57 protein-coding genes, 1 pseudogene and 1 riboswitch (2 of these 59 only partly in view) are annotated in these 57,671 nt (G+C 42.0%); of the genes and pseudogenes, 30 read left to right on the top strand and 28 right to left on the bottom strand.

The window, feature by feature from the left end:
• Positions 1–786: the 3' portion of a two-component system response regulator PgtA gene (gene pgtA, locus HFU86_RS05660; protein ID WP_132494326.1), read on the top strand. The gene continues 462 nt to the left of window position 1, outside the view; the window shows 786 of its 1,248 coding nt (coding positions 463–1,248); its start codon lies beyond the left edge, outside the window; its stop codon occupies positions 784–786.
• 63 nt (positions 787–849) lie between these two features.
• Here pgtA and HFU86_RS05665 read toward each other — a convergent pair whose 3' ends face one another.
• Positions 850–1,758: a gluconeogenesis factor YvcK family protein gene (locus HFU86_RS05665; protein WP_187128875.1), complete on the bottom strand. Its 909-nt coding sequence runs from the start codon at positions 1,756–1,758 to the stop codon at positions 850–852.
• 715 nt (positions 1,759–2,473) lie between these two features.
• A riboswitch (molybdenum cofactor riboswitch) is annotated at positions 2,474–2,609 on the top strand.
• Here HFU86_RS05665 and moaA point away from each other — a divergent pair.
• The 5 genes from moaA to HFU86_RS05690 all read left to right on the top strand — a co-directional run bounded on the left by moaA (position 2,599) and on the right by HFU86_RS05690 (position 5,643).
• Positions 2,599–3,579: a GTP 3',8-cyclase MoaA gene (moaA, locus tag HFU86_RS05670; RefSeq protein WP_187128876.1), complete on the top strand. Its 981-nt coding sequence runs from the start codon at positions 2,599–2,601 to the stop codon at positions 3,577–3,579. It overlaps the preceding riboswitch by 11 nt.
• A 26-nt stretch (positions 3,580–3,605) precedes the next feature.
• Positions 3,606–4,085, top strand: a complete 480-nt coding sequence (gene moaC / locus HFU86_RS05675) for a cyclic pyranopterin monophosphate synthase MoaC (protein ID WP_036949768.1) — start codon at positions 3,606–3,608, stop codon at positions 4,083–4,085.
• Positions 4,082–4,327, top strand: coding sequence for a molybdopterin synthase sulfur carrier subunit (moaD, locus tag HFU86_RS05680; RefSeq protein ID WP_036949767.1), 246 nt, complete (start codon positions 4,082–4,084; stop codon positions 4,325–4,327). Before moaC ends, moaD begins: the two co-directional genes overlap by 4 nt.
• 2 nt (positions 4,328–4,329) lie before the next feature.
• Entirely contained in the window at positions 4,330–4,782 is a 453-nt protein-coding gene (gene moaE, locus HFU86_RS05685; RefSeq protein ID WP_187128877.1) for a molybdopterin synthase catalytic subunit MoaE, read from the top strand.
• A 153-nt stretch (positions 4,783–4,935) separates the two neighbouring features.
• The gene (locus tag HFU86_RS05690; RefSeq protein WP_036949765.1) at positions 4,936–5,643 is read left to right on the top strand and encodes a Bax inhibitor-1/YccA family protein; all 708 of its coding nucleotides are present in this window, start codon (positions 4,936–4,938) and stop codon (positions 5,641–5,643) included.
• Between the two features lie 81 nt (positions 5,644–5,724).
• Here the strand turns inward: HFU86_RS05690 and HFU86_RS05695 are convergent, their stop codons facing one another.
• The 5 genes from HFU86_RS05695 to cecR all read right to left on the bottom strand — a co-directional run bounded on the left by HFU86_RS05695 (position 5,725) and on the right by cecR (position 11,499).
• Positions 5,725–6,831: an ABC transporter permease gene (locus tag HFU86_RS05695; protein ID WP_154637456.1), complete on the bottom strand. Its 1,107-nt coding sequence runs from the start codon at positions 6,829–6,831 to the stop codon at positions 5,725–5,727.
• Between the two features lie 8 nt (positions 6,832–6,839).
• On the bottom strand, positions 6,840–7,979 hold the full coding sequence (locus HFU86_RS05700; protein WP_187128878.1) for an ABC transporter permease: 1,140 nt from the start codon (positions 7,977–7,979) through the stop codon (positions 6,840–6,842).
• The gene (locus tag HFU86_RS05705) at positions 7,976–9,733 is read right to left on the bottom strand and encodes an ATP-binding cassette domain-containing protein (RefSeq protein WP_187128879.1); all 1,758 of its coding nucleotides are present in this window, start codon (positions 9,731–9,733) and stop codon (positions 7,976–7,978) included. Before HFU86_RS05705 ends, HFU86_RS05700 begins: the two co-directional genes overlap by 4 nt.
• An 8-nt stretch (positions 9,734–9,741) precedes the next feature.
• Complete coding sequence (hlyD, locus tag HFU86_RS05710) at positions 9,742–10,734, bottom strand: secretion protein HlyD (protein ID WP_187128880.1); 993 nt, start codon at positions 10,732–10,734, stop codon at positions 9,742–9,744.
• A gap of 66 nt (positions 10,735–10,800) precedes the next feature.
• On the bottom strand, positions 10,801–11,499 hold the full coding sequence (gene cecR / locus HFU86_RS05715) for a transcriptional regulator CecR (protein WP_187128881.1): 699 nt from the start codon (positions 11,497–11,499) through the stop codon (positions 10,801–10,803).
• A gap of 290 nt (positions 11,500–11,789) precedes the next feature.
• On the opposite strand from cecR, the gene rhlE reads away from it, so the two are divergent.
• The 3 genes from rhlE (at position 11,790) to HFU86_RS05730 (ending at position 14,601) form a co-directional block, all read left to right on the top strand.
• Complete coding sequence (gene rhlE, locus HFU86_RS05720) at positions 11,790–13,211, top strand: ATP-dependent RNA helicase RhlE (protein ID WP_187128882.1); 1,422 nt, start codon at positions 11,790–11,792, stop codon at positions 13,209–13,211.
• Positions 13,211–14,170: a tRNA dihydrouridine(16) synthase DusC gene (gene dusC, locus HFU86_RS05725; protein WP_187128883.1), complete on the top strand. Its 960-nt coding sequence runs from the start codon at positions 13,211–13,213 to the stop codon at positions 14,168–14,170. The genes rhlE and dusC overlap by 1 nt, the downstream gene beginning before the upstream one ends.
• A gap of 182 nt (positions 14,171–14,352) precedes the next feature.
• Entirely contained in the window at positions 14,353–14,601 is a 249-nt protein-coding gene (locus HFU86_RS05730) for a GlsB/YeaQ/YmgE family stress response membrane protein (RefSeq protein ID WP_036949742.1), read from the top strand.
• Positions 14,602–14,712: 111 nt separating this feature from the next.
• Here the strand turns inward: HFU86_RS05730 and HFU86_RS05735 are convergent, their stop codons facing one another.
• The 4 genes from HFU86_RS05735 to HFU86_RS05750 all read right to left on the bottom strand — a co-directional run bounded on the left by HFU86_RS05735 (position 14,713) and on the right by HFU86_RS05750 (position 16,727).
• Positions 14,713–15,081, bottom strand: coding sequence for a hypothetical protein (locus tag HFU86_RS05735; protein ID WP_132494346.1), 369 nt, complete (start codon positions 15,079–15,081; stop codon positions 14,713–14,715).
• 10 nt (positions 15,082–15,091) lie between these two features.
• Positions 15,092–15,556, bottom strand: coding sequence for a hypothetical protein (locus HFU86_RS20060; protein WP_187128884.1), 465 nt, complete (start codon positions 15,554–15,556; stop codon positions 15,092–15,094).
• Positions 15,557–15,689: 133 nt separating this feature from the next.
• Complete coding sequence (sseA, locus tag HFU86_RS05745) at positions 15,690–16,529, bottom strand: 3-mercaptopyruvate sulfurtransferase (protein ID WP_132495120.1); 840 nt, start codon at positions 16,527–16,529, stop codon at positions 15,690–15,692.
• A gap of 36 nt (positions 16,530–16,565) precedes the next feature.
• Positions 16,566–16,727 (bottom strand): hypothetical protein, encoded by a 162-nt coding sequence (locus HFU86_RS05750; protein ID WP_187128885.1) that lies wholly within the window; start codon positions 16,725–16,727, stop codon positions 16,566–16,568.
• A 240-nt stretch (positions 16,728–16,967) separates the two neighbouring features.
• Between HFU86_RS05750 and dinG the strand changes: the two genes are divergently transcribed.
• The gene (gene dinG / locus HFU86_RS05755) at positions 16,968–19,079 is read left to right on the top strand and encodes an ATP-dependent DNA helicase DinG (RefSeq protein WP_132494351.1); all 2,112 of its coding nucleotides are present in this window, start codon (positions 16,968–16,970) and stop codon (positions 19,077–19,079) included.
• Between the two features lie 66 nt (positions 19,080–19,145).
• Here the strand turns inward: dinG and dps are convergent, their stop codons facing one another.
• Together dps and rhtA are read right to left on the bottom strand one after the other, a co-directional pair.
• Positions 19,146–19,649, bottom strand: a complete 504-nt coding sequence (gene dps, locus HFU86_RS05760; protein ID WP_132494353.1) for a DNA starvation/stationary phase protection protein Dps — start codon at positions 19,647–19,649, stop codon at positions 19,146–19,148.
• Between the two features lie 290 nt (positions 19,650–19,939).
• Positions 19,940–20,827, bottom strand: a complete 888-nt coding sequence (gene rhtA / locus HFU86_RS05765; RefSeq protein WP_036949726.1) for a threonine/homoserine exporter RhtA — start codon at positions 20,825–20,827, stop codon at positions 19,940–19,942.
• Positions 20,828–21,128: 301 nt separating this feature from the next.
• On the opposite strand from rhtA, the gene HFU86_RS05770 reads away from it, so the two are divergent.
• The 3 genes from HFU86_RS05770 to HFU86_RS05780 all read left to right on the top strand — a co-directional run bounded on the left by HFU86_RS05770 (position 21,129) and on the right by HFU86_RS05780 (position 24,007).
• A complete protein-coding gene (locus HFU86_RS05770) occupies positions 21,129–21,704 on the top strand; it encodes a TIGR00730 family Rossman fold protein (protein ID WP_132494355.1) in 576 nt (191 codons plus the stop codon).
• A gap of 17 nt (positions 21,705–21,721) precedes the next feature.
• On the top strand, positions 21,722–22,180 hold the full coding sequence (locus HFU86_RS05775) for a GNAT family N-acetyltransferase (protein ID WP_187128886.1): 459 nt from the start codon (positions 21,722–21,724) through the stop codon (positions 22,178–22,180).
• Between the two features lie 228 nt (positions 22,181–22,408).
• Positions 22,409–24,007, top strand: a complete 1,599-nt coding sequence (locus HFU86_RS05780; RefSeq protein ID WP_132494359.1) for an ABC-F family ATPase — start codon at positions 22,409–22,411, stop codon at positions 24,005–24,007.
• Between the two features lie 90 nt (positions 24,008–24,097).
• Here the strand turns inward: HFU86_RS05780 and HFU86_RS05785 are convergent, their stop codons facing one another.
• From HFU86_RS05785 to moeA, 3 genes are all read right to left on the bottom strand, one after another.
• Positions 24,098–24,433: a zinc ribbon domain-containing protein YjdM gene (locus HFU86_RS05785; protein ID WP_132494361.1), complete on the bottom strand. Its 336-nt coding sequence runs from the start codon at positions 24,431–24,433 to the stop codon at positions 24,098–24,100.
• A gap of 186 nt (positions 24,434–24,619) precedes the next feature.
• On the bottom strand, positions 24,620–25,366 hold the full coding sequence (gene moeB, locus HFU86_RS05790) for a molybdopterin-synthase adenylyltransferase MoeB (protein WP_132494363.1): 747 nt from the start codon (positions 25,364–25,366) through the stop codon (positions 24,620–24,622).
• Between the two features lie 4 nt (positions 25,367–25,370).
• Positions 25,371–26,612, bottom strand: coding sequence for a molybdopterin molybdotransferase MoeA (moeA, locus tag HFU86_RS05795; RefSeq protein ID WP_187128887.1), 1,242 nt, complete (start codon positions 26,610–26,612; stop codon positions 25,371–25,373).
• A 426-nt stretch (positions 26,613–27,038) separates the two neighbouring features.
• Between moeA and folE the strand changes: the two genes are divergently transcribed.
• On the top strand, positions 27,039–27,698 hold the full coding sequence (folE, locus tag HFU86_RS05800; protein ID WP_036949713.1) for a GTP cyclohydrolase I FolE: 660 nt from the start codon (positions 27,039–27,041) through the stop codon (positions 27,696–27,698).
• Positions 27,699–27,701: 3 nt separating this feature from the next.
• The gene (gene yeiB, locus HFU86_RS05805; protein ID WP_132494368.1) at positions 27,702–28,883 is read left to right on the top strand and encodes a DUF418 domain-containing protein YeiB; all 1,182 of its coding nucleotides are present in this window, start codon (positions 27,702–27,704) and stop codon (positions 28,881–28,883) included.
• Here yeiB and sanA read toward each other — a convergent pair.
• From sanA to HFU86_RS05820, 4 genes and pseudogenes are all read right to left on the bottom strand, one after another.
• Positions 28,880–29,584 (bottom strand): outer membrane permeability protein SanA, encoded by a 705-nt coding sequence (gene sanA / locus HFU86_RS05810; protein WP_036949704.1) that lies wholly within the window; start codon positions 29,582–29,584, stop codon positions 28,880–28,882. The two genes, yeiB and sanA, sit on opposite strands and share 4 nt — an antisense overlap.
• A 147-nt stretch (positions 29,585–29,731) precedes the next feature.
• Positions 29,732–30,850, bottom strand: a complete 1,119-nt coding sequence (locus HFU86_RS20065) for a hypothetical protein (protein ID WP_336431776.1) — start codon at positions 30,848–30,850, stop codon at positions 29,732–29,734.
• A 24-nt stretch (positions 30,851–30,874) separates the two neighbouring features.
• Positions 30,875–31,765, bottom strand: a pseudogene (locus HFU86_RS20070) (rhomboid family intramembrane serine protease); the annotation flags it as partial.
• Between the two features lie 167 nt (positions 31,766–31,932).
• Positions 31,933–33,630: an NAD-dependent malic enzyme gene (locus tag HFU86_RS05820; RefSeq protein ID WP_036949699.1), complete on the bottom strand. Its 1,698-nt coding sequence runs from the start codon at positions 33,628–33,630 to the stop codon at positions 31,933–31,935.
• 430 nt (positions 33,631–34,060) lie between these two features.
• Here HFU86_RS05820 and HFU86_RS05825 point away from each other — a divergent pair, with 430 nt between their 5' ends.
• Genes HFU86_RS05825 through HFU86_RS05835 form a run of 4 tightly spaced genes read left to right on the top strand, consistent with a single transcriptional unit; the run spans position 34,061 to position 36,658 of the window.
• Positions 34,061–34,675: a hypothetical protein gene (locus HFU86_RS05825; RefSeq protein ID WP_132494373.1), complete on the top strand. Its 615-nt coding sequence runs from the start codon at positions 34,061–34,063 to the stop codon at positions 34,673–34,675.
• Between the two features lie 26 nt (positions 34,676–34,701).
• Positions 34,702–35,394, top strand: coding sequence for a hypothetical protein (locus HFU86_RS05830; protein WP_187128889.1), 693 nt, complete (start codon positions 34,702–34,704; stop codon positions 35,392–35,394).
• A gap of 10 nt (positions 35,395–35,404) precedes the next feature.
• On the top strand, positions 35,405–35,698 hold the full coding sequence (locus HFU86_RS19740; RefSeq protein WP_243698939.1) for a hypothetical protein: 294 nt from the start codon (positions 35,405–35,407) through the stop codon (positions 35,696–35,698).
• 60 nt (positions 35,699–35,758) lie between these two features.
• Positions 35,759–36,658, top strand: coding sequence for a serine protease (locus tag HFU86_RS05835; RefSeq protein ID WP_243698940.1), 900 nt, complete (start codon positions 35,759–35,761; stop codon positions 36,656–36,658).
• A 131-nt stretch (positions 36,659–36,789) separates the two neighbouring features.
• Here HFU86_RS05835 and cdd read toward each other — a convergent pair whose 3' ends face one another.
• From cdd to metG, 4 genes are all read right to left on the bottom strand, one after another.
• Positions 36,790–37,686 (bottom strand): cytidine deaminase, encoded by an 897-nt coding sequence (cdd, locus tag HFU86_RS05840; protein ID WP_132494378.1) that lies wholly within the window; start codon positions 37,684–37,686, stop codon positions 36,790–36,792.
• 179 nt (positions 37,687–37,865) lie between these two features.
• The gene (locus tag HFU86_RS05845; RefSeq protein ID WP_036949690.1) at positions 37,866–38,561 is read right to left on the bottom strand and encodes a CidB/LrgB family autolysis modulator; all 696 of its coding nucleotides are present in this window, start codon (positions 38,559–38,561) and stop codon (positions 37,866–37,868) included.
• The gene (locus HFU86_RS05850; protein WP_187128890.1) at positions 38,561–39,028 is read right to left on the bottom strand and encodes a CidA/LrgA family protein; all 468 of its coding nucleotides are present in this window, start codon (positions 39,026–39,028) and stop codon (positions 38,561–38,563) included. The genes HFU86_RS05845 and HFU86_RS05850 overlap by 1 nt, the downstream gene beginning before the upstream one ends.
• Positions 39,029–39,196: 168 nt before the next feature.
• Complete coding sequence (metG, locus tag HFU86_RS05855) at positions 39,197–41,224, bottom strand: methionine--tRNA ligase (RefSeq protein ID WP_187128891.1); 2,028 nt, start codon at positions 41,222–41,224, stop codon at positions 39,197–39,199.
• Positions 41,225–41,462: 238 nt separating this feature from the next.
• On the opposite strand from metG, the gene apbC reads away from it, so the two are divergent.
• From apbC to asmA, 6 genes are all read left to right on the top strand, one after another.
• Positions 41,463–42,575: an iron-sulfur cluster carrier protein ApbC gene (gene apbC / locus HFU86_RS05860; RefSeq protein ID WP_187128892.1), complete on the top strand. Its 1,113-nt coding sequence runs from the start codon at positions 41,463–41,465 to the stop codon at positions 42,573–42,575.
• 218 nt (positions 42,576–42,793) lie between these two features.
• Positions 42,794–43,354 carry a LemA family protein gene (locus HFU86_RS05865; RefSeq protein ID WP_006660137.1) on the top strand — a complete coding sequence of 187 codons (561 nt, stop codon included), beginning with the start codon at positions 42,794–42,796 and terminating at the stop codon, positions 43,352–43,354.
• A 29-nt stretch (positions 43,355–43,383) separates the two neighbouring features.
• Positions 43,384–44,340 carry a zinc metalloprotease HtpX gene (gene htpX, locus HFU86_RS05870; RefSeq protein WP_154609423.1) on the top strand — a complete coding sequence of 319 codons (957 nt, stop codon included), beginning with the start codon at positions 43,384–43,386 and terminating at the stop codon, positions 44,338–44,340.
• A 170-nt stretch (positions 44,341–44,510) separates the two neighbouring features.
• A complete protein-coding gene (gene udk / locus HFU86_RS05875; RefSeq protein ID WP_036949681.1) occupies positions 44,511–45,155 on the top strand; it encodes a uridine kinase in 645 nt (214 codons plus the stop codon).
• A 65-nt stretch (positions 45,156–45,220) separates the two neighbouring features.
• Complete coding sequence (dcd, locus tag HFU86_RS05880) at positions 45,221–45,802, top strand: dCTP deaminase (RefSeq protein WP_036949679.1); 582 nt, start codon at positions 45,221–45,223, stop codon at positions 45,800–45,802.
• Between the two features lie 112 nt (positions 45,803–45,914).
• Positions 45,915–47,777, top strand: coding sequence for an outer membrane assembly protein AsmA (asmA, locus tag HFU86_RS05885; protein ID WP_187128893.1), 1,863 nt, complete (start codon positions 45,915–45,917; stop codon positions 47,775–47,777).
• A 62-nt stretch (positions 47,778–47,839) separates the two neighbouring features.
• On the opposite strand, the gene HFU86_RS05890 is transcribed toward asmA, so the two are convergent.
• On the bottom strand, positions 47,840–48,382 hold the full coding sequence (locus HFU86_RS05890; RefSeq protein WP_187128894.1) for a hypothetical protein: 543 nt from the start codon (positions 48,380–48,382) through the stop codon (positions 47,840–47,842).
• 214 nt (positions 48,383–48,596) lie between these two features.
• Positions 48,597–50,180 carry a TerC family protein gene (locus tag HFU86_RS05895; RefSeq protein ID WP_036949673.1) on the bottom strand — a complete coding sequence of 528 codons (1,584 nt, stop codon included), beginning with the start codon at positions 50,178–50,180 and terminating at the stop codon, positions 48,597–48,599.
• A gap of 242 nt (positions 50,181–50,422) precedes the next feature.
• Here HFU86_RS05895 and gndA point away from each other — a divergent pair, with 242 nt between their 5' ends.
• The 5 genes from gndA to HFU86_RS05920 all read left to right on the top strand — a co-directional run bounded on the left by gndA (position 50,423) and on the right by HFU86_RS05920 (position 56,044).
• On the top strand, positions 50,423–51,829 hold the full coding sequence (gene gndA / locus HFU86_RS05900; protein WP_108478980.1) for an NADP-dependent phosphogluconate dehydrogenase: 1,407 nt from the start codon (positions 50,423–50,425) through the stop codon (positions 51,827–51,829).
• Positions 51,830–52,085: 256 nt separating this feature from the next.
• Positions 52,086–53,378 (top strand): DKNYY domain-containing protein, encoded by a 1,293-nt coding sequence (locus tag HFU86_RS05905; protein WP_243698941.1) that lies wholly within the window; start codon positions 52,086–52,088, stop codon positions 53,376–53,378.
• An 87-nt stretch (positions 53,379–53,465) separates the two neighbouring features.
• Positions 53,466–54,659 (top strand): multidrug effflux MFS transporter, encoded by a 1,194-nt coding sequence (locus tag HFU86_RS05910; protein ID WP_132494394.1) that lies wholly within the window; start codon positions 53,466–53,468, stop codon positions 54,657–54,659.
• 128 nt (positions 54,660–54,787) lie between these two features.
• Positions 54,788–55,423: a CatB-related O-acetyltransferase gene (locus tag HFU86_RS05915; RefSeq protein ID WP_132494397.1), complete on the top strand. Its 636-nt coding sequence runs from the start codon at positions 54,788–54,790 to the stop codon at positions 55,421–55,423.
• 198 nt (positions 55,424–55,621) lie between these two features.
• Positions 55,622–56,044: an FxLYD domain-containing protein gene (locus HFU86_RS05920; RefSeq protein ID WP_187128895.1), complete on the top strand. Its 423-nt coding sequence runs from the start codon at positions 55,622–55,624 to the stop codon at positions 56,042–56,044.
• 55 nt (positions 56,045–56,099) lie between these two features.
• On the opposite strand, the gene HFU86_RS05925 is transcribed toward HFU86_RS05920, so the two are convergent.
• The 3 genes from HFU86_RS05925 to hisF form a co-directional block, all read right to left on the bottom strand.
• Positions 56,100–56,528 carry a YbaK/prolyl-tRNA synthetase associated domain-containing protein gene (locus HFU86_RS05925; protein ID WP_230089182.1) on the bottom strand — a complete coding sequence of 143 codons (429 nt, stop codon included), beginning with the start codon at positions 56,526–56,528 and terminating at the stop codon, positions 56,100–56,102.
• 188 nt (positions 56,529–56,716) lie between these two features.
• Positions 56,717–57,328, bottom strand: coding sequence for a bifunctional phosphoribosyl-AMP cyclohydrolase/phosphoribosyl-ATP diphosphatase HisIE (hisIE, locus tag HFU86_RS05930; RefSeq protein ID WP_132494404.1), 612 nt, complete (start codon positions 57,326–57,328; stop codon positions 56,717–56,719).
• Positions 57,322–57,671 carry the 3' portion of an imidazole glycerol phosphate synthase subunit HisF gene (gene hisF, locus HFU86_RS05935; protein ID WP_036951926.1) on the bottom strand. It continues 427 nt past the right edge of the window, so 350 of the gene's 777 nt are visible here — the last part of the coding sequence; its start codon lies beyond the right edge, outside the window; the stop codon is at positions 57,322–57,324. Before hisF ends, hisIE begins: the two co-directional genes overlap by 7 nt.

Genomic DNA, 57,671 nt, shown 5'->3' on the forward strand with positions numbered 1-57,671 from the left:
CAGCTTCAAGGGTTATCGGAAACCCTTGCCGCAGTGTTCTTACAAGGAGAGTTAGGTAGTGGTCGCACTTACTTAGCGCGCTATCTGCATCAAATTAGCACACCGCAGCAAGCGCCATTGGTGATCAAAACATTATTAAATGAGCAAGAAGTGCCTGTTGAAACATGGGTCTCTGAGGCACGCTCAGGAACATTAGTGATTAAGAATATTGAGTTACTCCCTGTGAACCAACAGCGTTATTTGGTTCAGCATTTACAGCAAGACCAACGGGAATTTCGTTTGGTTGGGATCTCAGATCAGCCGCTGCTTACTTTGACTAAACAGCAGCAGATTATTGCAGAACTTTATTATTATTTTTCATTAACTCAGGTGAATTGTTTACCGTTATCCCTGCGTAAAGCGGATATTCCGGTTTTATTCCAACACTATTTAGAGCTGGCTTGTACTCGATTGAATCAGAAATTGCCTGAACTGGATGAGTCTTTCATCAAAAAACTGAGTCGTCGTCATTGGCCTGGAAATGTAACGGAGTTAGCCAACGCAGCGGAGCTGTACGCGGTTGGCATTATGCCAATGGGGGAGACAGCGAATCCGTTATTAACGTCGGTAGCGCCAACGGCATTAGATCAACAAATTGAAAATTATGAACGGCAGATTATTACGGAAGCTCTGAATATTCATCAAGGACGAATTAACGATGTGTCGGAATATCTGCAAATGCCACGGAAAAAACTCTATTTACGGATGAAAAAGTACGGATTAGACAAGCACCATTATCGGACTTAAATTATTGGAGATAAATAGAGAGAAAGTTGCAGGGATTGGCCTGCAACTTAAAATTTCAGTGAATTACAGAAGGGGAATGGTCTCTTCGATGGCTTTCAACAGTAAGTTTCTATCGTGGCGATAAGGAATATCATCAGCCTCTAATACTCGCTGAGTCACTTTGCGTTCTTGGCGGATTGTCGTGACATCGGTGCGTGGCCCTACAATCACCGCATCGATTTTCTTGCGCCCAATATAACGCTCCATCATGACTAGTTTTTCAGGAAGTGTGAGGCTGGCAGCGGAGGTGCTAATTTCCTTCCCTAAATTACCGATATACACCATCGGCGCTTGGCTCTCTTTCAGGGCGCAGGCGATATCATCGAGTAATAACAGGGGCATTAAGCTGGTAAAAAAACTTCCGGGGCCGATTAAAATCAAATCTGCTCGATGGATAGCATCAAGGGCTTCGCTGGTCGCTTTAACGGGAGGGTATAAACGCAATTCTTGCGGTAACTCCTGCAAAGCATCCACGTTAACTTCACCGTAGACTTCATTTCCCATATCATCAATAGCCATCAGGTCTACCGGTGATTCAGACATCGGGATTAATTGCGCATTCACTTTCAGCATATTGCGGATTAAATTGATGGCTTCAAGTGGGCGAACACTTAAATGGTCAAGGGATTTCAGCATTAGGTTACCGAGATTATGCCCTGATAATTCCCCTGTACCCGCAAATCGATATTCAAACATCTTAGAGGCAATGGATGGCTCAGTAATCAACTGATTTAAGCAATTACGCATATCACCCCAAGCAATTCCCCCTTCAGAACGACGGATTCGTCCTGTAGAGCCACCATTATCCGTGGTGGTGACAATGCCAGTTAAACGGGAGCCTAAAGATGAGAGAGAAGACATCACTCGACCAAGCCCATGTCCGCCCCCAAGGGCGACGACGTGATTAAGATTTGTCAAACTACGGTTTGGCATAGTGTTCCTATTTAAACTATCCATCTAGCTAAATTATCAATCTAGAATCAGTGCTAAAACAAAATTGGCGCTAATCTATCATAAAACACCATCTGAAGTTTACTTGCTGTGATAAAAAACAACAAAAGAGAATATTCTCGATCGGTATCACAAATTTCTTGATTATGTGGCTAAGAGTAATTAACTAGAACGGTATGAAAATAAAGGATATAGATGGGCGATTATCAACGCTTTCTATAATCAGATTAAATAGCGCTGTTTATTGCGGGGTAACAGGAATTAATATTTTTTGAACTCGCGGAATTTAAGTGCGTATTTTACCCTCTAGGTGCCATTTTGATTCATTTCGATAATGATTCGATGGTGATGTAGTCGTTTCAGTAATTCGAGACATCATATTTATGGATTCTTAGGGTTATCTATCAAAAAACGCGGGATAAAACTGATCTACAACAAACAATGTGCACAGAATTAACCTCATTTTGACGAGATATTGACAGATAGGCGTTTATCATCACATGGAAATAGCAAAAAAATTATCCGTAATAATAAGGACTTCTGAGTATAGCGGTTGTTTTCTGTAAGTCGTTGTATATTAAGTTATATATCGTTTTTGGATTCGCTTTTTCATTTGCAATGGGCTAAAATCCTTACAGAAAATAAGTGAACCCAGTGATGAGTGTCTTAACTCTTTAGGCTTAATCAGCTCACGGGGTTCCAGATAAAACTCCTAGCCTTTGTGTCTAAGTTCTCCTGAATATGATGCTCTGGCCGTGACCTTGAGTCACCAGGGTGCAAGATAGAAATGTCTGCATCTCCCGTATTTGGAAAGGTGTGAATATGCAGCAACTTGTCGATCAATTTGACCGAAAATTTTACTATCTTCGTTTATCTATCACTGATGTTTGCAACTTTCGTTGCACATATTGCCTGCCTGATGGCTACAAACCGAGTGGTCGCCATGAATTTCTGACGCTTGATGAAATCCGTCGAGTGAGCCGCGCTTTTGCTGAGTTAGGGACTGAAAAAGTCCGTATCACTGGCGGTGAGCCAACGATGCGTAAAGATTTCACCGATATCATCGCCGCTATCAAAGAAAATAACTCCATCAAAAAAATCGCCGTAACAACCAATGGTTATCGGATGGCTCGTGATGTGCAAGCATGGCGAGATGCTGGTTTGAATGCAGTAAACGTGAGTGTGGATAGCCTTGACCCTCGCCAATTTGCGGCGATCACTGGGCAAGATAAATTTTTCCAAGTCATGAAAGGGATTGATGCTGCATTTGATGCTGGCTTCGAAAAAGTTAAAGTCAATGCGGTCTTGATGAAAAACGTCAATGATATCGCCCTCAAATCTTTCCTCAATTGGATCAAACACCGTCCAATTCAACTGCGTTTTATTGAACTCATGGAAACAGGGGAAGGCAGCAGCCTATTCCAACGTTACCATGTGTCTGGTGAAACCGTTCGTGATCGCCTTATCGCAGAAGGCTGGTATATGCAGCCACGTTCTCGTAGCGACGGTCCCGCCCAAGTCTTTAGTCACCCTGATTACCAAGGGGAAATTGGGCTGATCATGCCGTACGAGAAGGATTTTTGCCAAAGCTGCAACCGTCTCAGGGTCTCTTCTTTAGGCAATCTGCATTTGTGTTTATTTGGTGAAAATGGCATTCCACTGCGTGATTTACTGGGCGATGATAACCAGAATGAATCCCTAAAAGCACGTATCCAAAGTGGCTTAATGTCTAAGCGAGAAACCCATTTCCTTCACCAAGGCGACAGCGGGATCACCCCGAATCTTTCCGTTATCGGCGGTTAATAACTTTTTGATTTTCAGGAGCAATTATGTCCCAACTGACCCACCTCAATGCGTCGGGCGAGGCGCACATGGTTGATGTATCCGCCAAAGCGGAAACCGTCCGTGAAGCACGCGCAGAAGCGTTTGTGACGATGAACCCAGAAACTTTAGCCATGATTGTGGATGGCAGTCACCATAAAGGGGATGTCTTTGCGACGGCACGTATCGCTGGGATCCAAGCAGCAAAAAATACGTGGCAGTTGATCCCGCTGTGCCATCCTTTGCTACTGACCAAAGTGGAAGTCACCCTGGAAGCTGAGCAAGCCCATAACCGTGTACGTATCGAAACTTGTTGCCGATTAACAGGGAAAACGGGGGTCGAAATGGAAGCGTTAACGGCTGCTTCTGTCGCGGCATTAACTATCTACGACATGTGCAAAGCGGTACAAAAAGATATGGTTATTGGGCCTGTGCGTTTATTAGAAAAAACGGGCGGAAAGTCCGGTCATTTTAAGGTGGAAGCATGATCACTGTCCTCTTTTTTGCTCAAGTTCGTGAGTTAGTTGGCACTGACCGCTTAGAGTTAGCAGCGGAGTACCCAACTGTAGAATCTTTGCGCCAAGCATTAACTCAAAAAGGTGATCGCTGGGCGCTGGCTTTGGAAGATGGCAAATTATTAGCTGCGGTTAATCAATCGTTTGTTTCTGCGGACCATCCCCTGAATGCGGGCGATGAAGTGGCTTTCTTCCCACCAGTTACAGGGGGATGACCATGGACAATACCCATATTGTGGTACAAACCGAGAATTTTAGTGTTGGCGAGCAGTATGCGTGGCTTGCTGAATGTGACAGTGATGGCGCCGTAGTGACATTCACAGGTAAAGTCCGTAATCATAATTTAGGGGACAGCGTAGCGGCATTGACTCTCGAACACTACCCTGGCATGACAGAAAAAGCCTTAGCGGACATTGTGATGCAATCTCGCGAGCGCTGGCCACTGCAACGCGTGAGTGTGATCCACCGGATAGGTACCTTACAACCCGGTGAAGAAATTGTATTCGTAGGCGTGACCAGCGCACATCGCAATGCAGCATTCCAAGCGGCTGAATTTATAATGGATTACCTGAAAACCAAAGCACCATTCTGGAAAAAAGAGTCTCTCCCTGATAATGAACGCTGGGTGGAAGCCAAAGCGAGTGATGAAGCTTCTGCAAACCGTTGGTAGTCTTAAACTGTTACGCGGAAAATGCGAATAAGCCGAATGGTAATGTCAAAATATTGTGATAAACTTTGGAGCAAATTTGTCCGATCACAGTAAGGATTACTCTGTTGGTGGTTTTGCTGGGTCGATTTTTCTTAAAATGGAAGGGTAACCATCATGGGTCAATTTGATCAACGTAATGATTCTCTTGTCCAGAATGCCAGCACTGGCGTTCAGGCATTTATGTCGCAAGTCTACGGTTGGATGACCGTCGGGTTATTACTGACAGCTTTTGTTGCTTGGTACTCCTTAAGCAGCGGTCTGTTTTTCACTATCGCAACTAACAAAGTTCTGTTCTTTGGAATGATCATCGCTGAACTTGGTTTAGTGATGGGGCTGTCTTTCTTACTGCCTAAAATGAGCGGTGCGATTGCAACTGGGATGTTTATGCTATACGCATTGCTGACTGGTTTAACTATCTCCGTTATTTTAGCGGTTTATACGGGTGAGTCAGTTGTTGGGACGTTTATCATTACCGCAGTCATGTTCGGCGCGTTAAGCTTCTACGGTTACACGACTAAGCGTAGCTTAACAGGGATGGGTAACTTCCTGTTTATGGCGCTGATTGGTCTAGTTGTCGCTTCTTTGGTTAACATCTGGCTGCAAAGCTCTATGATGTACTGGGTGATCACTTACGGCGGTGTATTACTGTTCGCTGCATTAACTGCTTATGACACTCAAAAACTCAAAGAGATGGGTGAGCAAATCAACCAAGATGACAGAGAAAATATGCGTAAGTACTCCATTATGGGCGCGTTATCTCTGTACTTAGATTTCATCAACCTGTTCCTGATGTTACTGCGTATTTTCGGTGATCGCCGTTAATTGCTCATCAAGCTGATTGAAAATATGAAGCCCCGCAATAAGTTAATTGTTGCGGGGTTTTTTATGGTTCTTATCTGGCAGCTAAGCGATTTTTTTGCGAAATAAGTAATAAGCCAGGGAGCTGGTTACCAGGAAGATAATCAGAAGTGGCCATAAGCTGTGAAATACCACGGAAAAATCGGCATCTTTGAGGTAAATCTGCTTAGTGATATCCGTAAAGTGGCGGATGGGATTCACCCACGTAATATCCTGTAGCCAAACGGGCATATTCTCGACGGGGGAGATATAACCTGATAGCAACACCGCGGGCATCATAAACACAAACACACCAATAAACGCTTGCTGCTGAGTTGAGCACAATGCGGAGATAAGCAAACCAAATCCCACGAGTGATAACCCATAAAAAATCATCGTGCCATAGAACAGCAATAGTGAACCGGCGAACGGGATTTTGTAGCAAAAAATACCAATCACTAACACCAATGTGGCTTGTGCAGTGGCGACGACTAAGGCAGGAATCGCTTTGCCAATAAAGATTTGCCATGTGGTTAGCGGCGAAACTAATAGTTGGTCGAGGGTTCCTTGTTCTCGTTCTCTTGCAATAGACAACGAGGTGACGATCAGCACTCCTATCGTCGTAATCAATGCCACTAATGAAGGCACAATAAACCACTTATAGTCTAAGTTTGGGTTGTACCAGTTGCGGACAATCAGTTCACTGTTATTGGGTAGCACTTGGGTTTGTGTGAGCTCCTGCTGATATTGCGTGACTATCTGTTCAATGTAATTAGCCGCTATTTGGGAGCTATTTGAGTTTCGTCCATCCAATAGCAACATCATATTTGCGGTATGATGGCTAGCGATATCAGCGCTGAAATTTTGATTAAAACGGACGACTAACAAGGCTTTACGGTTATCTAGCGTTTCTCGAATCTCAGGTTCATTTTTCAGTAACAGCACATGGGAAAATGCGCTGGCTTTTGCTAAGCGTTGAGTGAGCTCAATGGAATGCTCGCCATTATCTTGATCAAAAATGGCAATGGTGGTGTTAGTGACTTCTAAGGTCGCCGCCAGTGGGAAGAGGATCATTTGGAAAATGACGGGCATGATCAAAATAATTCGCGTCTGTTTTTCCTGCAATAATGATTGCAACTCTTTCATAATTAAGGTGTAAAGACGATAAAACATATTTCACCTCAATCCAAACGGCGACGCGTTTTCAGCGCCGTTAAGCCAATGAATAATATCGCTGAAGCAATCAGCAATAAGAAATCGGTGAATAACACCAGATAGATATCTCCCGCCAAAAATAAGGTTTGCAAGCTGCTGACAAAGTAGCGAGCGGGAATGAAGTAAGTCACTACTTGAATAAATATTGGCATGCTATCAATTTCAAAAATAAACCCTGAAAGCATAATGGCAGGCAAAAAGGCTGCATTCAGTGCCACCATTGCCGCATTGAACTGGTTGCGGGTAATGGTTGAAATCAGTAATCCCATTCCTAATGCGGTGGCTAAATAGAGGCTGGTTATCACAAATAAAATCAATAAAGAGCCACGATAAGGAATATCAAGCACGAATGTCGTCACCAACATACACAGCACCATGACGAACGACCCAAGAATTTGATAGGGCAATAATTTGGAAAGCAGTAGTTCAGTGCGAGTAATTTGGGTGGAAAGCAGTGCCTCCATGGTGCCCCGTTCCCATTCACGGGCTATCACCAGTGAAGTTAAAATGGCACCCACGACGGTCATAATGATGCTAATGGCGCCTGGAATAATAAAATGTTGGCTGAGTGCCGCTTCGTTAAACCAATAGCGCATATTGAGTTCGATAAGCGGGTCGGTGGGATAACCTTGATTTTCACCTTGTTGGATAAGCCATGTATGCCAAACCCCTTTGGTGTAGGCTTGCACAAAATTGGCGGTATTAGGTTCACTTCCATCGGTGATCACTTGGATTGCCGAATGTCCATCCGGGCGAGAAAGTTGCTCTGCAAAATTGACGGGGATCACCACAATGCCGCGAATTTCGCCCGCTTGCATTTTATTAATCAATAAATTGCGATTATCGCTAATGGTGGCATCAATAAAGGGAGAGCCGGTAAAGGTATCGACTAATTCACGAGCGGGTTGGCTTTGTTGATCCATTAGGATACCCACTCGTAATTTACTGGAGTCTAGATTGATCCCATAACCGAAAATAAATAGCAACATCAGTGGGATAACAATGGCTATTAAGGAGCTACTGGGGTCTCGAACTATCTGCTTACTTTCCTTCCAACAGAGGGCTTTCAGCCTGCGCCATGAAAAACCAGAGGCGGTTGTTTTCATTGTGCCTCCCGCTGTTTATCGTAGTTGAAAATCAATTCGATAAAGGCATCTTCCATCGATGGATTTGGATTTTCAGTGCTGGCGACTTGTTTTTTTAGCTCGTCAGGCGTACCTGCAGCAATGATTTTTCCGTGGTAAACCAATCCAATACGATCGCAATATTCAGCTTCATCCATAAAGTGGGTGGTGACCATGACGGTGACCCCCTTGTCTACCATGCCATTAATATGTAACCAGAACTCTCGCCGAGTTAGCGGGTCGACCCCCGAAGTGGGTTCATCCAAAAACAGGATATCCGGTTCATGCATCAACGAGCAGGCGAGGGCAAGGCGCTGCTTATAACCTAGCGGAAGTGAGTCAGTAATCTGGCTGATAATGGGCGTAAAATTAAACGCGTTAATCATCTCCTGCATTTTGGTGGCTTGTTGTTTATGATGCAAACCGTATACACCGGAGAAAAATTTTAAGTTTTGCCCAACTTTGAGGTTGCCGTAGAGGGAAAATTTTTGTGCCATATACCCAAGGTGCTGACGGGCTTTGTTTGAACTGGTTTTTAAATCCATACCAAGCACCAGAGCTTGTCCATCCGTGGGTTTCATTAATCCACACATCATCTTAAAGGTAGTGGATTTGCCTGCGCCGTTAGGCCCTAATAATCCAAAAATTTCACCCCGTTTTACCTGAAAGTTGACGGTATCCGTTGCGGCAAAATCCCCAAATTTTTTAGTTAGGTTGCGGGCTTCAATGACGGTTTCATTGGGAGCGGGTGGAATTTGTGGCACGATAGCCGCGAGTTCAGAACGATGGGATGGTCCGCCACCTAAAAGGTCGATAAACGCATCTTCAAAGCGTGGCTGGGCTTCAATCAGCGTTTGATTTCCCATGTTTAAGGCATTGAGTAAATTCTCTTGGGATGCATGAGGTTTTAAAATTAAGCGAATATAGCGCCCTTGGATCACGCCATCGGTGGTTTCGGGTAACACTAAGGCATTTTGTAGAATGGTGCGTTTTTGTGTTGGAGGAACATCGAGTAAAAATGAGCGTCCCGCCATCTTTTGGGTGAGTTGCTCGGGTTTTCCGCTATACAGAAGTTTGCCTTCATTGAGTAGTAGCACCTCTTTGCACTGCTCTGCTTCATCCAGATACGATGTGCTCCAGAGGATCAACATACCATCGTCAGCAAGGGTATGCACCATTTGCCATAATTCTCGCCTGGCAATAGGATCTACGCCGACACCGGGTTCATCCAGCAGTAAAACTTTCGGTTTGCCTAATAGGGTGCAGGCGAGTCCCAGTTTTTGTTTCATTCCCCCTGAAAGCTTACCGGCAAGGCGAGCAGTAAATGGGGCTAGGCTAGTAAATGCGAGTAATTGTTTATAAGTTTGTTGGCGTTCTTCACCAATAACGCCGCGCAGATCGGCATATAAATCAAGATTTTCTTGAACCGTTAAATCTTCATATAAACCGAATTTTTGCGGCATATAACCGAGGTTTGCCCGCACTTCGATACTGTCTTTAATAGGGTCTAATCCCATTAAGTGGATTTGCCCTGAATCGGGTTTGAGTAGCCCCGCCAGCATGCGCATTAGCGTCGTTTTCCCTGCACCATCGGGACCGACTAGCCCCGTCACGGAGCCGCCGTGAATTTCGGTAGTTAGGCTTTCAACCGCAGGGTTATTTAGCCCAACAAAGCGTTTTTCGACGCTGTTCAACGAAATAATATTGCTCGATGAGTGAATATCTTGCTGAGCCATAATTCGCCCTATTGCTGAGGTGCCGCAAACTGAACGGTGACTGGCATTCCTTGACGCAGTTTATCATTAGGATCATCGACAATAATTCGTAACCGGTAGACTAAGTCGGTACGTAAATCCGGTGTTTGTACACTTTTTGGGGTAAATTCGGCCGTGGGTGAGACAAAGCCAATCGTGCCATGGTAAGGGGTATTGGGTTGGCTATCCGTAAAGAGTAAAACTTTACTGCCAGGAACCGCATCACCTAGGTGCGCTTCACTCACATAAGCACGTACCCAAACAGGGTGGGTTAATGTCACGCTAAAAACAGTATTGCCTGCGCCAATGATGGTGCCAGGTTCAATGGCGCGAGTCAGGATTGTACCGTCAGATGGGGCGATAAGCTGGGTGTCTGAGAGATCAAGCTCCGCTTGAGCAACGGCGGCTTCTGCTTGTAACCATTCCCCTCGGGCTGCTGCTATCTCTTCTTGGCGAAATCCGCTCTGATATTGATTGAGTTTATCTTGGGAGGCTTTCAATGCGGCAAGTGTTTGATTTCGATTGTTTTTGGCATTATCTAAATCGTTAGCAGAAATCAGTTTTTGGGCGGCTAAACCTTGCTGACGTTTGTAAAAATTATCCGCATATTGCCAAGCGGCTTGACGCTGAGCGACTTCAGATTCGACTTGAGCAATTTCTTGTGTCCGGTAGCCTTTCTCTTTGAGTGCTAACTGTGCTTTAGCGCTATCTCGCAGCCCTTTAGCTTTATTTAACGCGTTGATGTATGGCGCATCATCCAATTTACCAAGTAATTGGCCTGCAGTGACTTTCGCCCCTTCATCAACATCTAAAGAGGCGAGTTTACCATTGACTCGAAAACTAAGGTTAACTGTTCGCACATCCACATTCCCGTATAAGGCGAATGTTTTATCCTTAAGCGACTGATAATAGTAGCCACCAGCAATAGCGGCAATCAGCATGATAATCAGTAAAATAACCAGTGCACGGCGTTTTGTGTTCATAGCTAACCTTAGTGACGGATAAAAACATTACTCAGGATTATGATTTAATTTTATCCATATATCATATCACTTTTCTGCTAGTTGGCGATGACGTAACCCCAATAATAAAATGTCGATATGCTCAATAAGAACCTGATTAATAATTTTAAATTCGTTTTCGTTAATGTGCTTCCAACCGGTTTGTCTGAGTAATGTTTCTCGCGCAATGCGAAAAGAGAGGGTTTCACCTAAAATGGCGTGTGTGTGGATCAAGGTCGCTAGATTATTAGGGTCGGCGCCAATATAAATAGAAATTAAGCGATTGAGCCGTGAGTGAATAGGTCCTAATGCTTGTTCGTGGATCAATCCATACGCTTCGGTTGGGTTCAGCTGCTCGCGAGCTAGAATGCGTGAGAAGCTTAAGTTTTCTTTTTTAAGTTGAAAAAAATTGTACGAAATAATGGTTTTTTTCAGTAATTCGAGCGCTTCTTCAGAAATTTGTGACTCTGCGGGTTGGCTAATAAAGTTATCTATTTGAGTGATAGTTTCAGCGAAACTCTCTTTGATATTGTTGGCAATTTGCTGAGCAACCGCGAGATATAGCCCTTCTTTAGATCCGAAATAATAGGAAATAGCTGCGATATTTTGCCCAGATGCTTGGGCAATTTGGCGGGTGGTTGCCCCGTCGATACCTTGTTCTCCATAAACATCGGCAGCGGCGAGAAGAAGTTGGAGTTTGGCGCTCTCTCCGCGTAATGTTGGCGACGAATTTGTGTTCATAAACATTCCTTTTGATTCAGAATTAAATAATTTTTAGCATGCTCTTAGTTGGCATTTATTCATTGTGCAGGATGAAAACGGATGTATCTTTAGTTTTGTGTACGTATATATACTATATAAAGCAGATTTTGTATTAGTTTATTCATCAATCTAAATTAATATATTTATCACGGTCAAATGATGGTAGAATTTTTGCGTGTCGCATGGCAGTTTGCGCTTTTCTTCTATTGAATATCGAATCTTCCCCCCCTAGAGCTGCCCAGTAAATTGAAGCGGTGGAGCCCGGAGTAATTAATTTGACTAGTTTTTCTGACCTCGCGTTAAACGAGGAAATATTGCGTGCCATTAATGAATTAGGCTATGAAAGCCCTACGCCTATTCAACAACAAGCTATTCCTGCTGTTTTAGCGGGCAAAGACCTATTAGCCAGCGCTCAAACAGGTACGGGTAAAACCGCCGGTTTTACTTTACCTATTTTGCAAAAGCTGGTGGACAATCCTCGCGGTAATAACCGTCGTCCTATTCGCGCATTGATTTTAACTCCGACCCGTGAACTTGCGGCTCAAGTGGCTGAAAATGTAAAAGAATATAGCCGTCATTTGAGAATTCGTTCATTTGTTGTGTTCGGTGGTGTCAGTATTAACCCGCAAATGATGAAACTGCGCGGTGGTGTGGATGTGTTGATCGCAACACCGGGTCGTTTATTGGACTTGGAACATCAAAACGCGGTGGATTTATCGCAGGTTGAAGTTTTCGTCTTGGATGAAGCTGACCGTATGTTAGATATGGGCTTTATTCACGATATTCGCCGTGTGATCACGAAATTACCTAAAAAGCGCCAAAATCTCCTGTTCTCCGCGACGTTCTCTGATGAGATCAAACAGTTGGCGAGCAAGTTATTGAATAATCCAGTTTCCATTGAAGTGGCTCCGCGCAACTCAGCTTCTGAGCAAGTAACGCAGTATGTTCATTTAGTGGATAAAAAACGTAAAGCTGAGTTACTCTCGTTTATGATTGGACGTGAAAACTGGCAGCAAGTTCTGGTATTTACGCGTACCAAACATGGCGCTAACCGCTTAGCTGAGCACTTAAATAAAGATGGTGTCAAAGCGGCGGCGATTCATGGTAATAAGAGCCAAGGCGCTCGTACCCGTGCTTTAGCTGATTTTAAATCCGGGGATATCCGTGTCTTAGTGGCGACAGATATTGCGGCTCGCGGCTTAGATATCGAACAGCTTCCTTATGTCGTTAACTTTGAGCTACCGAATGTGGCGGAAGATTACGTTCACCGTATTGGTCGTACTGGGCGTGCGGAAGCCACGGGTATGGCGGTATCTTTAGTGTGTATCGATGAAGCGAAACTGCTTAAAGATATCGAGAAATTATTGAAAAAATCCATCCCACAGATGGAGATTGAAGGCTACGTGCCAGACCCATCAATTAAAGCTGAGCCGATCCAAAAACCTTCTCAGCGTAATGATCGCCGTGGTTCTGATAGTCGCCGCGGGTCTGATAACCGCCGTGGTTCGGACAACCGCCGTAGCTCTGAGGATAGCCGCGGTGAGCGCAGCAATCATTCAGGCAAGAATAGCAATAAAGGTCCAAGCCGTCCTCGTCGCCAAAATGCGAATTCCGAGAAAGGCCAATCTGAATCGACTTCAGGTTCACCGTGGAAAAATGCACAGAAACGCGTTAGACAAGGGCGCAGTGATAGCTAATGCGTGTGCTACTCGCCCCGATGGAAGGGGTACTCGATTCTCTGGTTCGCCGATTATTGAGTGAGGTGAACGACTACGACTTGTGCATTACTGAGTTTGTGCGAGTTGTCGATAATTTGTTGCCGGCAAAAACGTTTTATCGGTTATGCCCGGAATTGCAACAAGGTAGCCGAACGCCATCTGGGACGTTAGTGCGGGTGCAGCTATTAGGGCAACATCCTGAGTGGTTGGCTGAAAATGCCAACCGCGCAATTGAATTAGGCTCTTGGGGCGTCGATCTCAATTGCGGTTGTCCATCAAAAACGGTAAATGGCAGCGGTGGCGGTGCGACGTTATTGAAGCAGCCAGAGCTTATCTATCACGCCGCTAAAGCTATGCGGGCGGCGGTGCCGAAAGATTTACCCGTTTCTGTGAAAGTCCGTTTGGGTTGGGATAGCAGCCAATTTGCTCATGAAATTGCGGATGCTGTACAGCAAGCCGGAGCGACCGAATTAACGGTTCATGGGCGCACAAAGGAAGATGGCTATAAAGCGGAATGTATTAACTGGCAGGCGATTGGTGAGCTTCGTCAGAAACTGTCGATTCCGGTGATTGCCAATGGCGAAATCTGGGATTATGAAAGTGCTAAACGCTGTATGGAAATCACTGGGTGCGATTCGATTATGATTGGCCGAGGTGCTTTAAATACGCCGAATTTGAGCCGTGTGATCAAACACAATGTCGCGAAGATGCCTTGGGAACAGGTCGGGAAAATACTCTTTAAATATACGGAACTAGAAAAACTGGGTGATACAGGGCATTACCATGCAGCTCGTATCAAACAGTGGCTGAGTTATTTACGTAAAGAGTATCAGCAGGCGGATGAACTGTTTTCTCAAGTGAGAGCGTTGAAAACGGCGGAGCAAATAGCGGATGTTATTGCGCTGCATGTGGAGCAGCTTTCTGTCGCATCATCTTAACATGATGAAATTTGCCAAAATTTGAGATTAGGTCTTTAATTACTATGTATGGTGGTGACTAGTACGGTGGTGATTAATTCAAAATACTGTCATCACCGTATGTCATGATTAAAGTGTCTATATCGTGTAACAAAGCTATCGTGCTAGGAAATTTAGAGCAACAGAGATATTGGAGGCCTCAAATGGGCGTTATTGCTTGGATTATCTTTGGTTTAATCGCAGGTGTTTTAGCTAAATGGTTAATGCCTGGAACCTATCAAATGGGTTTTATCATGACGACTGTATTGGGGATCGTCGGGGCGGTTGTCGGGGGATACATCAGCACATTCTTTGGTAAAGGCAAGGTGGATGGCTTTAACTTCGGTAGTTTTGTTGTTGCCGTGATCGGCGCCATTGTCGTGCTATTCCTTGCGGGAATGTTTATTAAGTAGCATTTCTAGGGGCATCATTATCAAGGGTAGGTTTTTTTACTACTGCACAATTTACTATTTATTAAAGCCACTTATTATGACGTTCGCTAAATAATGAGTGGCTTTAATTTTTTAATTTTCACATGGTTCCAGGAATTTATGTATTGATGATTTATCAAATGCAGTAATTTCAAATAACTGAGTCAATAATCTATCATCATGAACTGTATTCCAAGTGATACAGTTATTTTCAATTAATGTAAGAGAAAATTTCACTACAGAATTATGTGTCTCAGTGTAATGATTAAATTCAATAGCACGATATGAGTATAAGTAAAAAGCCATGTTATCTAAGTTTGTTGTATTATAACATCCTAGAATACAAAAATTTGGAGACTGGTTAATGGCTGGATGGATATCTTTTGTTTGCTCCCATTCTATTTGGCGCTTTAAACTTTTTAAAAATACGTTAGATATGACTTTGTGTTCTGTTGGGTTCATTAGTTTTCCCTCATATTTTTCTAGCTGAAATATCAATAATATTATCAATATAATTAAGTAGAAGATTTACTTCATCTAACATATTAAAACATAGGCTAATATCTAAATCATGGTGGTCTTTTATTGATGTTATTTTTGTGGTTTTTATTTTGTATTGTTTTATTGATGATATTAATTTTTTATCTTTAGAGTCAATGAATAGAATGTAATGGTGTAATGATTGTATTCTACTATGTAACTTCCTTCTATGCATTTCTTCATGAAAGGTATTTTTATTATGAACTTCAGATAAGTGTTTATAATAATCATTAAGTAGCTTGGATAGCTTCTCCTTATGAAAATAAATAGATGCCTTACGATTAAATTTAATCGTTAATCTTGATGTTTGTAATAGAACCCATAAAGTTGCTGCGGTACCTACAAAAGTAGACAACGTCCCTAGGTTTATTACCCAGAGTTCCCATGATGTATTCATTGTTTATTAGCTCCATAAAAATAGAGTAATAGAAATCTTAATTAATTAGATTAATTTTTTATAATATTAGATTTAAATAGAACAAATAAATCCCCTCATAGTTAACACGTATTTATGAGGGAATAAAAAATGATTAAGGTTCGATAGGTAATCCGTTGTCTTGTCCCCATTGTGCCCATGAACCATCATAGAGGCGCACATGCGGGTTACCTAATAAGACCAATGCCAGTAAAACTACGGCAGCAGTCATGCCAGAGCCACAGGTTGTGACTGTTGGCGCGAGAATATCGACACCTTGCTGTGCAAAAATAGCTTTTAATTGTTCGGGGGATTTATATTCCCCATTATCCACTAATAAATCCCAAGGCACATTTTTACTGCCTGGAATATGACCCATCCTTAAACCTGGGCGAGGTTCAGGAGCTTGAGCCAGAAAACGGGCAGCCGCACGCGCATCAATAATTTGAATTTTACCTTCAGTGGCAACTTCTAACATTTGCTGTTGATTCAGCGCATTGGCATCTTGTCTATCCGCAATAAATGTTTGAGCCGCAGGTGGGGTGACTTTACCTGATTGAGTTGCGAAACCCGCTGCTTTCCATGCGTTAATTCCGCCTGCTAAAATTTTAACCTGTTTACAGCCTAAAGTACGGAAAGTCCACCATGCACGCGGGGATGAAAATAAGTTATTTTGTGCGTAAATAATGACTTGGGTCTGATTATTAATCCCCATAGCCCCAACAGCTTGGCTAAATGTGTCGGCATCAGGGAGCATATGGGGTAAGTCGCAGCTCTTATCGGCGACTTCATCTTGATTAAAAAATTGAGCTTGGGGAATGTGCTCATCAAGGTAGCTTTGGTAGCAATCATAAGGAGCGGTAGGTGGCGGTGTAGAGACATCAAGTACAATAATATTACTGTCTGAAAGATGCGAATTTAACCACTCTGGTGTTACAAAATAATCGTTGTACATCATAATTCACCGTCCCGTTTGATTAATAATGGATGATTACTGGATCTGATTAGGTGCAGGTAATATCGATGGCGATTGAGCCTGATTTTGTTCCATAGGTGTGGTGGAGCGGGTATAAATATTCATCCCAGCAAGTACAATACCCCCAATAGAACTCAATGCGCATAATGCGCACAGTGCGATGACGACTTTTTTCATTTTTATTAGCCTGATTTAATACGAAGATGCCAAAGTATAACTGGATGGTGATAGCAAACAAGTTTTACGGGGCATTTTCTTGGCTCGATTTGGTGTTTTGCGAAAGGCTTTCCAGAATTTGTGTATAATGGAAATTAATACAGTAGTTTTGCGAAGAGTTTCGCAAAATAGAAACAGGGGCTTTCCGGCCTCTTTTTTGATTGGCTATCATCTCCTTTTTACTTGGTCTTCTGCGTATCTATGTCTCTGTCTAATAAAATCAAAGAACAAATAACTCAATGGTACAAGGGGTTATCTAACCAAATCGAGGGGTTCGTCTCTCGGGCACCTCAGCGGCAAATGATTGCTGAAGTGGCAAAAAATTTGTCGGATGCAGAAGGGCGTCATTTAGTTATTGAAGCACCAACAGGGGTGGGAAAAACCTTATCCTATTTGATACCAGGCATTGCGGTTGGGCGCGAAGAAGGTAAAACTTTGGTCGTGAGCACCGCTAACGTTGCCCTACAAGATCAAATATTCAGTAAGGATTTGCCATTACTGAGTAAAATTATCCCTGACTTAAAATATACAGGCGCATTTGGGCGAGCGCGTTATGTGTGTCCCCGAAATTTAGAAGCTATTTGTGCCGCGGAAGGGGAACAAATTGATTTAATGCTGTTGGTGGAAGACAAAACTGAAATTACCAACAGCGAAGAGAGAGCGCAATGCCAGCAATTACGCAATGATTTTCATAGCTTTGCTTGGGATGGGCTACGCGACCACCATAAAAAGGCATTTAGCGATAGTTTATGGCGTAAAGTCAGCACCGATAAAATGAATTGCCTTGGGCGTAATTGCCAGTTCTATCAACGATGTCCTTTTTTTATTGCACGCCGTGAAATTGAAGATGCGGATGTGGTTGTGGCTAACCACGCTTTAGTGATGGCAGCCATGGAGAGTGAATCGGTATTACCGGACCCTAAGAAATTACTGTTAGTTCTCGATGAGGGGCATCATGTTCCCGATGTGGCGAGAGACGCTTTAGAAGTTGAAGGGGAAATTACGCTAGTTCAGCTTACTGCACAGGTGGATAATTTTATTCATCATGTCGGGCAGTATGTTGCGCAGTTTCGTCCAGCAAAACCACCTAAGTTGACTAATCCTGATAAGCTACAACAACATGCTGAAAAATTACGCGAGTGTTTCCGTGATTTTTCACTGTTAGCTAACGGGCTATTACCTGAAACATCCAAAGAGTCAGAATATTTGTTCCCAATGGGGATCTTGCCCGAGGTAATGCAGCAATGTTGCCAAGAGTTATTTAAGCTGACGGATGCGTTACGTGGGCTATCAGAGGCGATTCTCAGTGATTTAACGGAACAAACAGCAAAGCAAGATATTGTGCGTTTACATCGCTCCATCTTAGTGACAAGCCGAGCGATGGGCTATTTTGAAAATATGACCAAATTGTGGCGCTTAGCTTCGCTTGATCAAAGCTCTGGTGCGCCCGTTTCGAAATGGCTTAGCCGCCGTTATGAGAAAAATCAATCCCGGATTTTTATGCATTGCGCGGGGATCCGCGTGAGTGAACAGCTACAACATTTGTTATGGAAAAATGTGCCTCATATTGTGGTGACATCGGCAACGCTTCGCTCTTTGAACAGCTATTCACGTTTTATGGAGTTAACGGGATTATCCGAAAAGAGTGATGACCGTTTCGTGACGCTCACCTCGCCGTTTAATCATGTTGAACAAGGTAAGTTGGTGATCCCAAAAATGCAGCATGAGCCAACTATGGCAAATGAGGCTGAGCATTTAAAAGAGATGGCAACCTATTTCCGCCATCAATTTACGCATAGTGATCACCATGGGGTCTTGATTCTATTTAGTAGCCAGCGAGCGATGGAAGGGTTTCTGGAGCATGTGAAAGATTTACGTTTACAGCTATTAGTGCAGGGAGATCAGCCACGTTACCGGCTAGTGGAGACGCATTGTGAACGTATTAAACAAGGGCAAAAAAGCGCGTTAATCGGCTTACAATCATTTGCGGAAGGATTGGATTTAAAAGGGGAATTTTTAACCCAAGTGCATATTCACAAGATTGCGTTTCCGCCTGTGACAAATCCCGTGATTATTACTGAAGGGGATTGGCTGAAGTCATTAAAGCGTTATCCATTCGAGGTACAAAGTTTACCTAGCGCTTCATTTAATTTGATCCAGCAAGCAGGGCGTTTGATTCGAAGTCATGAGTGTTATGGCGAAATTATCATTTATGATAAACGCTTATTAACCAAAAGCTATGGTAAACGTTTATTAAATTCGTTACCCATTTTCCCTATTGAACAGCCTGAAATGCCAACATCAGATAAGTAGGGCGATAAATAAATTGAGACCACCGAAGTGGTCTCATGGTCAATATATTGACTCTGTTTTACGACACTACTCAATATTGGCTTCTAATAACCACAGGAATTTATCCAGATCGCGAGATGCGGCAGTAAACATATCTGCGGTATTTTCATCTTCAACTTCATCGATAGCTTTACGAATATCATTTGCAACAACAGCATATCGTTCCGCTAACGCTTTTAAATGGTCTTGTACAGAATGAATATCCAATGGATAAGCTTCTAATGATGTAAGCTTATTGACTTGTTGTGATGTTCCTGTGGCGATGCCACCTAACTGAACCGCACGCTCAGCGAATTCATCCAAGTGCCCAACGATGCTATCTCTAAAGCCATCTAACATCTCATGTACTGCGATAAAGTTGCGACCGCGCATGTTCCAATGTGCTTGTTTAGTGATTAAAGAGAGATCGGTGAAGTGGATAACCATCATGTTTAAGATACCGATGGTTTCTAATTTAACACTATCTTCAATATCATTACGGGTATATAAAAGTTCAGTTGAAGAGGTTTTAAATAATTTTGCAGTATTCATAGGATTTCCTCTCTTAAATATAATTAACTCAATTATCTTGTCTGCTTATAAATATAGAGTGTAAAGCTAAGAATGTCATAAAGTAATAATCTATTACTTTAATAGGTAGGACGATGATGTTTTTTTTGCGTTTATTTAGGTTTTACCAATCGAATCTATCGATGTGACATTTCAAATAAATGAAGATTACCTTACAAGATAATGAAATAAAAAACGAACAAAGAAAAAAAGTAAAAAAGCTAATAGAAATGCCTATTAGCCTTTAATAAAAGTGAATATGACGTAATTATTTACGATACTTTTTCAATCTTTGATTTGGGTACCGAAGTGGATGTTGAACCAATAGACGCGCATACAATACACAACAGCGCTAACCATTGTGTCATCGTTAAATGTTCTTGCAGGAAGACAATGCCTAAAAATGCTCCCATGCAAGGCTCTAGGCTCATTAGAGTACCGAAGGTTTTTGCGGGCAACTTGGTTAACGCTATCATCTCTAATGTATACGGAAATGCGGTAGACAAAATAGCAACCCCTAAAGCCAAAGGTAGAATGGCTGGGTCAAACATCGCTTCAACCCCGGTTTGCATTAATCCAATCGGGAAGAAAATCAGCGCAGAAATCAACGAACCCACAGCAACCGTTGCGGCACCATAACCTGCACCAGCGCGTTGACCAAAGATAATATAAATCGCCCAGCAGACACCGGCACCTAAAGCATAAGCGGCACCAACGAGATCGAGAGAGTCAATGTTATTGCCAATAGGCAGTAAGAATAGCAATCCAGCAATGACAAGCCCAATCCATAAAAAATCAATAGGGCGGCGAGAAGAAAACATCGCAACGGCTAATGGGCCCGTAAACTCAAGTGCGACCGCAATTCCTAAAGGGATACGCTCAAGAGCTAAATAAAACAGGTAGTTCATGGTTCCGAGAGATAAACCATAAGCAAGCAGTGGCCCCAGAGAGCTTTTTCTGAAATTTAAACGCCATGGTTTAAAGATCACGCACAAAATAATCGTGGCAAGCAACAAACGTAAACCGGTAACACCTGGTGCGCCGATAAGTGGGAATAATGTTTTAGCTAAAGAGGCACCGCTTTGGATTGACATCATTGCCAGTAATAGCAAGCCTATCGGTAATAACGGAAATGCACTCTTTTTAGTATCGGCAGACATGAATAAAAAACCTCAGAAAAACGTTGGGAACGTCGATAAAACCCACACGGTATATACAGATAAAATGGGTAAATCTAAATAATAATGGTGGTTTGTTGGGATATTTACCCTAAGCCAGCAAATTGGCGTGAATTATCTCACAGAATTCATGCAGATTATATTGCTTTGTTGAGAGCGAAAAATTCATCATATTATTTAATATTGGATAACGACTAAAAATAAAATATTGTGAGTTGAGCTTCTTTGAGGGTACCGTATAATTTTGCGCTTACAAGAATGATAATAGGAATGAAAATAGAACATGAAAAAAATTAAAAGCGTCGCGGTTTATTGTGGTTCAAGCATGGGTACGAATGAAATTTATCAAAAACAAGCCATTGAGTTTGCAAAAGAGCTGGTAAAACGTGATATCGCTTTAGTCTACGGTGGTGCGAGTGTTGGGCTGATGGGAACCGTTGCTGATACGGTATTATCTTTAGGCGGCAAGGCTATTGGTGTGATCCCATCCCTGCTTGAGGAGCGTGAAATCTCGCATAAAAATCTGACCGAACTGTACAAAGTTGACACCATGCATCAGCGCAAAAGTAAAATGATTGAACTTGCTGATGGTTTTGTCGCAATGCCTGGTGGATACGGCACTTTAGAAGAATACAGCGAAGTGTTCACATGGAGCCAAATTGGTTTACATACTAAGCCTTGCGGATTGTTCAATATTAATAGTTACTGGCAGCCTCTGATTGATATGACCAATAAAATGGCGGATGAGGGCTTTTTACATGAAAAATATCGTCATATGGCGATTGTGGAGTCATCTCCAGCCAGTTTATTAGATCAATTTGAAACGTATATTGCACCACCAGTGAAAACTTACGACTAACTTATTCGGGTAGCTTTATGATCAGAAAAGCAAAAAAAGAGGATTTATCAGCAATTCTTGCGCTCTACCAAATTTTATTTGCCGAGATGGCTAAGTTTGATCGTGAAAGGTTACAAGCCGCGGAACAATCGAGTGAGTTTGTTGAAAATGCCATTGAGGATAATAAGTTTCATCTTTTAGTGGTTGATCATGAAGGTGAAATCAAAGGTTTTTGTATTGCTCAAAAACAAACGGCAGATCCTTATAGTTGCATTGTGCCAAGGGATTTCGGTTATATTTTTGATTTGGTCATCTCTCCCGACTTTCGAGGTGAAAAAGCAGGTAAACAGCTCTTAGATGGAATGAAAGAGTGGGCTAAGTTGCAGAAATTTAGCCACTTAGAACTTTCAGTATTAGCGCAAAATCATCAAGCTATTAAGTTTTATGAGCGCGAAGGATTAGTCGAAGTATCCCGTACCATGGGGATCGCACTGTAAATTTTTAAGCTCTCCGTTATTGGGGAGCTTTTTATGGCATTGCTCCCAAGGCATCATGAACAATTCATCTTTTTCAGAAAAAGCGGTTCAAAAATCAGCACAAGATCTAAACGCGGGATTATGGCATAATGCGCGGCTATTTATTCTTATCAGACTTCAAGTCGGCGAGATAAGGGCAATTATGCCAATCTCGGGGCGACTCTACAAAGATCAATTTAAGGCATCGCAGTGTTAACAACCAACAATATCACTATGCAGTTTGGCAGTAAGCCGCTGTTTGAAAACATCTCAGTTAAATTCGGTACCGGTAACCGCTACGGTCTGATCGGCGCGAATGGTGCGGGTAAATCCACATTTATGAAAATTCTGGGTGGGGATTTAACGCCAACCGCAGGGAATGTGAGCACCACGGATCCTAACGAGCGTTTAGGTAAATTACGCCAAGACCAGTTTGCATTCGAAGAGTTTACTGTTCTCGATACCGTTATCATGGGACATGCTGAGCTTTGGGATGTAAAGCAAGAGCGTGACAGAATTTATGCGATGCCAGAAATGAGTGAAGAAGATGGCTATCGCGTTGCAGATCTTGAAGTGGCTTACGGTGAAATGGATGGCTATAGCGCGGAAGCGCGTGCGGGTGAGCTGCTATTAGGCGTCGGTATTCCGGTTGAGCAACATTATGGTCCAATGAGCGAAGTGGCGCCGGGTTGGAAACTGCGTGTGCTATTGGCTCAGGCATTATTTGCTGATCCAGATATTCTGTTACTTGATGAACCGACGAACAACTTGGATATCGATACCATCCGTTGGTTAGAACAAGTGCTGAATGACCGTAACTGCACCATGGTTATCATTTCCCATGATAGACACTTCTTAAATACCGTTTGTACGCACATGGCGGATTTAGATTACGGTGAGCTGCGTTTATTCCCGGGTAACTACGATGAGTATATGATTGCGGCAACCCAAGCGAGAGAGCGCCTGTTATCTGATAACGCTAAGAAAAAAGCGCAAATTGCTGAGTTACAATCTTTCGTTAGCCGTTTCAGCGCTAACGCATCAAAATCTAAACAAGCGACTTCTCGTGCTCGTCAAATTGATAAAATTCAATTGGATGAAGTTAAAGCCTCTAGTCGTCAAAACCCATTCATTCGTTTTGAACAAGAGAAAAAACTGTTCCGTAACGCTCTAGAATTAGAAGCGGTCACTAACGGTTATGACCAAGGTCCTCTGTTTAAAAATGTGAACCTATTAATGGAAGTCGGTGAGAAAATGGCGGTTATCGGTGCTAACGGTATCGGTAAAACCACATTCTTAAAAACCTTAGTCGGTGAGCAACCAGCGACAGGTGGGATCGTAAAATGGTCTGAAAACCATAATATTGGTTACTATGCGCAAGACCACGCAGACGACTTCGATACTGACCTGAACGTGTTTGACTGGATGAGCCAGTGGAAAAGCGAAGGGGATGACGAGCAAGCGGTTCGTAGTATTTTAGGTCGCTTACTATTCTCTCAAGACGACATTAAGAAAAAAGTGTCGGTCTTATCAGGTGGTGAGCAGGGTCGTATGTTATTTGGTAAGCTGATGATGCAACAGCCAAATATTTTGATTATGGATGAACCGACCAACCACTTAGATATGGAATCTATTGAATCGTTGAACTTAGCATTGGAAATGTATCAAGGAACGCTGATTTTCGTTTCCCATGACCGTGAGTTTGTGAGTTCACTGGCAACCCGTATTCTTGAGATTAAAGAAGATAAGGTTATTGATTTTAAAGGTACTTATGATGAATACCTGAAAAGCCAAGGCGTTGTTATCTAATCTTGTTTGAATCAAAAAATAGCCCCGCTGGTGTGATACCCGCGGGGCTATTTTTATTTAGCTGTTCAAAATGGCAGAACAGCCTCAAAATTAGTTTTTCTTCACAAACTCAGATTTCAGTTTCATTTGACCGAAACCATCGATTTTACAATCGATATTGTGATCGCCTTCCACTAAACGGATACCTTTAACGCGGGTTCCGATTTTCAGCATTGAAGAACTACCTTTTACTTTAAGATCTTTGATTACGGTAACAGTATCGCCATCAGCTAATAAGTTGCCATTAGCATCTTTTACGATGAGTTCATCAATGTCAGCAGCTGGCTCAGCATCATTCCATTCGTGCGCGCACTCAGGGCAGATGTACATATCGTTGTCAGTATAGGTGTATTCAGACTGACATTTTGGGCAAGGAGGTAATGACATATTTATATTCTCAGTAATGACTGACACAGCCATAGTTCAAATCAGTAGGGATAACGAGGTTCCCCGAAAGGGGGATAGTATAAGACCAAAGACAAGATAAATGAATTTTTAGGAATATTCCTAATTTTATATCTTAAAAAATGGTGAGCTAGAAAAATGGCGAGACTTAGCTCGCCATGAAGAATCTTAAGAGCAAACCTCACAATGAGGGTCTTTATTGAGTTTAAATTGGCGAAAATCCAGCGTCATCGCATCAAATAACAGCACTTTCCCAACATTGACTTTGCCGTACTGGGCTAGCAATTTGATGGTTTCCATCGCTTCTAATGTGCCAATTGTCCCCACCAGCGGCGCCATGACGCCAGCCTCTACACATGTCAGGCTATTTTCTCCAAACAGTCGGCTTAGGCAGTGATAGCAGGGCATTCCCTCTTCATAGGTAAATACGGAAAGTTGCCCTTCCATACGAATTGCGGCACCCGAAACAAAAGGAATTTTGTGTTTAAAGCAGAGGCGATTAAGCTGCTCGCGAATGGCAACATTATCCGTGCAATCTAGAATCACATGATGCAGTAGAACTAATTGCTCCAGCTCAGGATCCTCCAATTGTGCGTTAACCGTATCAATCTGGATATGAGGATTGATGGCAGCTAGCTGTGCTTTGGCTGAATCCACTTTAGGCTCACCGATAGTGGCGTCACGGTGCAGGGTTTGGCGCTGCAAATTTGATAGGGAAACCGTATCAAAATCTACAAGGGTTAAATGACCGACACCCGCGGCGGCAAGGTATTGCGTTGCAGCACAACCAAGTCCACCAAGCCCAACGACCAAGACTTTACCTGCCTTCAGCTTTTCCTGCCCGTCAAAATCGAAGCCGCGTAAGATAATTTGGCGGTTATAACGTAGCATTTCCTGATCAGTCAGTTCTTGCACAGTCTTACTCACTTTTTAATAAGTAATTGAACATTTCCACATCAACCATTTCACCTGCCGCCACTTTTCCACGCTCACGTTCTAATACAATAAAGCAGTTTGCTTGGCTAAAAGAACTGAAGACATGTGAGCCTTGGTGCCCTGTAGTCGCCACTTGTAGCTGACCTTGTTCATTGACGCTTAAAATGCCTCGTTGGAAATCAAGGCGTCCAGGTGATTTTTTCAGTGGTGTAGTGACAGAAACTTTGAAGCGGACAGGGGCTTTCCATTGGCTATGGCCGCTGAGGCGAGCAATTAATGGCTGAACTAATTGATAGAAAGTCAGCGCGGCAGAGACAGGGTTACCTGGTAAGCCACAGAACCACGCGGAACTTAGCTTGCCAAATGCGAAAGGTTTACCTGGCTTGATAGCTAATTTCCAAAATCCAATCTCACCCAGTTCATCCAAAATTTGTTTGGTGTAATCCGCTTCGCCGACAGAGACGCCGCCGCTGCTGATGACTAAATCAGCATATTGGTTAGCTTCAATGAAGGTTTGCTTGAGTTTTTCTGGTGAGTCGGGGATAACGCCAAAATCCAGCACTTCGCAATTGAGTTTTTCTAACATTAAGCGAACGGCAAAACGGTTTGTGTCATAAATTTGCCCCTCAGCCAGAGGTTCGCCTACTGCTTGAAGCTCATCACCGGTTGAGAACACGGCAACTTTCAAACGGCGCTGGACTGTCACATTCGCAATTCCAAGAGACGCTATCAATGGTAGCTGTGCGGTGGAGAGTAAGGTTCCGGCAGGGAATACCGCACTACCTTGGGCAATATCTTCACCAGCTTTACGGATATTGTTTCCTTGCTTGAAGCTTTCCGTAAAAATAATTCCTTGATCAGTTTGTTCTGTGGCTTCTTGCATGACAACGGTATCAACGCCTTCAGGAATAGGCGCTCCCGTCATGATCCTTACACAGCTACCTGCGGGTAATTTTCCTTCCATTGGGTTGCCAGCAAAGGATTTTCCAGCGACGGGCATCGGGGTTTTTCCATCCCAATCAGCAAAGCGAAAACCATAACCATCCATCGCTGAGTTATCAAACGGCGGGACATTAATGGGAGAAATGAGGTCTTCGGCAATAATACGTTGGGCAGACTCAGTTAGTGGAATGATTTCAGTGCTTGTGACAGTTGCGGTGTTTGAAAGTAATTTTTCTAATGCAAGCTCTAGTGAAATCAAACCGTTAGTATGACACTGGTCCATAAATCGTTACCCCTTAATCTTGTTATTGGCCTTCGAGGCTTAAAATAAATTGTTGGCGGTATTATGTCAGATATAGCGCATTGGGTGAATGAATAGAAATTGATTACTGATAGCTTTTGGGTGGATAGTTTGTCTCATTTGGGTCACGCAATGCGTTGTTTTAATGAATCCGTTATCGAAGAACACGATTTTTGCTAAAACAGAGCTACCAAAAAGGCTAAAATAAAGGGTGTTATTAATCGCATTTAAATAATGAAATAGTTATTTAAATTGCAAGGTGTATTCTGGATCGAGTCGCGCGATAACCTGCAAATATTTCATGCTGTTGATAGATGTATTACTGGATTATCTGCACTTGCTGCTTTAGAGTACCGCGCACACCTGCATTTTTATAAAAATAGCGTTATACCATCTGTGGAGGATCCTATGTCATCTCTGAGTAAAGAGGCCGAATTAGTTCATGCTGCTTTGGAAGCAAGAGGGCTTGAAACCCCGTTACGTATCCAGCCAAAATCCGGTGAGGATCGTAAGCAACTGATTGAAGGGCATATGACCGAAATTATGAAGTTGCTGAACTTAGATTTAACCGATGATAGCTTGGCGGATACCCCGCGCCGTATCGCAAAAATGTATGTGGATGAGATTTTTTCGGGTCTTGACTATGCAAACTTCCCTAAAATCACATTAATTGAAAATAAAATGAATGTGGATGAAATGGTCACTGTGCGTGATATTACTCTGACCAGTACTTGTGAGCACCACTTTGTGACGATAGATGGTAAAGCGATTGTGGCATACATCCCTAAAGACAAAGTGATTGGCTTATCGAAAATCAACCGTATTGTGCAGTTTTTCTCACAGCGTCCACAAGTTCAAGAACGTTTAACTCAGCAAATTTTAGTGGCTCTGCAAACGTTGCTAGGCACCATGAATGTCGCGGTTTCTATTGATGCTGTCCACTATTGTGTGAAAGCCCGTGGTATACGTGATGCGACCAGTGCAACAACCACCACATCATTGGGTGGGCTGTTCAAGTCTAGCCAAAATACACGTCAAGAATTCTTACGTGCGGTTCGCCATCTCTAATTTATGACCTCAACCGTTTCAGTTGCCCCTAAAAGCCGTATCGGGCAACTTGATACAGTACGTGGCATTGCTATCCTTGGTATTTTATTACTGAATATCTTTGGATTTGCTTTACCACAAGCGGCCTATCTTAATCCCTATTACACCCCCGAAGTATCATCCTCTGATGCGGCGGTTTGGGTGTTTTTTAATCTTTTCTTTCAAGGGAAGTTTCTGGGAATTTTTTCCTTACTTTTTGGTGCCACATTAGGCTTGCTAAGCTATCGCGCAATATTATGGCAACGTAGCCGACTGATTGTTTTAGCGATTATTGGCTTGATTCATGGAATTGGTTTTTGGGATGGGGATATTCTTCTCGCCTATTCCTTGACGGGGCTGGTTGCGATAATGGTGTTGCCACACTATGCGGCTTCCACATTGTTCAAAATTGCCATTTCTATCTATTTGATTGGTTTGGTTATTTTATTTGTCATCGGCAGCAATGTGGTGGATACCAGTTTTTGGCAAATCACCGCAGACCAAGCGTTTCTTGATGCTTGGCAACATCGCATTGGTGGAATGACGGGGATCGCATATCGCACAGGTGAAGTGGCGATGATGGTTGAGTTATTGGTTATTCAGTATGGCTGGCAACTGGTTGCGATGATGATCCTAGGGGCGTTGCTACTGAAAAATGGTTGGCTAAAAGGGCAGTTTACTGAGCAGCATTATCGTCGAATGGCCATTGTATTAATCCTCCCCACCGTAGCTATCCAGTCAGTGGCTCTGTATGTTCAAAGCCTTTTTGGTTGGCGTTATTTTGATACCTCGATTGTTGGCTATATCATTAATGAGCTAGCGGTGCCGTTTCAGTCTTTGGGCTATATTGCGCTAGTTTATGGTTTTTGGGGGATATTTAGCCGAAGTGTGCTCGCGAAAGCCTTGCAAAATGTGGGGCGGATGGCGTTGAGTAATTACTTACTTCAAACACTGATTTGTACCACTATTTTTTATCATTTGGGTTACTTTTATCAGTTTACCCGAGTGGAGTTGTTAGCGTTCATTCCACCCATTTGGTGTGCTAACTTGCTGTTTTCTTATTGCTGGTTGCGCTTCTTTGAGCAAGGGCCAGTGGAATGGTGTTGGCGACAACTGACAGATAAACTTTTTTATCTTTTAAATCGACATTCACCATCTGAACATTAATTGAGTTTATTCAGTTCATCAGGGGTAACTGCTGGATAGCCCTTTGTGCCATCAGGCATTTTTATTGGAGCAGGAATGGATTCTTGTTCCCCTAAAAATTTAGGTTCACGCTGGAGAATATAGAGATCAGCAAGCGCACCTAAGCGGGCAAACACTTCACGTATCCGCACTTTAAACATGCCTTCCGGCGTAGGTACCGCTAAACATTGGGCATCAATCCCTTTGTGCTTAGCAATGAATAGCGCTCTTTCGCAATGAAAACGCTGGGTGATAATGGTGAAGTTATCAGTATCGAACACTTTTTTCGTACGAACTACGGAGTCTAAGGTTCTAAAACCTGCAAAGTCGAGCACAATTTTTGAGGCGGGAACGCCTGCTTTGATGAGATCTTTACGCATGGCGATAGGCTCATTGTAATTGTGTGCGCCGTTGTCACCGCTCAGGAGTAAATACTTTACTTTGCCGCTATGATAGGCATCCGCAGCACCTTTAATTCGATAGGTATAATAGAGGTTAGTGGCACCGGATGCATAATATTTAGATGTGCCGAGAACCATCCCAACATCGCGGGCAGGCAATTGCTCTACATCTTCATAGATATAGGGTGCGGTTTCCCAACTGATCCAGCGGTCGAGTAAAATAACAGTGGCGAAAGCTATCCCTGCCAGTATTAATAGACCATAAAGCAGACGTTTCCTCATGTCCTCGCCTTGAATAATTAATGCCTATAATAATTAGTGGTAACAATTAATAGGCTACTTGACTTAATTTCGTGACGCAAGTCGCGTAACGTAAAATCGTGTCAACATGGCATCGAATTGAAAAACAATAAGATGCCATATGTTGGTTTATTCGTTCGGTAGTCCACCAAAACAGAGTAATGGACTGATGGTGTTTCTATCGACGGATTTTTGTTTATCAACCACATAAAATGATTTTGGGTAAGTGATCACCCAAGCGTTATCAGTTTCAGCAATCCCTTGAATATATTCACCATTTGTTGGGACCGGCAGAACATTTTGGATATTCAATGTCTTGAGGCTGGTGGTGACCAGTGGAACCTGGGCTTCACTAGGGTATTGTGGCAAATAGTAAGCTTGGGTTAACGCCGTATTGATGCCATATCGACCATACTGTATATCGCTATTATTTCCACACCAATGATATTCTGTGATAGGCGAGGTTGGTGCTGTGACATGAGCGAGAATAAAGCGGGTATCTGTCACCATCCAGATGGATTGGTTATCTGGTGTGAAATAAAATTCTCTAACAGAATCATAATAATTCTCTACCGTAAACCAAGGTTTTGCACTAAATGTAAGTGTTTGAGTATCTAACAGATAGGCAGCTTGGGTGACATTATCATACAGCGCTAGATGTTTTTCATCGGGAGACAGTGCTGCTGGCATCTGAACGCCGAAAGCACCTTGATACTCTTGGCTATCAGGGAAGGTAAGCTTTTTCTCGACGGTATTATTTGAAAGGTTAATCACCACAATACTGTTTTCTACGCCGCTTGTGACAAATGCACGTGGGCTATTTTTCATCACATAAATTTGGCGAGGGAAAAAGCTGGTTTCAATATTGGCCTCTACTTTTTGCGTGTCGATATCAATCACACTCACGCTGTTTGGTTGAAGCGAAGCAACATACAGTTTCTTTCCATCGTTACTAAGCGCTGCGCCATAGGCACCCATTCCACGGCAGCGATTAGAGCTACAGCCTGTTTCATTTTTGGGTAATGGAAGCTGAATAGTAAACAGCAATTTCCAATCATCTTTGGCTGAAGAGTAAGCGCTAACTAGGTTGGCTTCTTCGTCTGTGATAAAGATCCTCTGGTGGGCATCATCACTGAGAATAAAGCTCGGTTCAATTAATTCAGGGGCTTGAATTTGAATACCAGCAACTTGCTCTTCAGATTGTGTGGCGGGGAGTGATGCAAGCTCCTCTTCAGCAGCCTTTTCCATTACTCGCTTAGCTTGCTCTGCTTTGGCTGAATTAAGCTCTTTATCTAGCTCTTGAAAGATGAACTCACGCTCAGCAACAAGATCTTCATCAGTCGAAAATGATTGCTGGTGGATAACGAATGCTAAAATTCCCCCCATGATTAACACAACGAGTAAATCTAACACGTACTTTTTGGCAGGAATGAGAACGAAAGCAAAGCCAATTACGGCACCTGCAAGCGCGCCACCAATATGAGCAGCATTATCCACCCCCGATTGCATCCCGTTAATTAAGGTTAATGCAATCATGGCAATAATATTGTAGAGAGGGCGCTTAAGGGTATCGCGAGCGTCTTTAGTGAGGTCAGGGTTATTGAGCTGTCTTAAGAGTTCAATCACTGATGCAGCGGCGAGCCCCATAATCGCCCCAGACGCACCCAAGCTGACAGTAATATAGACGGTATTATCATTCTGTAGCAGGCTGCTCCATGACATTATGTCAAAGCGACGCATTGCGCTGTTTAAGGCTTCTTGATATTGCCAAGCTGCACTGACAAACGACCCTACAATCCCTGCAAATAGATAGATTGCAAGATAACGGAATTTACCAAAAGCGCGTTCACATTCAATACCAATTACCAGTAAGGCAAGGGTATTTAGCCCTAAATGTAACCATCCGGAATGTAGCACTATGCTAATAGGATAACGCCACCAATCACCGGTAAGAGAAAGCTGATAGACGCTTGCTCCGAAGAGCAACAAATTGTATTCCTGAGATTCAAGTGGGGCAGCAAAGTTAAGCTGATAAAAATAGACACCAATATTAAGAATCGCAATAAGCAGTGTGAGTGCTATCGTCCATAGGGAAAACTTGCGAATATTTTTTTTGGGCGCAGATTCAGGCGGTGTTGATTCAGGTATGGTTGGCTCTGACATGAGCGAGTCCTATGTAAACCGGTTATGTTTGCATCTTAAATAACTCTGGCGGCTATCTCAATCGCAAGTTATAGAAACGGGATACTTTCAGACAATGTTGAAATACAGAAAACAGAGAAAATAAAAAAGAGCACCGAAGTGCTCTTTAATTTAGTAATTACAGTTAGTTAGAATGAAGTTCGTTTATAGACACGATATTCTGGTTTCCAGAAATTGTGCTCAATAGCTTCATCTAATGCGCTATCTGATGTCATGGTCGCCACGCCTTGAACTTGCGCTTCTTTAGCCACTTGTTTTGCTATCACGCGGGAAACATCTTGGATCTCGGATAACAGTGGTAACAGTGGACCTTCACCCTTTTGTGCCAGTGGTGAGCAGCTTGCTAACGCACGGCTTGCTGCCATCAACATGCCATCAGTCACACGTTTTGCACCGGATGCAATCACGCCTAAACCAATACCAGGGAAGATATAGGAGTTGTTGCATTGCGCGATAGCAAAGATTTTGTCTTTATAAGCCACTGGTGGGAATGGGCTACCTGTGGCTACTAATGCCTGACCTTCTGTCCAGTTGATAATATCTTCTGGGCGCGCTTCAACACGAGATGTCGGGTTAGATAATGGCATCACGATTGGGCGAGGGCAATGCTTGTGCATTTCTTTGATGATTTCTTCGGTGAATAAACCCGCTTGACCAGAAACACCAATCAGTACTGTTGGCTTCGCATTACGCACAACATCTAACAGTGAAATAGAGTCACTGTTGACATCCCAATCTTGCAAGTTAGCGCTGTTTTGCGTCAATTTGCTTTGGAAATCCAGCAAGTTTGGCAGTTTGTCTGTCAGTAATCCGAAGCGGTCAACCATGTAGATGCGTGCACGCGCTTCTTCATCGCTCAAACCTTCAGATTTCATTTGGGCAATAATTTGCTCTGCAATACCACATCCCGCAGAGCCTGCGCCCAAGAATGTGACGCGTTGGTCGCTCAATTTGCTACCCGCCGCATGGCTGGCGGCAATTAAGCTACCAAGAGTAACGGAAGCGGTGCCTTGGATATCATCGTTGAAGCAGCATAGCTCATCGCGATAACGGTTTAATAATGGCATCGCATTTTTCTGTGCAAAGTCTTCAAATTGCAGCAGAACATTTGGCCAGCGGCGTTTTACAGCTTGGATAAATTCTTCAAGGAATTCATCATACTCTTCGCCAGTAATACGCGGATGACGCCAGCCCATGTACAGTGGGTCATTCAGGCGTTGTGGGTTATTAGTACCAACATCAATAACAACTGGCAAGGTATACGCAGGGCTAATACCACCACAGGCGGTATACAGGGATAATTTACCAATTGGAATACCCATACCACCAATACCTTGGTCACCTAAACCAAGAATACGCTCGCCATCTGTTACAACGATAACTTTTACGTTTTGTTTGGTGGCGTTTTGCAGCATATCATCGATGTATTCACGGTTTGGATAAGAGATAAACAAACCACGCGCACGGCGATAGATATCAGAGAAATGTTCGCAAGCCTCACCCACAGTTGGGGTGTAAATGAGCGGCATCACTTCAGTTAAGTGTGCATCAATCAGGCGATAAAATAGGGTTTCGTTGGTATCTTGAATATTACGCAGGTAGATATGCTTATCAATATCTGTTTTAAAATCAATTAATTGACGATAAGCACGTTCAACTTGTTCTTCAATAGTTTCAACTTGTTCAGGCAGTAAGCCATACAGGTTAAAATTAGCGCGTTCTTCTTCTGTAAAGGCGCTTCCTTTATTCAGTAAAGGAAATTCGAGTAAGATTGGACCAGCATAAGGAATGTATAGGGGACGTTTTGTTTCGTGTTCATGTTCCATGAAATATCACTCTTCGGACGATTAGTAAGCAACAGTCAGGTTAGATCCTAAGCTAAACAAAAAATATGTACAGTAAATAATGCTACAAAACAGTTAAATTTTTTACTGAATATTATGCTTTATATGATAAGGAAATTATCTACGGAAGGGAATTTTAGACGAGGTTTGTTTTACTATTACAACGAGTGGATCACGCTTATTTAAGTTCACCGATACTTTTATCAGGATATCAATCTTATCAACGCAGTATGTGGTTTTGTTATAGGTTAAATTAATTTAATTGTTCAGTGGAAAATCAGTAATTATGGTGCGCTCGGTCGCTAGATGCTGATCCAGCTAAATATATTTTTATATATCATATATTGCCGCATGTTTTTAATTCATTTAGTTTTAATTTTCTTTTTATAAAACTATAAGATTGGTGGCTTTTATGATAAGGAATTTCACGTTAATTATTTTTATGCTCTTTCTATGTGCTTGTCATGGTTCAAATGATGTAAATAAAAACAATATTATTGAAAATAGTAATTCCTATGGCGAATATCAAAATAAAGAGCCTTCAAGGTTTCTTATTGCATTACAATTTATGTATCTTGCTGAATTTAAGAAAAGTTCAAGTTTAATAAAAAATTATGATTACAAAAAACAGGATTATAGAAAGATTTTTCATAGTTTTATTATTTTAAATAAGAAATGTTTTGATGAAGGAATAGATTATAAAGAAGCAAGTAAACTTTACTATGATTCACTGGATAGGTCTAACATACCTCATGATGCATGGTTTTTTGCTGACATTTATGATGTTTTTGATGAAAATGAACGAAACAAATTTTGGAGGGAAATGAACGCTAATTCCGAAAGGGAATCCGAGGAGAAAATATTTGTTGATTTGTGGTTTAAAATGAAGGCTGAGGCAGAAAGCACTTCAATTGAAAAACGTAAAAAAAGCCAGCGATGGTTAGAGAGAATGAGGAAAATTCCCCTAGTTATTGAAATTGAGAAAACCATGACGATGGTTGAAGATAGTTTTCGTTATAAAAAATAAGTTTTTGAAAAATTTGGAGGCGTAATATGCCAATAAAATTTATTTTTTCTATATTTATCTTGTTAATTTCAACTTTATCGATGGCAGATAATCGTCCCGGTTTTGTTTGTGGGCGGTTTAACGATACAGTCATTGAAGTGCCTAGCAACTATGTCTACTCCTTCGCGGAATATGAAGGTTATAGTTATTTCGATCCAAGATTCTTAGAAAATAAAAAAGGTTGCGATGCAAATTTTCGAGTTTTGCCATTAGTAATGAGCTGGCCTGAAATGAAGCCTTTTAATAAGAATGAAAATGGAAAAAATAAAAAACTTAGATTTTCTTTAGAACCACTCGATGGTGATCCTAAAGGTTACCTTGAATATAAAAGATATATTTATATTGACAGGGGAGAGGAAAAAATTAAAGGGGATGTTTCATATGATGAAAAACTGAATCTATATTTTAATGAAGTAAAACTCAAGAAGATGAATAGATATATTGATCCTGAAAATGATAGATATGGTTATTATTGGCGGATAAATAATGATGAGATAAGTGATTTTTTTGATTGTTTATGGATACCTTTAGATGGCCGATATAGTCAATGTGATGGTTTTTTTCTGATACCAAAACTAGGGGTTAAAGTTGAAGTTATTATAAAAATTGAAGATTTAGTTATTTGGGATGAAATAAAGAGCGATGTTATTAACTTTATTTATAAACATATAAATCAATAGGAGTTTACATATGAATAATGAAGTCAATAGACAAGGAAGTGTAGCATTAACGTGGACTGATACATCAAAAGCTTTAAAGATTTTAATATTAACTAAAAGACCTGAGTTAATGTATGAATACTTTGCTAGTAAAGGTGACCGATATGCATTACTAGCAAATAGCGTTGTCAAAGGCGATTCTTTTTCAGGTAAATTTGCATTGAACTACTTAGAAGAAGTTATAATTGAAAATGGTCAAATATGCAATGAGACTAAACTTGAAAAAATACGTTTTGATATGGCTTATGCTTATATATATGAGTAAAGGAGTAGACTTAAAAATGGTGTTACAGAGATAACAGGAGATATTAATTATAAAGAAGCAATGGCATCTCATGAGCGTGTTTTTAAAAAATACAAATTACCCGCGGAAGCGTGGACTTTACAACCTGTCTTTAATGTCATCCCTGATGAAAAAGATAGAGAGGTATACTGGCAAAAAGCGCTGGATGCTGTAGGCGATACGGAAAAGGAGGCCGAATTAAGTTTAAGCACTATGAATATTATGTTTGAAAGTTTATATGATGCGCCTGCAAATAAACAATTGCAAACCCATCGCTGGATGAGAAGAGTGATAGACATAGACAATGCAGTAGATACCGTGACATTAACTTTTAAAAAAACGTATGGTTTTTTTGAACCGCCTTCACTAAGAATCGATCTTAATGAAGCTCTAGTATTAGCATATGAAACGGGAAATCCATTAATTGATAGAGGAACTAATCGACTATCATTTTGGGATTACCCATCTGAAAACATTAATAAATATTCAATACAGACTGATTGGGTTGGACAAACGGATTTTGAGCACAAAGATCGCCTTTCTGAATATTACCTTGAACGCCCTGCCTATATATTGCCAGAAACCGGATTATTTGATTCTCCATCGGTCAATTACAGCCCCAATGTTAATAAACACAATGCCATGATAGATGATGTTATTGGCAACATTCCTTTTGCTGGCTATTCCAATAATCATTCACCATTTGAAATAACGGCTTCAGAACACCGAGGATACCCAGTGAGTGTATATAGACCGAATGATTTTCAAATAGGTGAGTGTCAAACGGATCGAACCGTTGATAGCTTAAGAGACCATATGTCTTCCATCAATTACTCATCAAGCTCGTTTGATAGAGATTTTAGGGTGCCACAAGCGCCGAGCATGCCTGAATTTAACAACAGTGGTGGTTATAGCAGCTCATCATCCAGATTCTCATTTTAATTTTATTAACACTCAATAACGTTTTAATAAAAAACGGCAGTTATTGAAGTTGATAAACTCACAATAACCACCGTCTTAATTTTGAATATTTAATTTGTTTTCAATTAAATATGGTTTAAATGAAATAGCGTTTAAATGGACTCATCCAAATAAATGCGCTCCACTTTTTGGCAACCTAACGAGTGCAAGGTATTTTCTGTTGTACACCACTGCTGCACCGTTGCATCTTGTTTTTCCACTAACACTGCTTGCTCAATAGCATGAATATCTTTACCCGCTAAATTCACCATAATTAGCGCTGCTTGTAATGGTGGTAAGCTTGGGTTAAACGCAGCATTTTCGGCGTAACGACCTGTAAACAGGGAACCATCTTTTAACTGCACGGCAATACCGGAGTGAGATTTACTGTACGGTGCATGGGATTGGTTTGCAGCTTCAACCGCAGCAGATAACAATCTATCGCGACTTTGGTTTTGATAACCATGGTTAACATTGTCGAGAAGCAATGTGGTGATATTCAGATCCGATGGACCGAATGAATCAGGTAAATAATCATGAAGTGTAGCTGCTTGGCGTTTTGGTAAATGCACCATGATCTTACCGCCTTCACGCAGCTCATTCATAAATTGTCGGCAGTGACCGCAAGGCGTGTAGTTGACGGTAATAGAGGTTAATTGCTTTTCGCCTTTTAGCCACGCATGGGTAATGGCACATTGCTCAGCATGGATAGTTTGACCAATAGAAACATGGTTAAATTCCATATTTGCGCCGAAATAGAGATTACCGCTGATCCCGCAAGCGATTGCGCCTACATTAAAGTGAGAAATTGGTGTGACAGCGTAAGCCGCTGCGAAAGGTAATAATGAAAAAGCGAGTTCACTGTCCGTGCATCCACTCTCAGCTTTAATTTGCTTTACTTGCTCAGCGGTTAACATGGCTGAGAAATCAGGTTTGTCCATAATAGGTTTTAGGACAGACTGTAACTTTTCTGGAAGTTCGGCCCAAGCGGCCTTGAATCTTGAATGCATAAGTAACCCTCCCTATTTAATTGTTTTCATTCTATTCAATTAATAGGGTGATTGGATGTGATCGCGATCACTTCATTAATGCAATCAATGAAACAAATTCATTAAATGAGAGATGTATCTCAAGTTTTTACACTGAAATTTGCATAAGAGAGGTAAATAACCTCTCTTATTGATTCAGTTTAGCTAAATAAGTGAAGAATGACAGGGAAGATAAAAGGCGCAATTAACGAGGTGATCACCCCGCAGGTCATTAACGCTAATGAACTGTAAGCCCCTTCAATATAGTTAACTTCCGCACAACGCGCAGTTCCCAAAGCGTGAGAAGCGGTACCCATCGCCAAGCCTCGTGATGCATGGGTGCGAATACGCAAAACATCAAATAGGCTATGACCGAACATCGCCCCTAAAATCCCGACAAAAAGTACGCAAGCGGCACTAATTGCTGGGATGCCTCCGACTGAATCGGCAACTGCCATGGCTATTGGTGTTGTGACCGACTTAGGTAATATTGAACCTGCAATATCCGGTGTAGCCCCTAGCCACAGTGCAATAGTTGCCCCTGTAAACATCGCCACAATACTGCCAGCAAAACAGATACTAAATAGGGATTTCCATTGTGCTCTAATCTGGTGCATTTGCTCGTAGAGCGGAAAGGCGAGGGCGACAACGGCCGGCTGCAATAAATCATTGAGTATTTTACTGCCCGCAAAATAGTGCTCATAAGAGGTGTTCGTCAGGATCAGTAGCGGAATAATAATCGCGATAGTTAACAATAATGGGTTCAGAATGGGCAATTTACACTTGATTGACAGCGCTCTTGCCAAATAGAAAACAACGATAGTTAATGGCAGTGACCACCAAATATGTTCTAACATCACTCTTTCCCCTTGGTTTTATCATTATTGATGGTTGAAGAAATGGGTTCTTCAGGAGGAAGAGGAATTTCATCAGGCTTCACACCCACGATAGGGCGCTCTTTATGGATATAGTTTGAGCTGACCGCGACAACAATCATGACAATGAGCGTGCTGGTAATGCAAGAGACGACAATTGGGATCATCTGTTGGCTGAGTAAATCATAATAATTCATAATCCCCACACCGATGGGAACGAATAAAATCGTCATGTTTTTCAGCAGGATGCTACATCCAGGTTTTGCCCAGTGAGCAGGAACTATCTGTAATGCTAGCAAAACAAACAGCAGCAACATTCCCACAATACTGCCGGGAATGGAAAAAGGAAGCAGTTTGGAAATCACATTTCCGATGATCAGGCAGAGGTAAAGTATTGCGAAGGCTCGCAAATATTGCCATCCGGTGTTCAATACTTGTTTTAATGACATGGGACTTGTCCTATTACTCGATAGGCATTCATCATACAATTAACTTGAAAATTGTGCCAGAGATCACAAATAAAAACCCATAAAAAAACGGAGCTCACTAAAGTGGCTCCGTTTTGTACTGATATTGGCTAAGTTTGTTGCTCAATTACCCGAGCGACAATCAATGGCTTATTTAACTTGCATACCCGGTTGTGCACCATTATCTGGGCTCAGTAGGTAAATGTCTTTACCACCAGGGCCTGCCGCCATCACCATACCTTCGGAGATACCAAAGCGCATTTTACGTGGAGCAAGGTTAGCAACCATTACGGTTAAACGACCTTCCAAGACTTTTGGATCTGGATAAGCGCTACGGATACCAGAGAATACTTGGCGAGTTTCACCGCCGATATCCAATTGTAATTTAAGTAGCTTATCTGAGCCTTCAACGAAGTCTGCCTGTTTGATCAGCGCAATGCGCAAGTCAATTTTAGCGAAATCATCGAATGTGATGGTCTCTTGAATAGGATCATCCGCTAGAGGACCAGTCAGCTGTTTAGCTGGCTGAGCACTTTGTTTGGACGCTTCTACCATTGCTTCCGCTTTTGCTAATTCAATACGGTTAAATAACGCTTTGAATGGCGCTACGTCGTGGTTCAGTAATGGAGTGTTGATGGAATCCCACGTTAATTCAACTTTCAGGAACTCTTCCACGCGCTTGGTTAAGCTTGGCAGAATTGGTTTCAAGTAAGTCATTAATACTCGGAATAAGTTGATACCCATCGAGCAGATATCTTGCAGCTCTTGGTCTTTACCTTCTTGTTTAGCTACGACCCAAGGCGCTTTCTCATCCACATAGCGGTTTGCAATATCCGCTAATGCCATAATTTCACGCACGGCTTTACCGTATTCACGATTAGTGAAATCGTCACCGATCACTTTTGCCGCATCAACAAATTGTTGATATAACGCTGGCTCCGCTAAGTTTGCGGATAATTTTCCAGCGAAACGTTTAGCAATAAAACCGGCGTTACGTGAAGCTAAATTCACCACTTTGTTAACGATATCGCTGTTCACACGCTGTACGAAATCTTCTAAATTCAAGTCGATATCGTCGATGCGTGAAGAGAGTTTCGCTGCATAGTAATAACGTAGACAGTCAGCATCGAAATGATCTAAGTAAGCGCGAGCAGTAATAAATGTGCCGCGAGACTTAGACATTTTTGCACCATTAACGGTGACATAGCCGTGAACAAACAGGTTAGTTGGTTTACGGTAGTTGCTGCCTTCTAACATGGCTGGCCAGAATAGGCTGTGGAAATAGACGATATCTTTGCCGATAAAGTGGTAAAGATCCGCTTTGGAATCTTTGTTCCAAAATTCATCAAAGTTTAAATCGCTGCGTTTATCGCACAGGTTTTTAAACGAGCCCATATAGCCGATTGGCGCATCCAGCCAAACGTAGAAATATTTACCTGGTGCATCTGGAATTTCAAAACCGAAATACGGGGAATCACGGGTGATATCCCACTGTTGTAAGCCAGATTCAAACCATTCTTGCATTTTGTTAGCCACTTGCTCTTGCAGTGCGCCAGAACGAGTCCATGCTTGCAGCATGTTGCTAAATGCAGGTAAATCAAAGAAAAAGTGTTCAGTTTCACGGATAACTGGCGTTGCACCTGAGACCACAGAGCGTGGGTTAATCAGGTCAGTTGGGCTATAGGTTGCGCTACAAACTTCACAGTTATCGCCGTATTGGTCTTCCGCTTTACATTTCGGGCAAGTACCTTTGACGAAACGGTCTGGTAGGAACATGCCTTTTTCTGGATCGTAAAGCTGTGAAATGGTTTTGTTTTTAATAAAACCATTACTTTTTAATTTGCCGTAAATCAGTTCGGATAACTGTTTGTTCTCTTCGCTATGGGTAGAGTGGTAGTTATCGTAGCTAATCTGGAAGCCTGCAAAATCGTCCTGATGCTCTTGGTTCATTGCAGCGATCATTTCTTCAGGCGTAATGCATAATTGCTGAGCTTTTAACATGATCGGTGTTCCGTGCGCGTCGTCAGCACAGATGAAATGAACCTCTTTGCCGCGCATTCGCTGATAACGGACCCAAATATCAGCCTGAATGTGCTCCAGAATATGACCGAGATGGATTGAACCGTTAGCATATGGTAACGCACAGGTTACCAGTAATTTATTCGCGACTTGAGACATAGTAACTTTCTTACTTCCATTATTAATAAAGGGTCTTTGATGTTAACCGATCAATAAAAATGTCGCTAGGGCAATAAAATATTAATCGGCAATTATTAGGAAAAAACGCTAGGTGGAAACAAATTTTTACTGTTTGTGGTTTTTCATTCGCTAGGCGGTCACTATTTTTTTCGTTCTCTGCTATCATGCAACGTAGTCAAAAATGTGTAGTTACAAAAAAGAAAATAAAGGAGCCGGGATGAACGATAAATCCCCCGAGCAGAACAAACCAGAACTGCTGACTGAACAAGTCTCCACTGTTTTGGCTTCATTTACACATCCAACTCTCAAGCGCAATCTGATTTCAATCAAAGCATTGCATCGTTGTGCGCTGTTGGACAATGTGTTGCATGTCGAATTAGTTATGCCATTTGTCTGGAAAGGCCCATTCCAAACGCTGATCAGCGAAAAAACAGCTGAATTAAAGCAATTGACGGGTGCTCACGCCGTAGAATGGAAATTACGCCACGATATTACCACTTTGAAACGTGCCAACGATTTACCAGGCATCAACGGTGTGCGTAATATTCTTGCGGTGAGTTCAGGTAAAGGTGGTGTGGGTAAATCCAGTACTTCCGTGAACTTAGCGTTAGCATTGGCGCAAGAAGGCGCAAAAGTCGGTATCCTCGATGCGGATATCTACGGTCCTTCAATTCCGAATATGCTGGGTACGACATTGGAGCGCCCAACGTCTCCAGATGGTCAGCACATGGCGCCGATTATGGCGTATGGCTTAGCCACTAACTCTATTGGTTACTTAGTCACTGACGACAACGCGATGGTATGGCGTGGTCCTATGGCAAGTAAAGCTTTGATGCAGATGCTGCAAGATACCCTATGGCCAGATCTGGATTACCTCGTTATTGATATGCCACCAGGAACGGGTGATATCCAACTGACGCTATCACAAAATATTCCAGTGACAGGCGCAGTGGTTGTGACCACGCCACAAGATATTGCTTTAGTGGATGCAATGAAAGGCATTGTCATGTTCAAAAAAGTGAACGTGCCTGTGCTGGGTGTTGTTGAAAATATGAGCGCACATATTTGCAGTAACTGTGGTCATGTGGAGCCTATTTTCGGTACCGGTGGTGCAGAAAAACTGGTCGAAAAATATAATACTAAACTGCTAGGTCAGGTTCCGCTGCATATTTCATTACGTGAAGACTTAGACCGTGGTCAGCCGACCGTAATGCGCGACCCTGAAGGCGAGTTCGCTGATATCTATCGCGAAATTGCGTCTAACATCTCTGCATTGATGTATTGGGAAGGGGATAAAATCCCGACGGAGATCTCTTTCCGCGCCGTGTAATTAAATGGCATCGATAAAGGCTATTTGGTCAGTAATGACTAAGTAGCCTTTTTTATTGCCATAAAATCCGATTTTTTGATTGTTCTGATTTCTTCTCAGACTGTTCCTTTATTGTTGTAGGCTGCGTAGAATGTCACATAAATGAATTCCCTAGCCTGAAAATTAACGATATAGAAAATTCAGTCTTTATTCCGCTGGCGAATGCCTAAAAGGTGATTATGAAATTTTTAATTTTTATTGTCGTATTGGTGCTGATTGTTATTTATTTTTATAACCGCATCGTTGCACTACGTGAAGCAGTTGTTTCTAGCGAAACGGAGATCTCTGTTCAATTAGATCGCCGCGGTAAAGTATTTGATAGTTTACTGGCGACAGTCAAAAAATATTTAAGCCATGAAACAGAAGTCTTCACTAAAATTACCGAGCTGAGAAGCCAAGCACAGAATGCGACGGGGGATAAAGCCCGTGAAGCGGAAGATGCACTTTCTAAAATGGTCAGTAGTGGTGCTATCAATGTAGCGGTTGAAGCTTATCCAGAGCTAAAATCTGATGCAATCATGGCAAATTTACAAGAAGAGATTGTTTCTTCTGAAAACAAGCTCTCTTTTGCTAAACGAGGTTATAACCGTTCATTAGAAACGTATAATGCGTATATCGCTTCTATGCCTGCCGCATTAATTGTTGGCATTATTCCTAGCTTGAAAATCAATAAAGAATATTGGCGTTTAGACGAAGCTGACATCAAAACGGAAGAGTCTCGTCGCATTAACTTTGATTAAATGGATGTTGCCATTGGCAGGGTTTTATTATGGATTTTAGAAACGTTATACGTAAAAACAATATCCGTACTCGGTTAGTTGTGCTGAGTTATATTGTGCTGATGTTAGTGATTGGTTTGCTGGCGGATACCGCAACCCATCCAGATGAGAGAATGGATTTTACCTCGAACCTGATAGCATTTGCGACATTACAACAACTGCCTGTGGCAACTTTTATTATTCTTGGGCTGACATTTTTAGGCCTACTTTATATTCATTTCTTCGGGCATAAATTGATGCTTGCCGGAATGAATGCGAAGGAAATCACCCAAGAAGGCGCTTCAACTCCTGAAGAAAGACAGCTATTTAATATTTTAGAAGAATTGAGCTTAAGCGCGACATTACGTTATGTACCGCGTCTGTATATTTTGGATACTGACGAACCCAATGCATTTGCGGCTGGCTGGAATTCTCGTAATGCTTTAGTCGGTGTCACGCGTGGTTTATTACAAACGCTAAATCGCCAAGAAGTTCAGGCGGTAATGGCCCATGAAGTGGGGCATATTATCCATGGTGATTCTAAATTAACGTTGTATGTGGGTATTTTAGCGAATGTTATTTTGACGGTAACGAACGTTTTTGCTCAAGTGTTTATTCGCTCAGCAGGGCGTAGCCGTAATAATTCAGCGAATAAAGCACAAACCATTTTATTATTGATGAATATCGTGTTGCCAATTATTACCAAAGTACTTTATTTTTATTTATCGCGTACCCGTGAGTATATGGCGGATGCGGCAGCGGTGGATCTAACCTCCGATAATCAAGCGATGATTAGTGCTTTGAAGAAAATTTCAGGGGATCATCAAAAGCATGATTATGATGATGAAAGCACAGGACAGGCATACAGACAGGCGGCATATATCTTTAATAAGGGGGATTCTGTGTTTTCAACCCATCCTTCTATAGAGAACCGAATTGCGGCCTTAGAAGGGCGTAAAGAATTTTAAGCTTAGCGCTAAGCTTACGCTTTGAAGAATAAAAATTAGGTGCGTTTTTTTATCAGTCTTTGACGAGATAGACTGGTACAGCGCACCATTACACCCTATAATTCCCGCCAACCATAACACTATGATGTTATGCACTTCATTTCTAAAATTTTTAACCAGGTTACCATTTTATGACTGACATATCGCATCACTGTACCATTGTAGGTATATCGGGCGCTTCTGCATCTGGCAAAAGCCTAATTGCAAGCACCTTATATCGGGAATTAAGAGAAAAGGTTGGTGATCATAATATCGGTGTTATTCCAGAAGACTGTTACTATAAAGATCAAACAGATATTCCTATGGAAGAACGACTAAAAGTGAATTATGACCATCCAAATTCAATGGATCACAGTTTGCTTTATGAACACCTCAAAGCACTGAAAAGTGGTCAAGCCGTCGAAATTCCTCAGTATGACTATGTCGCTCATACTCGCAAACAGCAAACCGTCAGTTTTAAACCAAAAAAGGTCATTATTATTGAAGGTATCCTATTATTAACAGACAAGCGTTTACGTGAAGAGATGGACTTCTCTATTTTTGTGGATACGCCGCTGGATATCTGCTTAATGCGCCGTATTAAACGTGATGTTAATGAAAGAGGAAGAACATTAGACTCCGTGATTGAACAGTATAATAAAACGGTTCGCCCAATGTTCTTACAATTTATTGAACCATCGAAACAATATGCCGATATTATCGTACCTCGTGGCGGTAAAAACCGTGTGGCGATTGATATTTTGAAAGCGAAAATTGGTGAATTCTGTCAGGATTGATAGCGTCAAATATCACCAGCGATAAGCTGCCATAAATATATAAATAATGAAGGGGGAAAGTGATCATGCGTCTTTGTGACCGCGATATAATTCAGTGGATGGATGAAGGTCGACTTGTTATTAGCCCGCGTCCACCGATTGAACGGATCAACGGAGCGACCGCGGATGTTCGTCTTGGAAACCAATTTCGTGTTTTTCGTGGACATACTGCGGCATTTATTGATCTCAGTGGACCAAAAGATGAAGTCAACGCAGCATTAGACCGTGTAATGAGCGATGAAATTGTTCTTAAAGATGACGAACCTTTCTTCCTTCACCCTGGTGAATTGGCACTGGCAGTTACGCTAGAATCCGTCACGCTACCCGATAATTTAGTCGGTTGGTTAGATGGACGTTCTTCACTAGCAAGACTTGGACTAATGGTTCACGTCACAGCCCACCGGATTGATCCAGGCTGGCGCGGCCAAATTGTGTTAGAGTTTTATAACTCAGGTAAGTTACCTTTAGCATTACGTCCAGGCATGGTAATTGGTGCACTAAGCTTTGAACCGCTATCAGGCAGTGCAGACAGACCTTATAACAGCCGACAAGATGCAAAATATAAAAACCAACAAGGTGCCGTTGGTAGCCGTATTAGCCAAGACTAATACAGCAAGATAGCGAGCGACCTCTTCTATGGAGTTTGAAGCGGTCAGCAATCGCTAGCGTCAAGGAGTGACTGGCGAAAGGTGTGACAAATAAAGTAAAAGAGAGGGATGCATGAAACGGTTTTTAACGACGCTGATTATTTTACTTGTAGTGGTAGTGGCGGGGCTAACAGCTTTAGTGATGTTAGTGAACCCGAATGATTTTAGAGGCTACCTCGTTCAACAAGTTGAGAAAAAAAGTGGTTACCAACTTGATTTCAAAGGTGATATGCGTTGGCATGTATGGCCAACACTGAGCATCATTACTGGTCCCGTCTCGGTCACTGCACCTAACGCCAGCCAGCCTGTTTTAAGTGCTGAAAACATGCGCTTAGATGTGGATTTATGGCCGCTAATTTCCCATCGACTGTCTGTTGAGCAAATTGTCATTGATGGGGCGGTAATTCGCAAAACACCTGAGAGTGAACCGATTACGACGGTTAACACTCCTGTTGCCCCTGGCGGTAGCCAAGTACCTGCCGATACAACAGATAAAAGCAAATGGTTACTCGATATCAGTAAAATTGATATCACCAACAGCTTAGTTATCTGGCAAACATCAAAAGATGAATACAACCTACGCAATATTAATCTGTCACTGAAAAAAAGTGATGATAAACAAGTTGCGATGAAATTCAGCGGTAATTTAAATAAAAACCAACAAGAATTTAATTTTGATATCAAATCCGATATCGATTTATCTAAATTATCTCAGCAAGTAAGTGGAAAAATTACACAGTTTGATTATCAACTTAGTGGTGTTGATTTACCTGAAAATGGCATTAATGGGAAAATGACCTCAGATTTTCTGTATACAAAAGCCAATTCAGGGGCGGTCAGTCTTGAGAATCTCACCATTCAGGCAAATGACAGTCAATTAGCAGGCACAATCAGTATCAATTTAACCGATATTCCTGATGTGACGGTTAATTTATCCTCACCTTCTTTGAATCTCGATGCGTTAATTGGGCAAGCCCCCGCACCCGGTAAATCAAATACAGTCAGTGCAGCCTCAGAAAATACCATCAGTAATAATGAGCGTGTTGGCGTGAAGCCAGTGATTTCTGGCTCCAACATGCAAAAGTATGATTTAACGGGATTGAAAGGATTTACTGCTCAATTTGATGTCTCGATGGACACATTGATTTATCGCGGCATGTCGATGACCGGGGTAAAAATTAAGGGCGATAACCAAACACCACGTTTAACGATTTCTCAGTTAGAGGGCAATGCGTTTGGTGGACAATTCTCACTACCCGTGACCATTAACTACAACGCTATCCCTGCTCAGGTTTCAGCAAAACCTGTATTTAATAATATTAATCTTACTCCGGTATTAAAGGCATTTAGTATGCCTGAAAAACTGAGCGGAATTATTTCATTAAATGCTTCGTTATCAGGTACTGGCTACGATGATTATGCAGTTAAAAATCAGTGGCAAGGGCCGGTTAATTTTGAACTACGCAGTGCTAAGTTGGCGGATTTAAACATTCCGCAATTGATCCAACAATCGGTTTCCCGTTTCACTAATAAAATCAATATGCCAACAGATACCAACAGCTTCACAGAAGTGGATTTATTCACTGTGTCGGGATATCTCAATAAAGGCAATATGAGTATTTCCGCTCTTAAAGCAACGTCTTCACTGCTGAATATTACTGGGCAGGGGCGCGTGAATATTCCAAAAGAAACCATCGATGTTAATTTAGGCGTAAATATTCTTGGCGGATGGGCTGGGGACTCTCGTTTGGTTCAGCAGTTGCGTACTATGAATATTCCACTACGTATTTACGGCGGTTGGAATAACTTACAGTACCAATTAGATGTGGAAAAATTACTGCGTAATGAGCTACGAACTCAAGCGAAAGAAGCCATTGGTAGCTTCTTGAAAAAAGAAGAAAATAAAGGGCTAAATGATTTATTGAATGCATTGTAATTTGGATGATATAGAACCGCCCAAAAATGAGCGGTTCTATATCTATAGAGACAATAATCAGATTATTTATGTCCGTAATCCTTGTAATCTTGTGCTCTTATTGCTGCGATATCTCTATTTATTTTAGTATTTTTACTGAGTTCAGTATTAGATACATTCTTGCGCGATATTTCATTTTTAATGGTATTAATTTTGTTTTTATTTTCTGAAATTGCAGCATTCAGTTTTGTGAGTGTTTCTTGTTTTGAATGATGATGCTTATATGAAGTGCTATCTAATTTGTCTTGATATGCTTGGATTGAACTTGTAAGTTTTGTTAGCTGATTTTTGATGCTTTCAGGGTCTTTTTTCCATGATGGCGTACGGCTATCCATCATGCGGTCAATACTAGATTTAATTTGAGTTAATGCCGTTGAAATATTCTTTTTCAGATTTTTAATTTCTTTTAAATGAACGGTTTTTTTATCCGTAGTCGCCTGTGGATGTTGGGTTGAATCATTATTGACACTTTTAGCCGAGCGTGAAAATTCAGTGGTTTTGCCTTGCTGATCAGTCACACTCATACGGCGAAGTTGGACTGGTTGGGCATTATTAATTGTAGTCATAGGTAGAGTCTCATTAAAGGTTGATTATTAAACGATTTGAATTATTCAATACGCGAATGATTTTTTCTTTAAAAAAACGCTACTACTTTTTATTAATGGTTATACGGCAGTCATTTCCTCGACAAAAAAATACCGGCTCAATATTAAGATAAAAGCCGGTATTTAGATTGTATTAATCGTGACTTGTCTTAATCACACATTGCATTAACTAAGATTAGTCATCCACATAATCGTAGCCATCACCTACTGGTGCTGGTGGTGTAATCAAAACTTTATTCACGCGATGGCTATTCACCTCAAGGGGCTGGAAAATACAGCCATTGATTTCGACTTGCTCGCCCACTTCAGGAACGCGTTGTAAATGTTCCATTAAAAGGCCGGCAATAGTTTCATACTCACGCTTATCATCCAGTTCCATTGGAATATACATAATTAAATCTTCCAGTGGCATAAAGCCATTGGCAATCCATGTACCATCGTCCAATTTTTGAATGTCATGGCGGGAGTCATTTTCTTCATCGCCAACTGGTAAATTACCAGCGATAGTTTCCATCACGTCGGTTAATGTCACGATACCTTCGACTGAGCCGAATTCATCGACTACAAATGCAAAGTGGGTATGTGCTTTACGGAACTGTTCTAACGCTTTTAACAGTGATAAACCTTCAGGGAAAATAAGCGGCTGAGTAACCAGCGCACGTAAATTCAGTTGTTCACCACTAAGTTGCTGCTTGACGAGATCTAAGACATACACCACACCAATTGGGTCATCGCCGATACTTTCATCGACAACAACAAAACGTGAGTGTGGATTTTTTTCCATCAGTTCAATCAGTTCTGCAGACGATTTGTTAATATCCAAATAATCGACGTCATGGCGAGACGTCATAATACTTTCGACGTTACGTTGCGCCATGCCCAATACACGAGCAATCATTAAGCGCTCCTGTGGGTCAAAAACAGATTGGTTATCGGAGATTAAATCAGAGGTTCTTGCGTCTAATTCACCACGTTCAGTTTTGCCACTTAAAATACGTAAGACAGCTTCTGCGGTGCGTTCACGCAGAGGACGGCTACCTTTTAAGAATTTACGGCGGTTAAATTGTGCAAATTGGTTGAGCATCTCTATCATGATAGAGAAACCAATTGCCGCATACAGATAACCTTTTGGAATGGCGTAACCAAAACCTTCAGCCACAAGGCTGAAACCAATCATCAATAAGAAGCTTAAACACAAAATGACGATGGTTGGGTGAGCATTAACGAAGCTGGTCAGTGGTTTACTTGCCCAGATCATTAACATCATGGCGATAGTCACCGCTGCAACCATAACGCCGATATGGTCAACCATACCGACCGCAGTGATCACGGAGTCCAATGAGAACACCGCATCCAATACGATAATTTGCGCGACAACCGCCCAGAAATTGGAGGTTTTACGTTGGTTATTGGTATGTTCGTCCTTTCCTTCTAACCGCTCGTTTAGCTCCATGGTGGCTTTAAACAAGAGGAATATCCCCCCGATAAGCATTATCAGGTCTCTGGCGCTAAATGGATGCTCAAATAGAGTTAGAATAGGTTGGGTCAGCGTGATCAACCATGAAAGGCTGAATAACAGAATGATACGCATTACTAGGGCACACGTTAACCCTGTGATACGAGCTCTATCACGCAGTTTAGCTGGGAGTTTATCGGCCAGAATGGCGATAAAAACGAGGTTATCAATACCAAGAACGATTTCAAGAACGATTAGGGTAGCTAAACCCGCCCAAATCGAAGGATCTGCGATCCATTCCATACAGTTTGTTTTACCTTCTGATATGACGGCTTATACCGACTGGTGAATAATGAGGTTTGTTGACTTAAATATCAATAAAAATTCATTCAAGTAGCGTGATATTTGGCAAAAAATGATTCGATTAGTTTATCGATTGCATCAATAACTACCATGGAGCAGCATCCTGAGTTAACATGTGATCCCGTTAACAGAATGTCAGCACAATCGAGGCTGACTTGGTCCTAATCAGACAGGAGTTTTTCATGTCAAAGCAGCAGATTGGTGTTGTCGGAATGGCGGTCATGGGTCGCAACTTAGCCCTGAACATCGAAAGTCGCGGTTATTCAGTATCTATTTTTAACCGTTCAAAAGATAAAACTGATGAAGTCATTGCCGAAAATCCAGGGAAAAAATTAGTTCCCAACTACACGATTGAAGAGTTTGTCGACTCTCTGGAAAAACCACGCCGCATCCTGTTGATGGTTAAAGCGGGTGAAGCAACGGACAAAACTATTGCTGCATTAACGCCACATTTAGACAAGGGCGACATTTTAATCGATGGTGGTAACACGCTGTACAAAGACACAATCCGTCGTAATCGCGAACTGTCAGAACAAGGATTCAACTTCATCGGTACAGGTGTTTCTGGTGGTGAAGAAGGCGCACTGAAAGGTCCTTCCATCATGCCTGGTGGACAAAAAGAAGCTTACGAATTAGTTGCCCCAATCTTAAAAGAGATTGCAGCGAAAGCGGAAGGCGAACCGTGTGTGACTTACATTGGTCCAGACGGAGCCGGTCATTATGTGAAAATGGTTCACAACGGTATCGAATACGGTGACATGCAATTAATCGCTGAAGCTTACTCTTTATTAAAAGGTTCTCTGAACCTGAGCAATGAAGAGTTGGCGGAAACATTCTCCGAGTGGAATCAAGGCGAACTGAGCAGCTACTTGATTGAAATTACAGCGGATATCTTCAAGAAAAAAGATGAAGAAGGTAAATATCTGGTTGATGTAATTTTAGATGAAGCGGCTAACAAAGGTACCGGTAAATGGACTAGCCAAAGCGCTTTAGATCTTGGCATCCCACTGACGTTGATCACTGAATCTGTTTTTGCGCGTTATATCTCTTTCCTGAAAGACCAACGTGTTGCCGCATCTAAAGTGTTAACCGGTCCAGTACTGAAAACGGTTGAAGGCGATAAAAAAGTCTTTATCGAGAAAGTACGCCGTGCACTTTACTTAGGTAAAATCGTTTCTTACGCTCAAGGCTTCCAGCAATTGAAAGCAGCGTCAGATGAGTACAACTGGGATCTGAACTACGGCGAAATCGCGAAAATCTTCCGTGCTGGCTGTATCATCCGTGCGCAGTTCCTGCAAAAAATCACTGATGCATACAATGACAATGCACAGATCGCAAACTTACTGTTAGCACCTTACTTCAAGCAAATCGCAGATGAGTACCAACAAGCTCTGCGTGATGTTGTCTGCTACGGTGTTCAAAACGGTATCCCAACACCAACATTCTCAGCGGCTATCTCTTACTACGATAGCTACCGCTCAGCGGTACTGCCTGCGAACTTAATTCAAGCGCAGCGTGACTACTTTGGTGCTCATACTTATAAACGTACTGATAAAGAAGGCGTTTTCCACACTGAGTGGATGGAATAAGAATAAACCGCAAGGTTATCTTCCGTAAGTGAAAAAAGGTGCTCAATCGAGCGCCTTTTTTATTTTTAACTTTTTATACACTTTCAGACTTCGAGTATTTCTTTCCTCACGCTTTTCCCGTTGAATACCCAGACAAAAATAGATTAAAAAAACAAAATAGGTATTTCACAGCATGAAATCCAAAACGATAAGTTTAATGGTAGTTGGTATCACTCTTCTCGTCTCGATAGCGCTTATATCAGGAATGATATTATCGATGAATGACGAGCCGTATCATGAAGTCGACAGTAAGGGCGAAAAAGTCGGTTACAGTATTTACGTTATTTATAATGATAAAGTGTATGCGAGTGTGCCGAGCAATGGCTTTTATCTGATGAAGGATGCCGATCCTGCGAGTTTTAAATTATTACCGGAAGGCACTTATTATGAGCCCCAGTTTGCGATAGATAAAAACCATGCTTATTGTGGAAACTTGGCAATCCCTGCATTTAATCCGAACAGTGCAAAATCGCTGGGAAATAACTATTTTACCGATGGAAATCAGACCGTATATTGTTCAATGGGCTCAGTAAGGAATTATGAGCTTTCAACAATGGATGAATTATTTCAGTCTTGGTTATATGGCTGGGATTTAGGGGATAAACCGCAAACCTATATTTACCCGATGAAACCACTTCCTGCATCATCGACACCATATCAATCATTATTGTCACGTTATTTGGCAACAGATGGACAGCGCGTTTTTTATCAAGGGGAATATATGCCAGATGCGGATCCTACGACCCTACAAGATATTGGCTCCCTTCAGGATGATGGCTCCGTGAGAGATAGCCTTCATTTTTATCGTGATAATCTGAACGTCTATTATGACCAATATAAATTGCCAATAAAGAGCCATTCTGGTTTATACAGCTTGATATTGGATGGCTTATTTCAAGAAGGTTATTTGATTGACCCGCAATCTGGCAATGTGGCGATGAATGATATTTTATTTCCTGAGGAACATGCGCCTTACCTACTAATAAGTCGTAATAGCCAGCATGTGAATCAAGCATTATTTTTATCGAAAGATGGCGTATTTTTCTACCATAGAGAAAAAGAAATTATTGTTCGAGCAGGGGCGAATCCATTTATTGATGGCGAATTAAAGGAAATAGCTTCCTTAGTATTCACTTATAATAACCAAACGTATTATCTACAGGATTCTGAGATTTGGGGAACCAATAAAAATCCAGGGCTAATTTCACGGAGTACAAAAATTTATCGTTTCAATGAGACGAATAGCGCACCTTGGGAAAAGGTGGGGGATTTAGATCATCGCAGATTTGGTCAGGTATGGAAAAAAGGGGATGAATATTATTATTTTGATAATTTAGGCTCCACCCAATTAATTCGATATACCATTTATCGAATCGATAACCAGCGTACCGTGAACCGTTTGTTGAATGAACCGTTATTACCAAAAGATATTCGCGTTTTGATTGATAATGATGATTTGCAGCCGATAAGAGGCACTGAAGTGGTTCATGCAATTACCAAGTATCGATAAGATTCGATATCTATGCAGAAATTCTGATATTATCGATAGCCATTTTCAAAATCGCTATCGATAACTTACCTGTTCAGAATCGGTCATATGCATAAATTTCTCGCTTTATTATTACTTTTAGTCCTATTAGGGCCTCTTGGGATAGATCTGTATTTACCGACTATTCCAGCTATCGCTAAAGATTTAGGGAGCAGCGAGTCTATAATCCAATCCACAATTGGATTATTTATTTTAGTCTTAGGGATAGGGCAGCTAATTTCAGGACCTTTAGTCGATAGATTTGGTCGCAAGCCTATCGCTATCATTGGGTTAGCGATTTATCTGGCTGGCTCCATTGTTGCCGCATTCTCAACGACGGCAGGGCTATTTATTGCTTCCCGATTGTTGCAAGGGGTGGCTGTATGCTGCACCTCCGTGGTGGCATTTAGCTGTGTCCGCGACCGTATGAATGGCACTGAAGCCGCACGAGCATTTGGTTTTTTAAACGGAACACTCAATATTGTGCCTGCCTTGGCCCCCTTATTAGGGGGACTGCTGGCGGAAGCTTGGGGATGGCGAGCGCCATTTTGGTTCTTGGCGATTTACGCTGTGGCAATTTTCTTGCTGATTCTATTTTTCCTACCAGAAACACGCCCAGCCAGTTTACAGCAGGTTAAAAAGCTTCAATTTAAGAGCTATTTTCGAATTTTAGCTAGCGAGCATTTTTTTATTTTTGCGTTAGTTAATGCTGGTGCAATGGGCATGGCACTGACGTATGTCTCTCTAGCCCCTAGCGTATTAATGGGGGATGCTAAGCTATCGCCTCTCGCATTTTCGATTGTCTTTGGTGTTAATGGTTTCTGGATCATGCTGGCGAGTTATATCGCGAATTACTGCATTCGAAAAATGGGGCGTCCAGCGTGTTTATCAATCGGTAGCGTCATGATGGCTCTCGGTTGCATCGGTTTATTATTCGGTTTAATAGTGCTTTCACCTGAAATTCAAACCCATTGGTTAGTGTATATGCTGCCAGTAGCCTGCGCCTGTACAGGGCTTGCCTTTATGATGGGCACCGCGACAAGCTATGCGTTAGAGCCATTTGGCAATGAAGCCGGAGCGGCTTCGGCATTAGTCGGGTTTGTGCAAATGGCGGGTGGCGCTGTATTAGGGTTATGTGCAATTGCGTTACCCATCGCGCCAAAATTATCCCTTGCGCTGGTGATGCTAGCGGGATGTATTTTCGGATTAGTTGCAAGAAAAACCAGTATAAAACGCGCCGCCGTAATAGAAAAAATAGAGTAACCGATATGATGAATAATCCACTGTTAAAGCAGCCGAGGATCGGTTAGTGGTGATGTAGTGTGAACGCAATTACATCACCATAGAATGCGTTCTATGGTAATTAAATACTGATTTGAAGGTTATTTACCATGAAAAATAAACATTGGTCGAAAACGCAGTTATTACATGAAGTTGTTCAAAACCCCAATATCCATATTAAAGGATGCCATAGTTATTATAGTGATTGTTGGGATGACGGTTTTGAACAGTCTGTCGTGCGTTATTTACAAGGCGATGAACAGAGCCGAGATTGGCAATTAGCTTGGGATGTAGACCAACTCTATATTGGCGATTATGTGTGTATTGGGGCTGAAGCTGTTATTTTGATGGGGGGAAATCATACCCATCGATTAGATTGGTTCTGCTTGTATCCTTTTCTTGAACATATTGAAGAAGCCTATATTGGTAAAGGCGATACCATTATTAGCGATGGCGTTTGGATTGGAATGCGGGCATTTATCATGCCGGGCGTTCACATAGGCGAAGGTGCGGTGATTGCGGCGAACAGCGTTGTGGTTAAAGATGTAGCGCCTTACACCATTGTAGGAGGTAACCCTGCAAAGCCCATTAATACACGCTTTTCCCCTGATCTAATAGAGCAATTATTAGCGCTGAAAATTTATGAGTGGCATGAAGATAAATTCGAGACATTGAAAGCGTTTATTTGCAGCTCAGATTTTGTGGCATTAAAAGAGGCTAGCGAGCAGTATGACCAATCTCATTAATCGAGCATAGTGCTTAAAATCGCCTTTTCAATTTGAAGGGTTATCGAGAGATAGCCCTTTTTAGGATTAATTACCCATCATTTTGTGACTATCTCAGTTTTTTTATTATCATAATACGAGTACGTTAATTAAGCAGTCAGGTGTTAGGTTTGCTCATGCAGTATCAAATTCATGCAGTTTTAATTTGAGTCAACGCCTATGAAAAAATTAACTTGTCATATTTTTCATTTACTGGCTTCTTATCGTTCTATTTTGTTGGTTTCCATTATTAGTAGCTATTTTTCTTCTTTTCTTTATGCATCCTCGGAAAAAGCGGTCGCATATCCCGCACCGATTAATATCAGTCAGATTGAAATTAAATATAATGATCAACTGGATTATCCTGAGATAATTGGCAACATTACGAATGTTTCAAATGTTGTTTTATATCAGACCTATATTCGATTTGAGCTACTGAAAGATGGCGTGTTTATTGGGGAAACAAACTATAGAGTGACTAGCTCAATTAAGCCAAAACAAACGGTAAATTTCATTGCCACCATTCCAGATTATGATGTTGTACCCAATGAGCAGATTCTTGTTGAAACTATCGCTGCCTATTATTTGGATAAACCGCGTTGAGTGTCATTCAGGAGCCAGTTGATGTTGGTGGCTCCTTATCAATTATTGTGATGGGTTATTCATCATTTGTACGAATAAACTCGACTAAAGTGGGTGAGGCGATACGCTGGTAATCTTGGGTATTGAGAATAATTGAGCGCTCTAGGCTTCCCGCATTAAACGCAAGTTCATCAAAGCGGGTAAACAGGTAGGGGTCAGCGATAAGCTTCAGTGATGGATGAAAGCTAAATGGCGGGATAGCGCCGAAGACACAGTGGGTGAGTTCATCGACTTCCTTCGGGCTAGCTAATGAGGCACGAGTACCGCCAATGGCTTTGGCAATTTTACCTAAATCTGCTTGTTGATCAGCAGGTAAGATGGCTAAAACATGCTGGCGAATACCATTTCCTTTCACATGACAGACTAACCCTTTAGCACCTTGACCTAGCTGCGTTCCGCGAATTTTTGCCACTTCTTCAGATTTTCCCGCCGTTGGGTGTTCCATCACGCGATACTTAGCATTTTTGCTATTCAGTAATTGGGTTAATTGTGTAAAAACGTCATTGTCAGACACAACGAGCTCCTTCTAAAGTCCACATCAAATGAGGGGAATGATAACAAGTTCAGAGAGAGAAACAATGACGAGAGAAGAAAGTAAGGGCAGCTATCATAAAATAGTTGCCCTTAAGCAAGTTACTGATGGCGTTCTTTCAAACGTTTGATAATAGCGGTCAAATCAAGGTCTTGATCTTGCAGTAAAACCATTAAGTGATACATCAAATCGGCGGCTTCGTTGGTTAATTCTTCGCGGTCATTAACCGTGGCAGCGAGTGCGGTTTCAACGCCTTCTTCACCCACTTTTTGTGCAATACGCTTGGTGCCGCTAGCATACAGGCGGGCTGTATATGAACTTTCTGGCGAGGCATTTTTGCGCTCTTTCAGTAAGGTTTCTAATTCATATAAAAAGCCCCATTCGCTTTGAGCCGGCGCAAAGCAGCTGGTGGTGCCGTTATGGCAGGTTGGACCATCAGGCAGAGCCATGGCAAGTAGCGTATCGTTATCGCAGTCAGCAACAATATCTACCAAATTCAGGAAGTTATTGGAGGTTTCCCCTTTGGTCCACAAACGTTGTTTGGTGCGAGAGAAAAAGGTGACTTTACGACACTCTAAGGTCACTTTCAGCGCTTCTTGATTCATATAACCCAGCATCAGAACATCGCCAGAAATAGCGTGCTGAACGATGACGGGCATCAGGTTATCGACTTTTTGCCATGCAAGCTGATTACATTGTTCTGTGGTTAACATACTCTTATTTGAACTCCATTTTCTGCTAGGTACTGCTTTAAGTCACCGATGTTAATAATCTGCTTGTGGAACACCGAAGCGGCTAAAGCGCCATCGACGCCAGCGTCAGTAAAGGCGTCTAGGAAGTGGATTTTTTCCCCTGCACCGCCGGAGGCGATCAGTGGAACTTGGCACACTTCACGAACTTTTTTCAGTTGTACCAGATCGTAACCTTGACGTACACCGTCTTGGTTCATCATATTGAGAACAATTTCTCCAGCGCCACGCTCCTGAACTTCTTTCACCCAATCAAGGGTTTTCCAGCGAGTTTGGGTTGTGCGTTTTTCATCGCCAGTGAATTGAT

The sequence above is a fragment of the Providencia sp. JUb39 genome (assembly GCF_012272845.1).
In the GTDB taxonomy this organism is placed as follows: Bacteria; Pseudomonadota; Gammaproteobacteria; order Enterobacterales; family Enterobacteriaceae; genus Providencia; species Providencia lanzhouensis.

What these genes read in the sequence shown, in the direction of transcription:
- HFU86_RS05905 (WP_243698941.1), top strand. Translation starts at nt 52,086, where the DNA reads ATGAATGACGAGCCGTATCATGAAGTCGACAGTAAGGGCGAAAAAGTC.
- moaD (WP_036949767.1), top strand. Translation starts at nt 4,082, where the DNA reads ATGATCACTGTCCTCTTTTTTGCTCAAGTTCGTGAGTTAGTTGGCACT.
- HFU86_RS05830 (WP_187128889.1), top strand. Translation starts at nt 34,702, where the DNA reads ATGCCAATAAAATTTATTTTTTCTATATTTATCTTGTTAATTTCAACT.
- dusC (WP_187128883.1), top strand. Translation starts at nt 13,211, where the DNA reads ATGCGTGTGCTACTCGCCCCGATGGAAGGGGTACTCGATTCTCTGGTT.
- HFU86_RS05700 (WP_187128878.1), bottom strand. Translation starts at nt 7,979, where the DNA reads ATGAAAACAACCGCCTCTGGTTTTTCATGGCGCAGGCTGAAAGCCCTC.
- HFU86_RS05820 (WP_036949699.1), bottom strand. Translation starts at nt 33,630, where the DNA reads ATGGAACATGAACACGAAACAAAACGTCCCCTATACATTCCTTATGCT.
- yeiB (WP_132494368.1), top strand. Translation starts at nt 27,702, where the DNA reads ATGACCTCAACCGTTTCAGTTGCCCCTAAAAGCCGTATCGGGCAACTT.
- sseA (WP_132495120.1), bottom strand. Translation starts at nt 16,529, where the DNA reads ATGTACAACGATTATTTTGTAACACCAGAGTGGTTAAATTCGCATCTT.
- HFU86_RS05750 (WP_187128885.1), bottom strand. Translation starts at nt 16,727, where the DNA reads ATGAAAAAAGTCGTCATCGCACTGTGCGCATTATGCGCATTGAGTTCT.
- sanA (WP_036949704.1), bottom strand. Translation starts at nt 29,584, where the DNA reads ATGAGGAAACGTCTGCTTTATGGTCTATTAATACTGGCAGGGATAGCT.
- cdd (WP_132494378.1), bottom strand. Translation starts at nt 37,686, where the DNA reads ATGCATTCAAGATTCAAGGCCGCTTGGGCCGAACTTCCAGAAAAGTTA.
- HFU86_RS05835 (WP_243698940.1), top strand. Translation starts at nt 35,759, where the DNA reads ATGGCATCTCATGAGCGTGTTTTTAAAAAATACAAATTACCCGCGGAA.
- HFU86_RS05915 (WP_132494397.1), top strand. Translation starts at nt 54,788, where the DNA reads ATGAAAAATAAACATTGGTCGAAAACGCAGTTATTACATGAAGTTGTT.
- folE (WP_036949713.1), top strand. Translation starts at nt 27,039, where the DNA reads ATGTCATCTCTGAGTAAAGAGGCCGAATTAGTTCATGCTGCTTTGGAA.
- HFU86_RS20065 (WP_336431776.1), bottom strand. Translation starts at nt 30,850, where the DNA reads ATGGAAAAGGCTGCTGAAGAGGAGCTTGCATCACTCCCCGCCACACAA.
- metG (WP_187128891.1), bottom strand. Translation starts at nt 41,224, where the DNA reads ATGTCTCAAGTCGCGAATAAATTACTGGTAACCTGTGCGTTACCATAT.
- rhtA (WP_036949726.1), bottom strand. Translation starts at nt 20,827, where the DNA reads ATGTCTGCCGATACTAAAAAGAGTGCATTTCCGTTATTACCGATAGGC.
- HFU86_RS05925 (WP_230089182.1), bottom strand. Translation starts at nt 56,528, where the DNA reads ATGGAACACCCAACGGCGGGAAAATCTGAAGAAGTGGCAAAAATTCGC.
- hlyD (WP_187128880.1), bottom strand. Translation starts at nt 10,734, where the DNA reads ATGAACACAAAACGCCGTGCACTGGTTATTTTACTGATTATCATGCTG.
- HFU86_RS20060 (WP_187128884.1), bottom strand. Translation starts at nt 15,556, where the DNA reads ATGAATACATCATGGGAACTCTGGGTAATAAACCTAGGGACGTTGTCT.
- udk (WP_036949681.1), top strand. Translation starts at nt 44,511, where the DNA reads ATGACTGACATATCGCATCACTGTACCATTGTAGGTATATCGGGCGCT.
- HFU86_RS05665 (WP_187128875.1), bottom strand. Translation starts at nt 1,758, where the DNA reads ATGCCAAACCGTAGTTTGACAAATCTTAATCACGTCGTCGCCCTTGGG.
- htpX (WP_154609423.1), top strand. Translation starts at nt 43,384, where the DNA reads ATGGATTTTAGAAACGTTATACGTAAAAACAATATCCGTACTCGGTTA.
- moeA (WP_187128887.1), bottom strand. Translation starts at nt 26,612, where the DNA reads ATGGACCAGTGTCATACTAACGGTTTGATTTCACTAGAGCTTGCATTA.
- moaE (WP_187128877.1), top strand. Translation starts at nt 4,330, where the DNA reads ATGGACAATACCCATATTGTGGTACAAACCGAGAATTTTAGTGTTGGC.
- dinG (WP_132494351.1), top strand. Translation starts at nt 16,968, where the DNA reads ATGTCTCTGTCTAATAAAATCAAAGAACAAATAACTCAATGGTACAAG.
- moaC (WP_036949768.1), top strand. Translation starts at nt 3,606, where the DNA reads ATGTCCCAACTGACCCACCTCAATGCGTCGGGCGAGGCGCACATGGTT.
- HFU86_RS05695 (WP_154637456.1), bottom strand. Translation starts at nt 6,831, where the DNA reads ATGTTTTATCGTCTTTACACCTTAATTATGAAAGAGTTGCAATCATTA.
- HFU86_RS05845 (WP_036949690.1), bottom strand. Translation starts at nt 38,561, where the DNA reads ATGTTAGAACATATTTGGTGGTCACTGCCATTAACTATCGTTGTTTTC.
- HFU86_RS05705 (WP_187128879.1), bottom strand. Translation starts at nt 9,733, where the DNA reads ATGGCTCAGCAAGATATTCACTCATCGAGCAATATTATTTCGTTGAAC.
- HFU86_RS05850 (WP_187128890.1), bottom strand. Translation starts at nt 39,028, where the DNA reads ATGTCATTAAAACAAGTATTGAACACCGGATGGCAATATTTGCGAGCC.
- gndA (WP_108478980.1), top strand. Translation starts at nt 50,423, where the DNA reads ATGTCAAAGCAGCAGATTGGTGTTGTCGGAATGGCGGTCATGGGTCGC.
- HFU86_RS05825 (WP_132494373.1), top strand. Translation starts at nt 34,061, where the DNA reads ATGATAAGGAATTTCACGTTAATTATTTTTATGCTCTTTCTATGTGCT.
- asmA (WP_187128893.1), top strand. Translation starts at nt 45,915, where the DNA reads ATGAAACGGTTTTTAACGACGCTGATTATTTTACTTGTAGTGGTAGTG.
- HFU86_RS05895 (WP_036949673.1), bottom strand. Translation starts at nt 50,180, where the DNA reads ATGGAATGGATCGCAGATCCTTCGATTTGGGCGGGTTTAGCTACCCTA.
- HFU86_RS05890 (WP_187128894.1), bottom strand. Translation starts at nt 48,382, where the DNA reads ATGACTACAATTAATAATGCCCAACCAGTCCAACTTCGCCGTATGAGT.
- dps (WP_132494353.1), bottom strand. Translation starts at nt 19,649, where the DNA reads ATGAATACTGCAAAATTATTTAAAACCTCTTCAACTGAACTTTTATAT.
- HFU86_RS05910 (WP_132494394.1), top strand. Translation starts at nt 53,466, where the DNA reads ATGCATAAATTTCTCGCTTTATTATTACTTTTAGTCCTATTAGGGCCT.
- HFU86_RS05865 (WP_006660137.1), top strand. Translation starts at nt 42,794, where the DNA reads ATGAAATTTTTAATTTTTATTGTCGTATTGGTGCTGATTGTTATTTAT.
- hisIE (WP_132494404.1), bottom strand. Translation starts at nt 57,328, where the DNA reads ATGTTAACCACAGAACAATGTAATCAGCTTGCATGGCAAAAAGTCGAT.
- HFU86_RS05690 (WP_036949765.1), top strand. Translation starts at nt 4,936, where the DNA reads ATGGGTCAATTTGATCAACGTAATGATTCTCTTGTCCAGAATGCCAGC.
- HFU86_RS05920 (WP_187128895.1), top strand. Translation starts at nt 55,622, where the DNA reads ATGAAAAAATTAACTTGTCATATTTTTCATTTACTGGCTTCTTATCGT.
- HFU86_RS05785 (WP_132494361.1), bottom strand. Translation starts at nt 24,433, where the DNA reads ATGTCATTACCTCCTTGCCCAAAATGTCAGTCTGAATACACCTATACT.
- HFU86_RS05735 (WP_132494346.1), bottom strand. Translation starts at nt 15,081, where the DNA reads ATGAACCCAACAGAACACAAAGTCATATCTAACGTATTTTTAAAAAGT.
- HFU86_RS05730 (WP_036949742.1), top strand. Translation starts at nt 14,353, where the DNA reads ATGGGCGTTATTGCTTGGATTATCTTTGGTTTAATCGCAGGTGTTTTA.
- apbC (WP_187128892.1), top strand. Translation starts at nt 41,463, where the DNA reads ATGAACGATAAATCCCCCGAGCAGAACAAACCAGAACTGCTGACTGAA.
- dcd (WP_036949679.1), top strand. Translation starts at nt 45,221, where the DNA reads ATGCGTCTTTGTGACCGCGATATAATTCAGTGGATGGATGAAGGTCGA.
- HFU86_RS05770 (WP_132494355.1), top strand. Translation starts at nt 21,129, where the DNA reads ATGAAAAAAATTAAAAGCGTCGCGGTTTATTGTGGTTCAAGCATGGGT.
- HFU86_RS19740 (WP_243698939.1), top strand. Translation starts at nt 35,405, where the DNA reads ATGAATAATGAAGTCAATAGACAAGGAAGTGTAGCATTAACGTGGACT.
- moaA (WP_187128876.1), top strand. Translation starts at nt 2,599, where the DNA reads ATGCAGCAACTTGTCGATCAATTTGACCGAAAATTTTACTATCTTCGT.
- cecR (WP_187128881.1), bottom strand. Translation starts at nt 11,499, where the DNA reads ATGTTTATGAACACAAATTCGTCGCCAACATTACGCGGAGAGAGCGCC.
- HFU86_RS05775 (WP_187128886.1), top strand. Translation starts at nt 21,722, where the DNA reads ATGATCAGAAAAGCAAAAAAAGAGGATTTATCAGCAATTCTTGCGCTC.